The following is a 41342-nucleotide window of genomic DNA, read 5'->3' as shown; positions in this document are numbered from 1 at the left end:
CTTTCCGGTCAGGTCGACACCAACGGCAAAACCGCAGCTGACCAGACCCGCGCCATTCTCGCCAACATCGAAAAATTGCTGGAAGACGCTGGCTCCAACAAGTCCCGCATCCTGCAAGCCACCATCTGGCTGAATGATGTTGCCGATTTTGCTGAGATGAACTCCGTTTGGGATGCTTGGGTTGATCCGGAAAACCCACCGGCCCGCGCCTGCGGCGAATGCAAACTCGCCCTCGACAGCCTCAAAGTAGAAATCCTCATCACAGCCGCAGTCGCTGCCTGATCAGAGTGACATAGATAACGGAGAGGGGGATAAGGTCTCCTCTCCTTTTGCTCAAAGCCAACCACTTTTAGTTCAGGCCGCTTCGGAGGTCTGTGTGATCTTGGCAATTTGCTTATGGGCTTCACTCAGGCCCGCTTCTGCGGCTTGTGGTCCCATCGCCAGTCCGTTTGCGTAGATGAACTCGATCTCCGTGATCCCTATCAGGCCCAAGGCCGCTTTCAGATAAGGGGTGATCAGATCATTTGGGGTGCCAAGAAAGTTGCCGCCCTGTGTAACCGAGATATAGCATTTCTTTCCTTCCAGAAGGCCGATCGGGCCACTCTCAGTAAACTGAAAGGTCTGTCCTGCTCGCGTTACATAATCAATCCAGGCTTTCAAAGTGGATGGGATCATCAGATTGTACATCGGAACGCCAAGCACGATGAAATCAGCTTCCTTTAGCTCCAAAATCAAGGTGTGAGACAGAGCCAGTCCAGCTTGTTGTGCTGGCGTCTGAGCTGCCATGGGATCATAGAAGCTTTGGAAAATGCTGTGATCCAGATGAGGGATCGGGTCTTTGCTAAAGTCCCGTTTTATGTGCCGCATTCCCACAAATCTGGAGAGCAGTGCATCGGCCATTGTATTGGAGAGCTGTGAGGACTGAGCGTCCTGTTCTTGCATGCTTGCGTTGATCTGCAACAGAGTTTTCATGAGCTAATTCTCTTAGAAATAAAGTTGGTTGCCCTCCTGTTGGATGCCGGAGGAGCCCAAGTTGCATAATCGACTTGATGAATGGTACAAAATGATTAACTAACGAATTTATCAATAGATTGGATAGACTGTGCCGAGCCTTGAGCAATTGAAGATGTTCATTGCAGCTGCAGAGACCGGTAGCTTTTCTGCTGCTGGCCGGACGATAGGCAAAGGGCAGTCAGCCGTCAGCACCGCCATTGTGAATCTTGAGCTTGATCTGGGTTTTGAGCTTTTCGACCGCTCCACCCGCAAGCCTCAACTCACTGGGGATGGTGAGCGTATGCTGACCTACGCCCGTGCCGTGCTGATGCAGCTCGACAACATGACCTGCGCCGCGCACAGCATTTTTGAAGGAGAAGAGGCCAGCGTGAAGCTTATGCTCGACGATGCTCTTATGCTGCCTTCCTTAAGCAAAATCCTGATTGAGTTCGGCAAGAAATTTCCAGCCACGCGGATTGATTTACTATCCAGTGTCAGTCCTGAAATTCCGGGAATGATCGTTCAAGGTACAGCCGACATTGGCCTCATGTTTTCCGGCGGGACCGTTCAAAAAGGGGTAGAGCAGATGTTCATCGGCAATCTGCCGTTTGTCTCAGTCAGCCATCCCAGCTATCCGCTTACCCAGCTCGCTACAATCGGCGCAAACGAGTTGCTCTCTCACAGACAGCTTCTCTTACGCAGCCCTCAAGGAAGTGTGCTGGACCAGTTTCCTGCGCTCTCAACACAGCTCTGGTACGCAACAAGCTTTCACACAATTCGCGAGCTCGTTCTTCAAGGTGTTGGTTGGGCTTATCTGCCTGAGCATCTGGTCAGCACATCCATCGCTTCCGGCCAACTGGCCCGACTGAACCTGCGCTTCGAGCACAAACTCTGGAGCCCCCCGGTCGAATGCATCAAACCCAAACACACCCGCATGGGCCCCGCCGCCTCATGGCTGTTTGAGAGCATCAAGAATGTTTTGTCGTGAGGACTGATTTACTATATGCACCATGAAACCCACTTAGGACACTTGATTTGAATCGGAAAATTTATTTACTCAGCTGGCGCTCTTGTTCTCTTGTCCTATTTCTCATTCCGACTGTAGTGATCATGTGTCAAACACTCTCTCATTCAAATCAGCCCACCTATCCACAAATTGATGATAGGAAATGCTTTGAGTATAATTAATTATTAGGTCGCTTTAATTTTTGCGTTTACACTTGAGTTCTTTGACAAAGGGCAGCATATTCAGGATAGTATGTATTAGTAATTAATTTCTTATTCATTTTATTCGGAGTAACGATAATTGAAGGCTTATTCATCAAAGTCATAACGCCTAAGAGCTTTGTTTAGGGCCGTTAACTATCGACTTGACATCTGCGATAATAAGTCTCCCTCTCTAGGGCGATGACCTGCGGTGCGTAAAATTCACTCTGACAACTACTAATGTGGGGCATTAAGCCTTATGCATTTTCAAACTAACGTGCGTTTGTATCGCAAGCACTTCACGGCATCGCTGAACATATTCAAACGTTTACATAACCGTAGCAACAGGGCATCTTGTAGATAAATTCATTAGATGATTTACTCGATCTTACCTCAAAACGGCGTATTATTTGCATCACTAGGTTTGTTTATATTGATGGACTTCTAAATGAGTTGTCGATGGCCGTCCCAGTGGTTTGATACTACAGCAGATAAGTGCAAGCTGAACTTAGTCTGTCTGCCTCAGGCGGGAGGCGATACGAGCTTGTATAATCGATGGAAAGCACCGCTAGGTGATCAGGTAAATGTGATGCCTGCTAAATTTCCAGGGCGAGGAACCCGGTTAAAAGAACCAGCAATCAATGCGATGGAAAGGGTTGTATCGCAGCTAGCGCTAGAGATTGAGAAGTTCGGCGGTGCGCCTTTTGCAATTTTGGGGTCAAGTATGGGGGGGTGGATTGCTTACGAGTTGGCGCTCCATCTTTTCAAGCAAAGCGGGCTGAAGCCAACGGCTCTTTTTGTGCTGGCATCGGCGTCTCCTTTTGCTCCAAGAACTCAACCGTTTCTTGATGGGTGTACTCGCGAGGAGATGGTTGATGAGCTCATCTCGTTTAATCCCGAGTTTGCTCAGATTGCACAACATGACGATCTTGTAGACTTGCTTTTACCTGCGATTATAGGTGACTTTGAACTCTGTGAGACTTACAGGCCGCGAGTTCCCCGTCAAATCGCGTCACCAATCTTTGCCTACGCAGGAACTAAGGATCAGATTGTGGAACCACATAAAGTGAAGGGATGGACGAAGTTGAGCTCTGAAACCGTTGCCGTTGATGAAGTCGAAGGCGGGCATTTTTTCATTGAGCATTCTCCAGCTAAAGTCCTTAATCAGATAAAAGATCATGCTGCAAACGTTGTTTGTCAGTTGCACCAGCCTTCATCCATAGAGCTCGCTTAATACATCATGCCTGTTTCATTCTCCGTCTTTGATGCTCAGCATTGGTTTTTGGCTGTGAAAGAGCAATGGCAACGTTGCTGTGAGCCAGGCAAAGTGATGCTTGTTTTGTTGCCATTGGAGTACCCATTTCCAATGGACCAAGCGTTAACCGCTGAAGAGAAAACAAGAGGTGCCCGGTTCAGGTTCTTGCGAGACCGGCGCGCGTTTGCCTTGGGTCGCTGGGTCGTTAGAACCATTCTGGGAGTGGATCAGCCGCCAATACCCTTTCTGCTGCAAGATGGTGGTAAGCCATACCTTTCAGGATACCCGACATTCAATGTGAGTCATTCAGGCGGTTTGGTTGCAGTCGCTTTTGCACATAATGCGCCCTTGGGTGTTGACATTGAACTCAAGCGACAAGGCAGCCAAATGACTGATTTGATGCCGCTCGTTTGTCATCCGATGGAGCGTTTACACATTGAATCAAGGAGTCCCAAGGATCGCTCAGCCATGTTTTATCGCTGTTGGACCCGGAAAGAAGCCATCTTAAAGGCAACAGGTGAAGGGCTGCGTGATGACCTCAGCTCACTTGACGTGAAATTAGAGCAACAGCACCCCTGGATCACTTCAGAACCTCTTCCTTTGAAACTGCTGGATATTGAGGTCGGATGGGAAGGTTACAGCTGTAGCCTCGCAGTGGACCCCGGTATCACTAGTTTAGACGTCCACTCCCCCTTCCAATTACGCCAACTCGAGTGTTTTGGCCAAACCAGCAGTAGCCAATACGTGATCTAACGTTTCTCCCATGAGTATTGAATAGTGATCTGTTTCTACAATCTGCCAGTTTTGTAAATCTGGCAGTAGTTTAACCCAGATCTCACGGGAGTTTGCTGTTGTATTTTGGGTTCCGTTCAACCCTTTGGCAGTTTCAGATGCCAAGAATACACTCGCCTGCCAAAAAGGCGTCGGACTCATTGTATGGTGTGCCATCGCTTCCAGATTGGCTTTCGTACAGCGAACAAGTGCTTCTTGATAGGCCAGTCGTTCATGACTGTTCTCAACAAGGGTTCTTTTGTCTGGCCATTTCGCCTTCAGCTCCTTTAAGAAGATGATTTCGACTTCTTGCTCACTCATTTGCTTCAGGTTTTCGCCAGAGTTTGGTGCAGGCGGATCAATGAGCGTTAAGTTGCCGGGAGCTCTTTGTTGCTTCGAGAAGCAGAGTGCCATTTCTTGAGCAACCCATGCCCCGAATGACCAGCCGACTAAATGAATCCGCTTATTTGCAAACCTTTCCGCTATGGCTTCAGCGTAAACCGCAGCTCTTTCTTTTAAACTGATTTTTGGTAGATCGGGATTTGTGAGGGCAGGATCGGCAATCACGGTGATCCCAATGTTGTCCGGGAGTTTTCCTGCCAGTTCTCGGTATGCTTCAACATCACCTCCGATTGGATGTATGAGAACAACAACTTCATCACCCTCACCAGAATGCCATTGGTGCGGGGCAACTGCATCTGCCCAAGTGCTGTTTGGAGAAGAGGGGGGTGCCCTGTGCTGTTGTTCAACCAGATTCATAATCAGGTCTAAGGAAGTGTTCTTTGGGATTTGGGAGAGTAACACCTGAATGCCATAATTTTCTAAGAGGCTAACGACGTCCAGAAGAGTAAGTGAATCCATACCTAAGTCATAGAGGCATTCATCAGGGGCAAACTGATCAAGTCCAAGCTGTTGCAGAAGAAGGGTTTCTATCTGATCGCGAATGAGTTTTAGTTTGTGTGTCTTGCTTGTTCGCGCATCAGATTTGATCTCGTTCCTGACCAGTGATCGATAGAAGTATCGAGCCTTTTCAACACCACAAGTGCTAACCAGAACTTGTGGTACAGTTGTATGAAGTGCTCGAGAGAATGTGCGCAGGCCTTCTTTGTTGGATAGGCCAAGCGTCAGGTGTTTTTGATGTAGTTCATCTTGCGTATTGGAGTGGGTCGCCATCCCACTTTCGCTCCAGATATCCCAGTTGATGGTGGTTCTGATTGTGTCAGGGGTCACCGGATTGCTGTAATGCGCAAAGCTATCCATTAAGGCGTTGGAGGAAGCGTAGTCCAGTTGGCCAGCTCCCCCTAAAACAGCTGACATTGACGAGCAGTAGATAGCCCTCGTTGGCTTGAATACTTCAATGAAACGCTCAACAAAAATGCTTCCCTCATACTTTGCTAGCATCTTGTTGTAGACTTCTATCGGGTCACGGAAAGAAATCAGATTTCCTTCTCCAACTCCAGAGGCATGGACAACGCCTACAACAGGCATGTTTAATTTGGTGACACTCTCAAACGTCATAGGCCACGTGGCTGGCTTTCCTATGTCAGCCTGTATCAGGTGAATTCTTGTATCAAACTGCAGAAGTTTTTCTGGAATGCACGGATTGCGGGAGATAATTGCGATTTGAGCAAGAGGATCAGCCAGCAGGCTCTTGCAAACTTGAGTTCCAATCGCTCCGTTGCCACCCGTCACCACGAAGAGAGCTGGCGCATCCAGTTTAGTCAGTTCGGCAGTTTGGCCATTTTGGCCATTTTGAGAAAGAGGTAAGATCCTGCATTCCCAAACAAATCCATTACGCAAGGCAAGGCGTTGTGCCTTCATTTCTTCAAGTGAGAGTACAAACGCAACCTCGGGCCAAATGAAACCTTGTTTTGTATCTTCTAAATCCAGCCAGAGTGTCTGGATGCCAAACTCCTGAGGGATCACAGAAAGCGGACCAGCGAGTAGCCCGTGTAGCGGCTGAGCGACTGTACCATTCACCGGTGCAGCTTCGTAAGAGAGCAGGCATATTCTGGATATCTCAAGCCCATATTTAGAGTGAGCCTGAAGCACAGAAGTCAGGCTATCCAGACAAACCTTTTTTGCTTCCTGAAGGCTATCCAACTCATTTTGCTCGCCTTTACAGGACAATGGAAGTGCATGAAGCCAGTCCAACTCTACAAGGTTCATAAATGACAGGTGGCTCAGAAGGTCTTCAACGGAGTCCGTAGAAAACGGATCTACCGACAATTTGTCTGAATGAGCACCAGAAATGCGTCCGTCATAACAAACAGGCACAACACGATGGTAGACGGCATCAAGTGCGGCAAAGTCATCGGAGACGTTGTTCGGATCATATAGGACAACCGCTGTTTTTGATCTCTGCGCTGTTTGGCAACTTCCAACGCGGCAGACTGGTTGCCAAACCATCTGGCTTAGCCATTGTTCCTCTGGCAGGCGTTTTGGAAGGTTTTCACTCGCCTTACTCTTGGCTGCTGGAAGCGCTAACACGTTGTATTGTTGAAGATTGAAGCAATAACCCGGCAAATCCCAAGGCGGCGGAGTACCTGCACTTTGTGACGCAATCTCTTTGCCTGCCAGCCAATCAGCGGCGGTTAGGCTGGCGGGATCGCAAGCTCCTTTATTCTCATCACAGTAATGCGGGACGAATGATCCCAGAGCTTCAATTGTTTCTTCGACTTCATCACAATCGATAGCAAAACGCCATGGGTGTGCTCGCCTGCTTGATTGCAAATGTGAGAGAACCTGCTGAAATGAAGTTGGGTTATGTTCAAGATAATTCTTGATATTTTCTGCCAAAGAAAAAAGTGCAGTCTTGGTGTGTGCTGATAGAACAAGGCATTTTGTAGTTGCGTATTGTCGAAGCTCGTCTTCCGCGGCTTCTCCAATTACAACATGAGCGTTTGTGCCGCCAATTCCGAAACTGCTGACGCCTGCATAACGTGGGCGTGTATCTTCCCATTTTTTGCTGTTGGTCGGGATATAGAACCCCTTTTGATCCAAGCCAAGCTCTTGATTGGCCTGCTCAAATCCAAGGTTAGGGGGTACATAGCCGTGATAGATCGACAGTGCTGCGCGAATTAGTCCAAGGACGCCAGCACCGGCACCTAAGTGGCCGATCTGGCTTTTGACAGACGAGAGTGCGCAGGATGCGATGGGGAGATTACCGTATGCAGATGAAAGGGCTTGTACTTCAATAGGATCACCCAGTTGTGTCCCTGTTCCGTGAGCTTCCACATATCCGACTTGATCACCCCTCACGCCTGCATTCGTAAGGGCTTGACGAATAACGCTTTCCTGCCCGGAAACTGAAGGCGAGGTATAGCTCATTTTGGACCGACCATCGTTATTGATGGCTGATCCTTCGATAACAGCATAGATGCGATCACCATCCGCTCGGGCGCGATCCAATGACTTCAACACCACAACCCCAACACCACTGGCACCGATGGTGCCGCTGGCGTCTTTGCTGAACGGTGAGCAGTTGCCATCCTCGGAAAAGATGTGTTGAGACTGATACTTATAGCCCCCAGTCATATCGGGATCTACAAGCACGCCTCCTGCTAGCATGACATCACACTCACCATTTCGGAGCATGCCTGCGGCTGTATGAATGCCAATCAGCGAGCTTCCACAGGCGGCTTGTAGTGTAATGGCGGGGCCTTTGAGGTCCAGCTGAAAGGCAACCTTGGTGGCGAGGAAGTCTTTCTCATGGTGCAAGGCCATTTGGAACTTGTCGGGAAGGGCGGTTGGAGGTTTGGAGCGAAGGGCTGCGTGATAGTAGGTTGTCTCACCACAGCTTGCTATAACACCGATGTTTTGGTTGGTGTTCAGTGGAGGAATGCCAGCATTTTCAAGAGCATGTACACAGCTCATCAGGAAATGTCGCTGCTGCGGATCCATGAGCGCTGCTTCCCGTGGGCTGATACCGAAGTACTCAGGATCGAACGACATCATTTCGCTCATCTGGCTTCGCGCACCAACGAAATCAGGGTTCTCCGGAGTGAAATGTTCAATTCCGCTTCGATTTTCACGAACCATTGACCAGAACTCGGCCAGGTCGTCTGCGCCTGGGACACGGAGTGCCATACCGATAATAGCAACTTTATCCGCGCTCTGAGTTGTCTTTGCTTTTCTAGTCCGAGTTTCTGATTCCGTTTTTCCTTCAAGATGTTCTGCCAGATCTGAAGGCGTTACATAACGAAACAGATCTGCGATACTGACTTTTTCTTCCGAGGCTTTATTGAGATGCATTTGATAGCGCATCAATTGCAGGGAAGAGCATCCAGCCTCGAAAAATGTTTGGTCCGCAGTGATGGATGCACCAGTGACATGTTCAAAAGCTGCAATGAGTTCATTTGTGCGTTGAATTGCGTTATTTGCGTTTATTTTGCGTTTTTTACGTTCAATCTTGCGCCATTTGCAGCCGGCCAGCGCTCTTTGATTTATCTTTCCACTTGGAGCGCGGGGCCATTCGTCGACCTGTCTGAATTCGTCAACCCGGATGTAGTCAGGAAGCTGTGTTGAAAGATAGTGATCAAGTTCATCTGCGTTGATGGTTTCCACTCGTAGGCTGACATAGGCATGGAGTTTTTTATGCTGGTCATCAAAGACAATAGAAGCCTGTTCGATGGCACCGTGATTTATCAAAGAGGTTTCCAACTGACCGAGTTCAACGCGGTGACCTGAGATCTTCACCTGCTGGTCGTGACGGCCTCCATAGTTTACCTGCCCAAGTTCATCCAGAAAGCCCATGTCGCCGGTTTTGTAATAGAGTTTTGAACCGCCAGTGCCACAATCTGGCTGGAGTATGATAAAGCGTTCTGCGTTCAGCTCTGCATTGTCCAAATAACAACGGTGAACCAGATCGCCGCCTATGAGGAGCTGGCCGCGTTCACCGGATGAAATCGGATGGAAGCTGTCATCTACGATGAGAATATCGGTATTGTGTACAGGTGCGCCAATCGGTGGGCGGGTTGGCCAGTTTGCTGCTGATCCGTGCAATGAGTGGGCGCAAACCACATGCGTTTCAGTTGGGCCATAATGGTTGTGCAGGGATGCCTGGGGCAATTGCGTGAAAAACGCGCGAAGGGCTTTGGTGCAATACAACTGCTCGCCGGCCGTGATCACATTCTTCAGGGCATGGGGGGAAATGTTGAATGTTTGAGCTGCCTCGCAAAACAATTCCAGCGCCACAAAAGGCATAAAGATGCGTTGCAGATTATTGTCACGCATATAACTCAACAAGCGCTGCATGTCCTGTCGCCAAAGAGGATCAATGACATGGAAGCACCCGCCCGAACAGAGCGTTGAAAAGATCTCCTGAAACGAGACATCGAAGGCTAACTTGGAGAACTGCATGGTGCGTTCTCCAGCGGGCAATCCTCCCTGTTGCTGTTGCCAGTGCAACAAATTGCAAAGTGTCTGGTTGTAGACATCAACCCCTTTGGGTTGACCAGTGGAGCCGGAGGTAAACAGGGTATACAAGGGCCTTTCGCGAGCTGAAAATTTCAGAGGATGCTGATGATCGCGCGTGTTTTTGAGTTCTTGCAAATCTACTGGGAGCGCGTGTAAGTCCTTGCGTTCAAGTGCAGAAGGTAAGGATGCCTGCGCTGCATGGAGGATCCCAACTGGTTGGGCTTGCGAAATCACATTCTCCAGCAGCTTTTGAGGATAGCTCAGGTCCAACGGAAGTGCTGTTACACCCAGTTTTGTAACTGCCAGAAGCGAGACTATGTAGTCTGGGGAAGCATCCATATAGAGTGCGACGCGCGCAGGTCCGACAGGTTCTGTTGACCCAAAAATAGTGGACTGCATATAAACAGCCAAAGCATCGGATAGCTCGTCCAACTCGTGATAAGTAAGAGTGTTGCCATCCCATGCCAGGGCAGGTGCATGCGGTGTTAACGAGACTTGTTTGTGGAACCAGCTTGCTACCGTTGTGTATGGCAGTGACTGGCTTGCTCCAGTCACATGCGAAATGCCTTGGTGTGCGTTGAGTTGGAAGACGTTAGCTGCAGGCTCTTCAGTTTCCATCTGAGCCAAGCCAGTGAACATCGTTTGTTCCAGCAGGTTGATAGCATCATTGTCGAAATAACTGAGATCATGCTCCCAGTAGAATTGATAGGTTTCAGCTTCATCAAGAACAGACAGATAAAGCGGGCACTTAGAGGCGATATCTTCAGGGTAAGATAGCTGCGCGCCTTCTCCATTAAGCTTTAGCGTTTCGTAACGGGTGTTTTCGGTCGCAAACATAAATTCAAACGGAATGCCCGAAATAAGCTTCCTTTTCTGGAGATGATCAACCACATATTCGAAGGCAACATCCTGACAGGCAAGGACTCGTTTTGTAGCCTTAGTGAGGGTGCTTGTATTTTGTCGAATAGAGGCTGTTGGGTCGATATTAACCGGAACCAACGCTGTGTTGGCGAACATGCCAACTGTTGCTTCAAACTCTATTGTCAGCCGGTTCGCCACAGGGCTCGCAATTGTGAAACTCGTTCTACCCGTATGCACATAAAGTGCATGGGCAAATAGCGCGTGAAAGACCTGATGAGGTGTTAGTGAAAGACGCTTTGCAATGGTCAACAACTTTGCTCGGGTGGCTGCATCAAGACGTGTCAAACGTGTTCGCCCTGCTGAATCACCTTGCTTCCCTTGATTGTGTGTGAGCACGGGCTTCCAGCATTCCTTCATCTCGGGTGTGTCGTATAGCTTGAAGAGAGCATCTTTTTGCTTGTTGTAGTGTTCAGTTTCCCATAGGAGCGACTGCCATTTCGCAAAATCTAATGTTGTCAGCCCGATTGGCTTTTGGTCCTGTCCTACTTCGTCTGTTTCTGCCTGGAATGAACGGGAAAGATCTTCAAACAAGATATTGAGAGACCAGCCATCCAGAATGATATGGTGCGCATGAAACAGAAGGACGCTGCTGCCATTTGGTTTGTGGACCAAATGAAGTTGAAACAGGCTTGGGTGCTCAAGATCAAATGGTTGAGTGAGGAGTTTGGTTTGGAACTGCGAAATTGCTTCTTCTTCCAAGGTTCCGTGGAAGTGAAACGCCTCTGGATTGCTTTCAGCTACCTGCTGTTGCACCCCATCATCAGTGAAATGGAAGCTGGTGCGCAGTGCCGGGTGTTTTTTGACCAGCTCATATGTTGCGTGACTCAAACTTTCGGCATTCAGATGACCTGAAAACCGAAAAATGAACGGTGTATTGTAGGATATGTCAGCAGGGTTCCGTTGCTGCTGTAGCCATAACCGCATTTGCTCCGAGGTTGCCTGCTCTTTTGCCAAACCTGATGGAGCAAGTGCAGGTGGTAAACTGCTGGCTTGCTCATTGTGCTTGCCAACAATCTCAGAGAGTTCAGCAAATGTCAGGTTTAGAAGCTGTGACGGCGCAACGCGGCAGCCAAATACTGAGTTGAGTTGGTTAGATAAGCTGATTGCTTTGAGTGAATCGCCCCCTGCAGTAAGCAGCGTCTCTTCACGGCTTAACTGCGCCACACTCAATACCATCTCTGCAGTTTGCAGAATGCTGCTCAGAACGGCACCTTCCGAGGCTTGAGAGGAGGAAGTTCGCCGGAATTGAGCAATCTGCATTGCTTGAAGGGCTTTTCGATCGATCTTCCCGTTTGCATTCAAAGGTAACGAGCCAAGGCAAAAGACCTTATGAGGACGCATGTAATCTGGCAGGGACGCAGAAAAATGGGCATCAAGCTCTTCATAATCAAGCTGCTCTTCAAGCGCTAAGTAAGTGTGCAATTCAAGCGGCTTGCCTTGTTCCTGCACTGCTAAAACACAAGCCTGCTGTATCTTCGGATATTGCTGGATGCGCTGTTCGATTTCTTCAGGTTCTACGCGAAACCCGCGTACTTTAATCTGCCTGTCAACGCGGCCCACATACTCAACCAGACCTTGCTGATTGAGGCGGACCAGATCGCCAGTGCTATACCACTTTCCAGAGTTTGGAAGGTTTACAAACCTGCGCTGTGTTTCCTCTGTTCTATTCAAATAGCCATGAGCGACGCCTGCACCGCCAAGATAGAGTTCAGCAGTTTCTCCAATATTGGTGATCTCGCCGTTTGATGACCTTAGCTGACAGTCTGTACTGGCAATGGGATTGCCAATGGGAATGATGCCTGCATCAAAGTCCCGAGGAATTGCAAAGCACAAGGCAAAGGTCGCACACTCTGTCGGGCCATAAATATTGTATATCTGACAGGTGCTTTCAGGGTTTGCAGCATACCATTTCTCGATCGTTTTCGGGTTCAGCTGCTCCCCGCCAATGAGCAGATGCCCAAGCGTTCCAAAGCAGTCAGTCCCGTGATCGACCATCGCATTGAACAGAGAAACTGTCATGAACATGGTTGAGATCGATTGCTGCTCCAGTTGCCGGGCAAAGCCTACAAAATCGGTGAGTTCGTCACTGGAGAAAACGACACTACATCCACCAGTTAAAAGCGGTACCCAAACATCGAAGCTGAGTGCATCAAACGCAGGGTTGGAAATGTGCGCGTAGCGATCTCCGATATGCATTGGGACAAAGCGGGGTTGATGGGCAAGCCTCTCGATTGCTGAGAGAGGCACTTGAACGCCCTTGGGAGCACCCGTTGTTCCAGAGGTGTAAAACAAAAACGCCGTTTTCGCCAAAGGATAGCGCGGGAGGTCATCGCTATTCTCATGCAGGCTTTGTATGAGCAACTGGTCAGCAGGAAGGATCTGATGCGCTTGTCGGGAAAATGGTGTGGATGCACTCGCCTCTGGCACGATGAGAAAACGTGTTTGGCTATCAGTTAAGATTGCTGTTTGCCGGTCTGGCGGGCTGGCGGCATCTAATGGGACAACCGTTGCTCCCGCTTTCAGTATCGCGAGCATGACAACTATGAGCTCTTGAGAGCGAGGCAAACAGACGGCAACCACATCGCCGTTTTTTACGCCGTGGCCTCTCAATGCTGAGGATACTTGTGAGGAGCGGACGTTGAGCTCTTGGTAGCTGAGGATACGATCATGATCCTGCACCGCGGCCAGTTCAGGAAAATGGTCCGCATAAAAGCTGATACTACCTAGTAACGAAGATTGGACGGGTCCCTGATCTCCAATTTCCAAATCATAAGAGGTCGAGGCTAAATATTCATGAGAAGTGTTGATAGTCATGTAAGCCTCTAAGCGTCTATCTGCATAGGAACAGCAGGAGAGGTGGTTTGCCGCTCAAATAATTGAAACTCATAGGAAATAGCTTTTTTGACACGCTGTATTTCTTCTGATTCCAGCAGTTCCCAGTGGTCCCCCCGAACCAGCCTCGTCATGAAGCCACCTGAGGCTCTTTCAATCCAAAACTGACGGAGTTGATGCAGGAAGCCTTTGTTGAGCGAGCCAAGCGCCTGAATGAACACAACTCGCGCGTCCAATGGCTGGCAGTCATAATCCGGCACACAGGCCCGATTGTGATTGTAAACCTGATGGTAGCGCTTGATTTGCTCGTCATCGATGCCCGGATACATCCCGTTGAACTTCACCAGCTTGTCTCGAAATTCTGCAAGATCCACTGGTGCAAGGCTCTGGCGCTCATGCTCCTCAAACCCCTGAGTGTCCAGAAGAATGACGCTGACATTGTGGTTACCACGGGCTTTCAGAAGTCGGGCCATCTCATAGGCAACGTAGCCCCCAAACGACAGGCCGGTGAGGACAATTTTTTCATGCGCGATGTGTTCGATACGTTCCAGATAGGCGCTGGCCATGGCCATTATGGAGGGGAGAGTTTCCTCTCCCGCGTTGAGGCCGGGCGATTGTAGGCCATAAACGCCAATGTCATCAGCCAGGATCTTCGCCAGAGACAGATAACAAAAGGCTGTCCCTCCAGCAGGATGAACGCACACGACATGCTCGCCGTTTTGGCTTTCGCGGAACGTAATGAGGTTGTCGCGGGAGTTCTCTTCCGCAGCTCCGGTTCGTATCCAACTGGCAAGCGCCTCTACTGTCGGATTTAGAATGAACGTTTTGGGCGGGACTTGAATTTTGAACGCCTCACCAACTCGATGGGCCACTTTGATCGCTGCGATGGAAGAGCCACCGACATGGAAGAAACTGTCGCTGATCCCGATGGATGGATGGAGGAGCACTTCCTTCCAGATGTTATAGATCTGGAGCTCGATATGATCGCGTGGGCTTTCCTGATTGACCTTGAACACAGCCTCATGGGCCAGCACAGATGCCTTGAGGCTGGAATAATCAATCTTACCGTTATTGGTGAGAGGGAGAGTTTCTAAATGTAGCAAAATATGAGGAAGCATGTAGTCCGGAAGCGCTTCTGCCAGATGACGACGAAGGTCACTTTCTACGAGGGGAGAACCGTCTGATGTGGTGTAGCAAAGAGCGAGCTGGGCAGAGCCACCGTCTTGCTGAACCACGAGCGCGGCACAGGCGTGGCATTCGGGATGCTGTCGGAGAACATCTTCAATCTCTGACAGCTCGATGCGAAAGCCATTCAGCTTGATCTGGTTGTCTTTGCGGCCTGCAAAAACCAACTGACCTTGCTCATCATAGTAGGCAAGATCGCCGGTACGGTAGAGCTGTTCACTTGAGTTGAATGGGCTGGTAATGAACGCTGATGCTTGTTGCTGCGGGGCGTTAAGATAGCCAGAGGACAGGCCGGCACCACCGATGTAAAGCTCGCCAACCAGTCCGATCGGGACAATCGACATGCTCTCATCAAGCAGGTAAGTCCTTGCATTTGACATGGGTTTGCCGATGGGGGCTGAAGGTTTGCCCAGATCTTCCGGCTTCACACTATGCCAGGTGCTGTCTACGGTGCATTCAGTCGGACCGTAAACATTGTGCAGTGTTGCCCACGGCAGCTTGCTGGAGAACTTGCGCATAAGTGCGCCGCTCAACTCACCACCACCGCAAAACACATTGCGTAGTTGGCTGCATTGGGCAGTCTCTGGTTCGTCAAGAAACAGATCCAGCATCGCGGGAACGAACTGGATACTGGTGATACCATGAGATGCACAGATCTTTGCCAGCTCTGCAGGAGAGGTGTGAGCATGAGCCGGAGCCAGCACCAGTGATGCACCAGAGCATAATGGCCAGAAGAATTCCCAGATCGCCGCATCAAATCCCATCGGCGTCTTCTGCAAAAGAGCGTCACCGGACTTGCCTGGAAATGCGCGATTGCTCCACTCTACGAGGTTCACCAAGCCCTTGTGTGTGAGATTGGTGCCTTTTGGAACGCCGGTGGTTCCTGACGTGTAGATGATATAGGCAAGATCCTCGGTGCTTATAGCGTTAGCTGGCAAATTATCAGCGCCGAAGGATTGAGTGATTTTGGCTAGTTGCTCTGTATCCAGTGATAAGACTTTTACGTCACAATGGCCCTTGAGTCTGGTGACCGCTTCCGATGCCTCTGGGTGGGTGAGGATCAGTTTGGGCTGGCTGTCTTGCACCATATATTCAAGACGCTTGATTGGCAGTCCGGGCTCCAACGGAATGAAGTGACCACCCGCCTTGAGCACGGCAAGCATGGCTATCACCAACTCGCTGGACCGCTCAAAGAGCAGGCCCACTGGACTTCCCTCAGTAACACCAAGTTCCTTCAGGTGGTGGGCAAGTTGATTTGCTTTGGTGTTGAGACTGGCGTAGCTCCACACGTCTTCGCCACACACGAGTGCAGGTGCTTCGGGTGAATGCTCGCATTGAGCCTCAAATGCTTTGTGAATGCACGTTGAGCTTAACGCGTGCCGCGCTCCGTGAGGCCATACCTGCGTTAACAGATGTCTTTCTTCGGGCGTGATGTAATCAATCACACCGAGATGCTCTTCCGGCGTTTTAATAGCATTTGAGAGGAAGCTGGTGAGGTGACTGGCCATTCGCGCGATGCGGGAATGCGTAAACAGATCTTTGTTGTACTCAAAGCCAAGGCTAAACGTGGAGCCTCGTTCAAATACTTCCAGTGTGATATCGAACTTTGCTGTCTGGCTGTCTGTTGCCAGAGTTTCGATTTCAACACCATCCATTTGAGCCGCTCCCCCCGGCAGGTTCTGATAAATCAGCATGACCTGAAACAGAGGCGAGTGAGCTGGTGAGCGTTCCGGATTTACAGCTTCGACTACTTTCTCAAAAGGCAAATCCTGATTGTCCAGCGCTTCCAGAATGGCCGTTTGCGACTGCGTTACCAGCTCAGCAAAGGTGCTTGTGGCTGTGACATGCGTTTTGAGTGCGAGCGTATTGATGAAGTGCCCGATTAACGGCTCCAGCTCTGCCATATGGCGATTGGCAAAAGAGGTGCCAACGCAGATGTCTTCCTGTTTGCTGTAGCGCCATAAGATCGCGGCAAATCCGGCCAGATAGAGCGCAAACGGCGTAATTGAACGCTTTTTGCAAAAAAGTCGCAGACACTCACTTAAGTTGTCATCAAGCGTGAGTTCAAAGTGAGCACCGTTATGTGTCTGTTCTGCCGGGCGAGGCAAATCCGTGGGTAGCTCAAGTAAGTCTGGTAGGTCCTCAAGTTTGTCAGTCCAGTACTGGATCTGTTGCTGCTCTCTGGATGAATTGTGCTCGCTTTTATGATGCTTCACATAATCGGCGTACTGCATGGCCAGAGGGGCAAGGTCAGGCGTAGTGCCCTTTTGATAAGCGTTGTAATGAGCCGTAACTTCGTTGAAAAACAACCCGATAGACCAGCCATCAGCGGCAATGTGGTGCAGGTTGACGAGCCAAACATGTTCTTCAGCTGCAAGCTTTATGTAACTTGAGCGCACAAGCGGGCCATGCTCCAAGTCAAACGGTTGGCTTGCCTCGTGCTGAATGCGTTCGTTGAGCGTCTCCATCTGTTTTGCGTCACTCAGATGACAAAGGTTCAATCGGTCAAAGGGCAGATCAGTAGGTTCTGGAAAGGTTTGGGTAGGCGTCCCCTTTTTTGTGCTGAACCTCGCTCGGAGCATGTCGTGACGCGCAACAACAGCATTTACGGCACGATGAAGAGTTTCCAACTCGAGCATCCCGGAAACTCTGAGCGCAACGGGGTTATTGTAGAACGGGCTCTCTGGCTCCAATTGATGCAAGAACCACAAATGGCGCTGTGATGGTGAAAGCGGTACTCCTTCAGTCTGCCTTTCTGCTGCATGTTGTTGCAGCAGATGAATCAGCTCTGATTTTTCCGCTTTCAGAGCGGCGGCAAGATCAGCTCCCAGAAACCCCTTTGGCGCTTTGAAACGAAGCTTTTCTCCATCAGTCTGGAGGCTCACATTGTGCTGGGCAAAATAATCAAGCAGTTGTTGAGCTTTCATATTTCAAACTCCTCCATTTCATCTTCTTCCATTGAGGAGGCAAGCGCAGTCCCGAAGGTCTCTATGGTGTGTTGCCGGTTTTGCTCACTGGTGGGTGCGCCGCCGATCATGGAATAGATGAGCTTATGAGTAGGCCCCAACCGGAACAGCTCCGTCAAAACCGTCTCATCTATGGAGCCGATGCCGCACAGCCCTAATCCCGCTTCATGGGCACGCATGGTCAACAGCTGTGCCATTGCGCCTGTTTCGATCAACCAGAACTGCTCGCTCATCTCGCCATAAAGGGGTTCGATTGCCTGCCGCTCGGCGATGAAGAAAAGCGCGAAGGCAGCCTCTTCAAAAACTGGCCGGTTCACGAAATAATCATAGGCATCCGGGGTCAGTGCCTTGCCATCTGTTGTCGAAATCAAGGCATGTTTTTCAGGATCATAATAATAGGCCCCACCTTCCAGGCCCAACACACGCCCGGGTTTGATGTAAAGGTAGGTTTGCACTGGATAGAGCCCCCCGGCGCTTGCAAACAAGTGCTTTGGTGCCTCTTGGTTCTGATTACGCCGTAATGCAGAGAGGAGGGCCTCTAATCGGGTTTTGGGGACAGGATCCAAAATGAACTGACGCACCGACCGGTAGGCGTCAAATTCGTCGAGCTCAGGAGAGCCGGAGTTTTCCAACTGATGCACGCCATGTTGCTGATCAAACTTGCGCAATCCAACATTTTGGTCTTTGAAAGACTGTCGTTGCAGCGGGTCCTCAAGAGTGGCAATTGCGGAATTTGTTGCAGCAGGTTGCGCTTGTTCCGCCACCTGACCAAACTGCTCCCGATACATGGCAAGGAGCGTTGCAAGGCTTGGGCTACCCATAAACTTTGCAAGTGGCGGCCGGAACGAGAGTGTGCTCGACAACGCGTTTGAAATGCGGGTGATATCGATAGAGGTCGCTCCCAGTTGCAGTAAATTAGCCTCGGGAATGACGTGATCCAGTTTCAAGATCTGAGAGATAATCTCGTGGATTTTCTCTTCCTGTTCCCCTTGCGGTTCGAAGCTAAGCTCAGCTTGTATCTCACTGCGCGGTTCCGGCAGTTGCTTCCGGTCAATTTTGCCATTTGCAGAAATCGGGAGGCGCTCAATCTCATGGAGAGCAGAGGGAACCATGTAATGGGGTAGGTGGGCGCGTAGATGATCCAGAAGAGCGTCAATCTCAACACCGCGCTCTTCCGGAACCACATAGCCAACGAGTTGCTTATCGCCTTGTGCCTCGCCAAACATCTTAAAGACTGAGGCTTTTACTGCTTTATGGGCATTGAGCACCGTTTCGATCTCACCAAGCTCAATGCGGAAACCCTGCACCTTGACCTGAGTATCCACGCGCCCAAGAAACTCTATGTTTCCATCTGGCATATAGCGCCCCAAATCGCCGGTACGGTACAAGCGTTCGCCAGTTTTAGGGTGGGTGATGAAACGATGGTTGGTTTGTTCTTCGTCCCGCCAATAGCCTATCGCAAGACCAATGCCACCGATGTACAGTTCACCAGTGACCCAGCAAGGGCGAGGGGTCAGCGCTTCATCCAGAACATAAAACTGTTGGTTGTCGAGCGCTTTGCCGTAGGGGATGCTCTTCCAATGCGGCGCGATATCTTGAATAGGGAAACAGATGGACCAAATGGAGGCTTCAGTTGCTCCACCCAGAGACAAGACATGCGCGTTCGGTGCGAGTGCACGCACCCGCTCAGGCAGTGAAAGTGGAATCCAGTCTCCAGACAACATCACTTGACGCAAATGCGAGCCGAGACTTTTGCGATCGCTTTGAGCATAATCTGTCAGTACACCAAGCAAAGCTGGTGCAGAATTCCAGATCGTGACCTTGTGACGAATGAGGCACTCCAGCCAATGAGCAGGGTCTTTTGCCTCAACCTCATTGGGCAGGACTAAGGAACCACCTGCCGCCAATAATCCAAAAATATCATAGACTGAGAGATCAAAGCCCAATGCAGAAATGGCAAACACACGATCTTCTGGCTGCACGTTTAGGCGGCGGTTGATGTCGAGGAGCGTATTAACTGCTCCGCGATGATCGATCATGACTCCCTTGGGTTCCCCTGTGGAACCTGAAGTGAAGATCACGTAGGCAAGGTCATCCGGCTGCGTATCAACAACCTGCAGCTTCTCATCACTTAAGGCATCCAGTTCCCCGCCCACATCAACCGTTTGAGCACATGCAGGAAGGCCCTTTCGCTTGTCACTCTGGCTTGTCTTGACGCATACCAGCCTGCACTCGGTCCGTTGCAATATGCCTTTAATGCGATTGGCCGGCAGATCCGGGTCGATTGGAAGATATGCGCCCCCTGCATATAGAATGGCGAGGGCAGCTACACTCTGTTCCCAACCGGTCCGCATCTGAATGGCAACCAGATCACCTTTGGCCAGGCCCTTCTGTTGAAGGAGAGTGGCAAGATTACGGGCACGCTGGCGGACTTTGCTGTAGGACAAAACCAGATCACCGCAGATCACGGCAGGAGCAGCTGGTGTTTTGAGCGCTTGTTCTTCAAACAGCTCATGCATCAATGGCCAATGTTGTGACAGTGCGCGCTCAGCGTTCCAGACAGGAAAGTGCTGGGGGACTTGCTGTTGCCAGTGATCAGAGGTGACCAACTCTTCAAGCAGAGCACAATAGGCATCAAACATGTCCTGCATCATGCCCTCTGGAAACAGCTCGTCAATGCTGTCCCAGTTGAAATGTAGCTCGCCATCAATCTCCATGATGGTGTGATCCAGCCACACCTGTGGTGTTTGGGTGATGGTATGTACATTTTGAGCGTCCAATGCGGAGGAAAGTGTAATTTCCTCCTGATCCGGGATCATCTCCACCAGGGTGCTGTTGAAGACGATGGGCATTCCCGTTTGCTGCTCACCACGCAGGCGCGTGAGTTCTCGCAGAACCCGCACACCACTGACTTCGCTATGATCCATATCCTTCCAGAGTTGGCGCTGGACTGCTTTTGCATTGTCAGAAAAGCTCTTTGATGGGTCCGAGCCAACTTCCAGCAAAACAATAGACGTGAAGTCGCCGATGAGGCGGTTGATATGGGGGTGGAGCGGTTGGCGATTGAACACAGGTAAGCTGAGTGTGAACCGGGACGACTGGCTCCATTTAGCCAGCACCTGCGCAAATGCTGTCAGCAGACAGCCGGAGGGGGTGACACCATGCTTTCGCGCATTTGCTTTGATCGTTGACCATTTGGCCTCTTCCAAAACAAGTTGTCTGCGTGTGAACCGGGGATTGCTGATGGCCTCTGGCTGTTTTGCAAGTGGCAGTTCCGGTGCTGCGGCGAGAGCCGACAAGCGGTCTTGCCAGTACTTCAGAGAAATCGCATAGCGGGAGTCATCCCGCATCGCCAGTTCCTGCACCACATAGTCGCGGAACGTGATTTCAATCCTCGGAAGTTCTGCCTGTGGGTCCTCATAGAAGGTCGCCAGTTCGCGTGAAAAAATCTGGCTGCTGGCTGCATCTACGATTAACGCATCCATGGAAATGTGTAGCCGAGTTATCTCATTTTCAAGCTGTACGGCTCGGAACTCGAAAAGCGGCCATGTTCCCGCATCCAGAACCTGATGCGACATGGCCTCCCGGTTTCTTGAGATGATGCGCTCCACGACACGTTCACTGCGACCACGAGCGTCGTCAGTCTGGATGATGTATTCAGGAACATCCTCCAATATGCGCTGGGTACCATCGCTGGCAAAAACAGCTCGCAGCATATCGTGCCGAAGGATCAGCCTGTTCAAAGCAGTGTTGAATCTCTCAAGATCAAGGTGAGGGATCTCAATTTCCTCATAAGCATGAGCGCTGACGCCGCCCAGCCCTAAACTGTCATCCCTGCCAACCCAGTAAGCCTGCTGGATGTCTGTGAGTGGAAATGGTTCATACCGGCTTGCTTCATCTGCATGGATTTGCAGCGCTGAGTGTTCTGCCTTGCCTGTGTTGGTACTGGCCGAGGCAGCCAGATCATCAAGTGTCGGGTTTTCAATAAGATCACTGAGGGACAGGCCGAGTGACAGTTCTTTGTTTATTGCATGGATCAGGCGGGTCGCCAGCAAAGAATGCCCGCCAAGATCAAAGAAGTTGTCGGTGCGGCCAACCTGTTCCACCTTGAGCACCACCTGCCAAATCTGAGCAATATCTGCTTCAAGCCCCGGCAGTGGTGCTTCATAGTCTGTACTCCCTGTACGGACAGCAGATGGCAAAGCTCTTCGATCCAGCTTGCCGTTCCGGGTGATGGGCAACTCCTCCAGAGGCATCCAGTCCGTTGGGATCATGTAGTCCGGCAAGTGAGCTTTCAGCTCTGCTCGCAATGTGTCAGCGGGTCTTGTGCCGACGAAGTAACAGACGAGCCGGGCATGCTCGGGGTCTGCTTGCTTGTCCAAAATCACGGCGGCTTCCAGAATGCCATCCATCTGTAAGATGCAGTTCGTGATCTCCATCGGCTCAATCCGGAACCCACGGAATTTCACCTGATCATCTGCACGGCCATGGAAGGCAAGGCTGCCATCTGGCAGGTAGGCTGCCAAATCACCGGTACGATAAAAGCGTTGCGCGCCTTGAGAGGCGAACGAGTGCGTAACAAATCGTTCTGCGGTTAGTTCTTCCTGACCAAAGTAACCCAAAGCCAGATTGTCTCCGCACACATACAGCTCTCCAATTGTTCCGGGAGGCACCGGACGCATGCTCTCATCCAGCAGAAACACACTGGTGTTCTCCATGGGCTTGCCGATGGGCGGGGAGGCTGGCCAATCCTCCATGCGCGCACAATCCAGAACGTGCTGGGTCACCACATGGGTTTCAGTGGGGCCGTATTGGTTGTAAAAATAGCGCCCTCCCAGTGCTTTAAGGAGTTGCCGCAGGCTGTCATTGACCAGCAGTGCCTCGCCAGCGGTGATCACTTCACAAGCAGGGCCATCCGGCAGCTGTTCAGCCTCAAAAAGACCTGCCATCTGTTGCAGTACCGCAAAGGGCAAGTGGGCGCGCTCAATGCCGTTGGACTTGACGAAGCCTGCAAGGTTGCCGATGTCTTTGCGCTGGTCATCACTAAGCAACACAAGGCTTGCGCCCTGACACAACGTGCAGAAAATCTCTTGAAAGGCCACATCAAAGTTGAGTGAAGCAAATTGGAGAATGCGCGAGGGGGCTCTTTCTGCCGGAACCTGTTTAAGTTGCCAGTTGACCAGATTGCGCAGGGTGCGGTGGGTCTGCACCACGCCTTTTGGTTTGCCTGTAGACCCGGAGGTGTAAAGGACATAGGCCGGGTCAAGAGGGGCAGGGGTAAGGCCCGCATTCTCCGCCGAAGTATGCTGGCTCTTTTGTGCAAGCTCTGCAAGAGTGACTGTTGAACTTGCAAATTCGATTGGCAGTTTTGGCTTTAGTGCATCTGTGGTTATGACAAGATCCGGCTTAACATCCTGCAAGATGGCCTGATGGCGGGCCTCAGGGTAAGCTGGATCCAGTGGAACAATAACGGCTCCCGCCTTCAAGATACCCAGCAGCGCGATGATCATTTCGGGTGACCGGTCCACACAAAGCGCGATGTTTGCCCGTGTACGAATGCCTTCCTGCACAAGTGCATTAGCAAACCGATTAGCACGTGTGTTCAACTCGTCGTAGCTGAGTTTTGTCTGGCCGAAGATCAACGCTGTGGCTGTTGGTGTGCAAGCGGCGTGTTCTTCAATGCGTCTGCTGATGCATTCTAACTCAGGGTAGGGCACAGAAGGCTGTTGCCATGCGTTCAGCGCCAGCGTTTGTTCCTCTTCGCTCAACAGGCTTACGGCACTAAGCTTCGTCGTTGCGTTTGCCACCATTTGGGTGAGAACATGCTCGAAGTACTTTGCTATGCGAGTGACGGTCTCTGGCTCAAACAGGTCGCTCGCAAACTCGATGGCGCCTTTCAGCTGGCCGTCTCTTTCCTGAAGCGACAACAGCAGATCAAACTTGGCACCGCCATGGTGGTGAGGAAGAACATCAACAGAAAGGCCGGGAAGCTCGAACCGGTCATTGTTCTCTCCCTCCCAGGCAAACATCACCTGAAACAAGGGGGAATGCGCAAGACTTCGCGGCGGGTTGATATGCTCTATCACCTGTTCGAAGGGAAGGTCCTGATTTTGTTGCGCTTCTAAAACAGTGGTCTGCACCTGCGACAGGTACTCTTTCAAGGTAAGGCTTTCATTGGCCTCCACCCGCAAGGCCAGTGTGTTGGCGAAGAAACCAATCATGTTGTCGAGTTGTGAATGATCTCTGTTGGCGACCGGACTGCCCACAACGATATCTTTTTGTCCTGAAAGCTTGGCCAGAGTCAGCGCCCACGTCCCAAGAAGACTGGTAAATAACGTGATCCGATTGGATGCAGCAAGCTCCTTCACCTTCTGAGTTAAGGATGGCTCCAGATTCAATGAGACTGCGGTGCCTTTGAAGGACTGCCGCTTTGGTCTTGGATGATCGGTTGGCAGCTCCAGCAGTACAGGTGCATCTTTGAGCCTGGACTTCCAATAGTGCTTTTGCTGGTCCCATGAGCCATTTTTCAACTCAATGCTCTGCCACTGCGCGAAGTCTGCATATTGGATCTGCAAATCGGGGAGCTTGGTATTCTGGTGTTGGGACAGAGCAGAATAAAGCACACTCAGTTCCCTGCTGAAGATACCCATGGACCAAGCATCTGAAATGCTATGGTGCATAACAATCACCAGCACATGATGGTTCTCGTCACAGTGCAAAAGATCCGCACGAAACAGCGGACCCGCCTCCAAGTCAAAGGGGACAGAGATCAAACGGGCGACATGATCCTGTAACGTCTCATTCGCAGGCACTTGCGTAACCGCCCCCATCCGCCAAACATTTGCTGGCTGAGTTTCCTGATAGGCGGTCCCGTTCTTCTGGCTGAAACACGTCCGCAAAGCCTCGTGCCGTGCAACGATTTTCTCAACTGCTTGAGACAGCGCTGTGGCGTCCAACTTACCCTTCAGTTCCAGAACCAATGGCATATGGTAGGCTTCGCTTTGGCCCTCCATTTCTGCCAGATACCATAAGCGTTGCTGAGAGGAGGAAAGCGGCAAGTTCTGTGTTCTATCTGCGGGCTCAATCTGTCTTTTTGTCGTGCGTGTCTGGCTGTCTATTGCCTCAGCAAGAGAGGCCAGCGTTGGGGCAGTGAAAACAATTGTTGCCGGGACTTCGACGGCAGTTGCTTCACGGATACGTTGAGCTAACCGTACTGCAAGCAGAGAATGGCCGCCCAGAGCAAAAAAGTTATCGTTGCGCCCAATACTGGCGACACCGAGTACATCGCACCAGATCTGGCTTAGTTCCGTTTCTCTGCCTGCTCGTAGAGGCTCAAACTCTGTTTGTGAGAGCGTGGATAGATCAAAGTCCGGGAGGGCTTTCAGATCGACTTTGCCATTGGGAGTGAGTGGTACCTTGTCGATGACGGTGATCCCGGCAGGAACCATGAAGTCTGGGAGTTTATGCCTCAAGCTTGCTTTCAGTGCCTGAGGAACTTCAGGCCCCTCATCATCCGCAAGGACGACATAGGCGAGAAGCTGTTCGCCGCTGGTGTGAGGCCTTACAACACAAATGGCTGATGTGACGCGTTCATCAGCTTCAAGAGCAGCTTCAACCTCACCAAGCTCGACGCGAAAACCGCGGAGTTTTGCCTGCCGGTCATTCCGCCCTAAAAACTCGATTGTCCCATCACGTAGCTGACGGCCTAAATCTCCTGTCTTGAAGATCCTCAGGCCATCACCAATTGATACATCGGTAAACTTTTGTTTCGTGAGTTCAGGTGCGTTCCAATAGCCGCGTGCCAAACCCGATCCGGCAATACAGATTTCGCCAACAACCCCTTCAGGAACAGGTTTGCTGGAAGTGTCCAAAAGCAAGACCTGATAATTCTTGAGTTCGGAGCCGAGGCTCAGAGTGGTGTTCGGAGAAAACTCCCCGGATAAGCTGAGCGCGAGGCAATCAATGGCGGTTTCGGTCAAGCCGTAAGCATGAATGATGTGCGTTGCAGGCCCGAAGGCCTTTCGTGCTTCGCAAGCACCTTTGGAGGACCAACGGTCAGAACCGCACACGACAGTTTTGAGGCTGGTTGACTGTTTTCCAATCGTCTGCACGTGTGCTGTGAGATTGTCCAAAACTGCTGGAACAAAATCACCGAATGTTATCTGATGGTGCTCAATTTTTGCGAGAAGGGCGGTACTGTCTACCAGCTCGTCCTGATCCACCAGGACAAGCCTTCCTCCAAAAGTGAGGGCGCGGACAAGGTCTGCGGTGAAAACATCAAACGAAAGACTCGCCATCTGCAAAACACATGGTGGTTCTTTGAAGTCGTAAAGGCTGCTCCACGCGTCCCTGACAGTCCAGATCGCACGATGATCGACCATGACGCCTTTGGGTTGTCCTGTCGAACCGGACGTGTAGATGATATAGGCCAGTTGGTCAGGCGTGATTTCAACATCTAAATTGTGTGCAGCCAGAGAAGCCCAATCAACTCTCTTCCTCGCAACATTAATAGTCTGGGCAGACAGCTCGGCGAGTTGATCCAATTGCTCCTGACCACGCATATCGACAAGAATGGCTTTGGGCTGGCAATCTTGTAAAAGCGTGTTGATCCGCTCAGGAGGATAGTCCGCATCAATTGGAATGTAGGCAGCACCAGTTTTCAGGACAGCAAGCAAGGCGATAACCGCGTCTGCGGATTTACGCATGCACACCGCAATCCGGTCCTGATTTGCAACGCCGTTAGAGCGCAGGTATCTGGCGAGCTTGTTGGCCTGACTGTTCAGTTGAGCATAAGAGAGTTCGATCTCATTGCCGATCAATGCAACCCGATCGCCGTGGGCTGCAGCGGCCTCTTCAAACGGCAGATGGATGGCGCTTGCTGCCGGTACATCCATAGATGGAAGACGGGAAGCTTCTAATGTTGCTCTATGTGTGGCTGCATCCATAAGTGGCAGTACGGCGACTGCCTGTTCCGGGTCTGCGCAAATGGCTTTCACTGCCTGTAACACATAACCTGCAAGCCGAACTATGGTTTGGCGGTCAAACAGAGCTGTCGCGTATTCCAAACCGCCGGAGATGTTTGAGCCATCGTCTACAAGCTCAAGTGTGATATCGAACTGGGAGGCGGTGCGAGGCAGTTGTACAGTGTCCAACTCCAACCCAGCGAATTGAGATGTTCCACCCTCTGTGTTTTGCCATGCGAACATGACCTGGAAAAGTGGTGTGTAGGATAAGGACCGTTGAGGACTGAGCGCTTCCACCACCTGCTCGAAAGGGAGAGACTGATTGTCCTGACTGTCGAGGAAAATGCCTCGCATCTGGGCAAGTAGCTGACTTACTGTGGGGTTTTCGCTCAAATCAAAGCGCAAAGCCTGTGTGTTCACGAACAGGCCCACCATCTCTTCCAGCTCTTTGCGGACACGGTTGGCAGATGGGGTGCCAATGACCAGATCCTCTTGTCCAGACAAACGGGAGAGCACGATTGCATAGGCGCTCATGAGTAACAAATAAGGGGTGGAGCCCGTGCTGCGCGCCAATTGGCGCACCTTTTCACTCAACTCAGGGCCTAACTCCAACGGCAGAAGTTCACCCGCAAAATTTTGCTGAGCAGGTCGCCGCTGGTCCGTTGGCAACAGCAAACGCTCGGGAGCGCCGGCAAGCGTTTCTTTCCAATAAGTCTTCTGCTCATCAAATTTTTTGAGCTGCTCCGGCTGTTTCTGCCATACGGCATAATCGGCGTATGTAAGATCGGGCGTTTCCCGCTCGATTGGTGTTCCTGCCTCTACCAGATGAGAGTAGTTTTCACCCAACTCTTTGAGGAGGAGGCCGTTGGACCACCCATCGGAAATGATGTGATGCAATGACAGCAGCAACACGTGATGCGTCTCGTTGATCCGGATAAGACAACAGCGAGCCAACGGTCCTTGCAGCAGATCGAACGACCGTGTGTTCTCCTCTTCTGCCAAACGGCAGATCTCTGTTTCTGGGTCGCTATCGACCTCAATTTTGAGCAAGCGAAGGGGAAAGCCACAGGTACGGGGTGAGAAGCTTTGAGACAGCTTCCCGTTATCATCTGTAATGACTGTACGCAGGCCTTCATGACGGTCCATCAGCTGGTCTAGCGCGCTTTGCAGGTATGTCATGTTTAACTCGCCACGAAGGCGCAAGCCAAGGGTCAGATGATAGGCTGAATTGATGCCTTCCATGCGAGAGAGGAACCAGAGCCTTTCCTGCGCAAAAGACAAAGGCAGGGGGTCTTGATCACGCGGAGCTGCCTTGAGCGCGCTGCGTTGGCGCATCTTCAAAAGCTGCTCTGGTGTGAGAGAGCGACGTTTGCGCTTGTTTAATTCGTCCTGCATGATTCCTCCCAATGACGCTGACAATCTGCTTCTGCGTCAGGAATATTCTTCGGCTGCTTCCAGCTCTTCAAAAATGTAATCGAGTGTCTGCTCAATGGTGGGGCGCTCGAAAAAGATGCGCAGCGGCACTTCCATTCCCAACACATCATGCATTCGGGCAATAATGCGTGTGGCTCGAAGAGAATGTCCGCCAATGTCGAAGAAATTGTCGCGTATGCCGACACGCTCCAGCAGCAGCACCTCGGCCCAGATACGCGCAAGCTCCTCTTCCATCGGGGTTTCAGGAGGCACGTAACTGGTGATCGGCTGAACACTGCCGCTATCGGGCTCAGGAAGCTGGCTACGGTCTATTTTGCCGTTAGACGTCAAAGGCAAGGTATCCTGCTGCACATAGAGCCCCGGCACCATGTACTCGGGTAATTGACTGGCGAGGATGGTACGCAATGCAGCATGATCTAGCGGGCCAGCGCCTTTATCAGGGCATACATAGGCTACCAACTGCGTGTCTTTGACCTGATCCTGATGGGCCACGACGACAGCATTGGACACGCCTTCACTCTGACACAAGGCCTGCTCGATCTCGCCGGGCTCAATCCGATAGCCACGCACTTTGATCTGGAAGTCATCTCGCCCCAAATACTCGATGGAGCCATCTTTCAGATAGCGCCCAACATCACCAGTCTTATAAAGGCGCTCTCCAGCTTTGAACGGGCTATCAATAAAACGTTCTGCTGTGAGTTCAGGGCGGTTCAGGTATCCGGTGGCAACACCTGGCCCAGCAACATAAAGATCCCCCGCCACACCGGGGGCGGCAAGTGCCAGATGTTGATCCAGAACATGCATCGTCATGCCTGCGATGGGGCGGCCTATAGGAACAACTGGCGGATAATCTGCGTGATGTTCAACCTCTTGCGCTGTGCAATATATGCTTGCCTCAGTAGGTCCATAAAGGTTCTGCAGACGTACAGGCCCCAGCACTTCGAAACAGCGCTTTGCCAGATAGGAAGAAAAGGCCTCACCACCGCACAGCACAGACCGCAAGCTCGAGCAAGTGTCAGCCCCTTCACAAGACAGGAAGAAGCCCAACAGAGAAGGGACGAACTGGCAGACTGTGACCTGATACTCACCTATGAGTTCAACCAGATACGTACCTTCCAGTAAGCGGGAGCGATCCGCCACAATTATGCTTGCACCACAGGTAAGGCTGGCGAATATCTCAACCACTGAGATGTCAAAGGTGAGAGAGGTGGACAGGAGAACTCTGTCTTGCTGCGTGATTTGTCCTTGCTGCTGGAACCATGCAACGAGATTAGCCGGACCTTTGTGCGGTACCATCACGCCCTTAGGTTTGCCCGTGGTGCCAGAGGTGTAGATTACATAAGCTGTGTCTTTGTGGGAAACCGATGCATTCAAGTTTTCATCGCCAAACGCCTGCCAGCATGGATCATGCTGATCCAGATTAATCAGCTTCTCAGAAACACCCATCTCTACCATTTGAGGTAGCGTGACATCATCACATAGAACCAGAGCCGGAGCGCTGTCTTCAATCAGGTAAGTGATGCGCTCAAAGGGATAGGTTGCATCGATTGGGACATAGGCTGCGCCGGTTTTCAGGATGGCGAGGAGTGCGATAACGGCATCAGCGGTTTTTAGCATGCACACCGCAACACGGTCTTGATATCCAACGCCTTTGGAAACCAGGTATCTGGCAAGCTTGTTGGCCCGACTGTTCACCTGAGCATAAGTGAGTTGGAGTTCATCAGTGATCAAGGCAACCTGATCACCGCGTGCCGCAGCAGCGACTTCAAAGCCGCCATGGAGTGTGTTTGAACTCTCCGAAAACTCTGGCCCTGCTGCACATTCAAGGAGCTTGGTCTCCAGATCCCGATCCAAACCAACAAGTTGATGTGTTGGTGTCGTTTCAGCCTCTGGATAGACTTTTGTGAGGTGTTGCAGCCCCTCCAGTGTCATCCTCAAAAGTGCAGATGCATTGCAGCCATGAGGGGCCTGTGTCTGGACTTTGAATGTCCCTCCGAAGTCATCAATTGTCAGGTTGAACGGGTAACTGGTGCCATAATGGCCGGCGAGGTACGTGGCGCCTGGTAAGTCGCGATGAGAGGTACCTTGAGACCCATCCGACAGAAGCTCGGCATGGCGAAAGTTGATCAACGAAGTGATGAGTGGTGTAGCACGGTCCACTCCACTAGCTTCAATCGCATCGGTTAGCGAGGAGAACTCATGGTGCATCAGATTGACAAGTGTCTGGTGGACAGCACGAAGGGCACTCACCCAATCCCGATCAGCAAGCTGGATGCGCAAGGGGAGGGTGTTGATGAAGGGCCCCAGTATCCGCTCAGCATTTTCGAGCCCCTGCAATCGACCAAGGAGAACTGTGGCAAAGCAAATATCTTCCTGCCCAGAACACCTTGCCATGACCAGAGCCCAGACGAAATGAAACACTGAAGCTGTACTCACCCCTAATCGGCTGGCAAGTTCTCTGATGTCTGCAGTCAGCGCGCTGTCGGTACTGCTGCTATCAGTATCCAGATCTGCGCCATGAACATGCTCACCTGTAAGGCCAAAGGGTGCTGTGGCGCTTTCAAACCCACTGAACAGGTCATGAAAGAAGTTGCGTGTGTCCTCCTTGCGGCTCTGCTCCTGTTGGAACGCAACATATTTTCCAAACTGAACCGGGGCAGGCAACGCCTCACCTTGCTCCATCATGAATGCTTTGACCTCAGCATTCAGCTGCTTGAGTGATGTGTTGTCGTCGATAATGTGGTGGAATAGTTTAAGAGCTAACCAGCGTTTTTTGTCAGCATCATAGCAATAATGAACGCGAAGAAGGGAGGGTTCGCGAAGATCAACTTTTGTTACTCGTGGATCAAACAAGGCCTGAAGCTTTGCAACTGCATCTCCAGTCCCTTCAAGGCTATCAGTCTCCAACTCGCAGGTTTTCAGCTCAACAGTCTTGAGAACAACCTGAAGTGGCTTTTCCAGCCCTTCGGACACAAACACTGTGCGCAAAATGTCGTGGCGATCCATGACCTTTTGGAGGGCCGCAAGATAGCTCTGCAATGCTTCAGCGGTCTCAAATGCCATCAGGCTCCAGAGCAGATAAGGATCCCCTTGTTCTGAAAGCCGATGATGGAAGTAAATACCTTCCTGTAATGGTGTCAGAGGGTAAATGTCTTTTACATTTTGGATGCCACCGGACACCGAGCCTGCATCATGCTTGATCTGCATTTGCGAAAGGCCGGAGATAGACATTGGGCTTTGGTTGGTGTCGGTTTCTCCAGCAGTTGAACTCTGTTGGGCACTTGATTGAATGTGTTGCGCAAGATCCTTGAGCACTGGCCTGCGTAGCAAATCCACCGCTGCCAGATGGAAGCCTTTTGCATGCAGAGAGGCCTGCACTCTTGCAGCTAAGAGTGAGTGACCACCAAGCTCGAAAAAGTTGTCAAAGCGGCCAACCTGTTTGACCTTCAGAATATCCGCCCAAACCTGAGCTAACAGCGTTTCGCGGTCCCCCTCTGGACCTACCAAGGTGTTGCTTTTGGTCTGTGTAACGTTGTATCTTTCAAGCGCTTTGTGGTCCAGTTTACCGTTCTGGGTCAGCGGTAGCGCCTCTAACTCCACGAATACTGAGGGCACCATGTAGCTTGGCAGAAGATTAGCTGCAAAAGAATGGAGCGTGTTGGTGTCCAAGCCTGTTCTTTGTGCCACGGGCACATAGTAGGCGACCAGCAGGGCATCGCTTGTGGCTTCATTTCTGCAGGTGACTACAACGTGCTGAAGCTCATCGTGGGTGGCGAGAGCGGCTTCGACTTCGCCCAGTTCGATGCGGTATCCGCGCACTTTCACCTGACTGTCGTTGCGGCCCAGATACAACAAGGTGCCGTCAGTTGCATACCTAGCCAGATCCCCTGTTCTATACAGGCGATCACCGGGTAGAAACGGATTCTCAATGAACCGCTCCGCGTTTAAGGCAGGACGGTTAAGGTAGCCTCGTGCAACGCCAGCTCCACCGACATATAACTCTCCGGCTGCACCGAAGGGCACAGGCATGAGGTTATCATCCAATACATGAAGGCTCAGATCATCCAACTGGCGACCAATGGGACTGCTTTCTGAATAGTGATGAATGTTCTCAGCTGTGAGCTCTTTGTAGGAAACATGTACGGTGGTTTCTGTGATCCCGTACATGTTCACCATCTGACAGCCCGCATTGCCAGGGTTATCGAACCAGCTTTTGAGCATCGGTGTTGAAAGGGCTTCACCACCAAACACCACTGAGCGCAATGCATGTGGCGTGTTGGCTTCGGCCTGTGCCACCATGAAAGCACGAAAGGCGGAAGGTGTTTGACTGAGAACTGTTACCCCTTGTTTGCAGCACAAAGTGTAGAACTGAGCAGGATCACGGCGCACATCCTCTGGCACAATTGCCACAGAGCCGCCCGTAGAAAGAGCTCCCCATATCTCCCAGACCGAAAAGTCAAACGCGTAGGAATGGAAGAAGGACCAGACATCGGAAGATGTGAAGTTGAACAGAGGCTGGCAGGTGTCAATCAGACGTGCAATGTGCCGATGTTCAATTTGAACGCCTTTGGGTTGCCCGGTAGACCCTGAGGTGTAGATGACATAGGCAAGATCCTCAGTGCAGACAGGCTCCAGCGCAGGACCTATCGGCACTGAGAGGTCTGTGTTTTCTGCAAGAGCTTCAAAAAAATGGAGATTTTGATTGTCTGGCAAACTCGCTAGAGATTGGTGCGTTGCACGGCAGCATAAAATCAAATCTGGCGCACTATCTTGAAGAATAAAGGCCTTCCGCGCTTCTGGCAGTGCGGGATCGATTGGAAGATATGCTCCACCAGCTTTCCAGATTGCCAGCAGTGCCACGATCAAATCGGCGTTTCGTTCCATACAAACGCCGACCAGCTTCTCCTTACCTACACCATGAACACGTAGCTTCATGGCCAAGCATGACGCTTGCTTTTCTAATTCATCGTAGGAAAGGGATGTTTCATCCTGAAGGATCGCGGTGTGCTGAGGCTGGGATTTTGCGAGCTGTTCCAGTCTATGGACGACCGCGCTTGGCGCACTGGTCTTGGTCGGTTGGGTAGGCGCGCTGAGCGAGAGCAGATGATTTCGTTCTTCTTCGCAAACTGCGCTGAAACTGGCAACTGACAGGCTCGGCTCAAATAAACACTGCTCCAGCAATGCGAAGAAATTTTCCTGCATGCGTTCTATGGTTTGAGGCTGAAAGAGGTCAGTCGCATAGTTCCACAAAAGAGTCAGCGCCGGGATATCAGCATTGACAGAGGAACGGGGGAGAATGACCACCTCAATATCAAATTTGGCAGAGTTGTTGCTGTAGGCTTCGTATAGCGAGATGTTCAGATCATCTCGCGCAAGCTCTGGTACCTTTGAGTTGTGGTAGCTAAAACCAACTTGGAAAATGGGGTTTCTGGAAAGGTCCCGTTCAGGCTGCAGCGCTCGGACAACTCGTTCAAACGGCACTTCTTCATTGTCATAAGCATTAGAGAGTGTGCTTCGCAGTCGGTTCAGATACTCCGAAAAACTTGGGTTGTTAGACAGATCGGAGCGAATAACGACACTGTTCACAAACATGCCCAGCATATGTTCTGAAAAGCTGGTTTTCCGGTTTGCGACGGCGCTGCCTGTGAGTAGATCTTTTTGGCCTGTGTAGCGGGAGAGTAGAAGATGGAAGACACCGAGAAGCACAGTATAATCTGTGTGACCACTGGCCTTACAGTAGGTTTCCAGTTTTTGAAGCAGCGTCCCTGTTAGTTCCAAACGGGACTGTTTGCCTTTGAACGACATGGTTTCTGGGCGCGAGGCATCTGTTGGGAGAGCGAGAGTAAAGTTGGCGCCTGAGAGTTGCTCTTCCCAATAGGCCAGCTGTTTTTCATAGGTTCTCTCTGCGTCCTCACTCTGCTGCCATCCCACGTAATGCCGGTACTGGGCAGGGACAGGCGCGAGATTGGGCAGTGCTCTATCTGCGAAAGCCTCATAAGCCTCTAGGAACTCAGAAAGAAAGATATTCGCGCTCCAACCGTCATGAACAAGGTGATGTTCAATGTGCAAGAGTGCGGAGGAGTCATCAGCAAGCTTGAACAATACCCAGCGAGCCAATGGCAAGCAGCTGGTGTCAAAGGGTTTTGAGACCTCGCGATCAACAACCTTCCAGAGCTCTGGGCTATCCATTGAGGTGTTCAGGTCCACCAGATCCAATCGGGCAGGCACAGGTTGATGAACTTTCTGACAGGTCGTACCAGAAGCATCCTCGTGAAACGTGGTGCGAAAAATCTCATGACGCTCGACAATCAGGTCCAATGCTGACTGCAACGCGGATGCATCTACTTTGCCCTGCATCCGGATCAGACATTGAGCGTTGTATGCAAGAGAGCCCGGCGTTAGTTTTTCCAATAACCACACCCCGTTTTGTTGATGAGAAACGGGGAAGGTGGTTCTTTCCAGATCATAATCAGTCAAAGACCTCTCGGATCTGTCTGGTTCTTCTGAAGTTTGGATCTTTGCCGCGAGTTCGCTGAGTTTCTTTCCGGTAAATACGTCTTCTAGTGAGAGGACTGGACCAAACCGTTCACGGCACCGCGTGAGAAACTGAACAGCATCAAGGGAAGAGCCACCCAGAGTTTGAAGTGTGTCATTACAAAAGACCGTTTCGACGTGGAGCAAATCTTTCCAAAAACCAGCGAGGATCTGCTGCGTTTCTGTGTTTGGAAGCTCATTTGACTGCGCGCCGCGGGCATATCTGTCAGGAGCTGGAAGCGCTTTTCGATCTATCTTGCCATTTACATTTAGTGGGAACTCATCGAGCAGAATAAACGCGCTCGGTACCATATAGTTTGGCAAGAAGGTGGAGAGGTTCGTTTTAAACTCGTCCACGTCAGGGACAAGAGCACCATCTCGCAAAGTGAAATAAGCGAGGATTTCCGGGTCTTTTGAGTAGGCTGTTGTCGCGGTAACATGAGCGTGCTCTATGCATTCAAGCTTAGAAAAACACTTCTCAACTTCCTGCAATTCAACACGATAGCCACGCACCTTGACCTGCTCATCCAGACGACCGAGGAACTCCAGCGTTCCATCTGCAAGTCGTCGCGCGCGGTCTCCTGTGTTATAGAGCCGGCCAGTTGCAATGCCGGGAACGGAACGGAATACTTTCGCAGTAAGATCTGGCTGGTTCTTGTATCCACGGGCTAACCCGATACCACCCAGCCACAGAGTGCCGACCTCACCATCTTTCACTTGTTTCAGGTCATCATCGAGAAGATGGACATCAACGTTTGAGATCGGTTTGCCTATCGGAACTGTATCCGAAGTACCAGTCTCGCCGTTGGTCTTGTAAAGTGTTGCGCATACAGTGTTTTCAGTCGGACCGTATGCATTTATCAGGTTAACGTGCCCGGACCAGCGTTCCACGAGTGACCACGGCATTGCCTCACCCGCGACCACCACTGTCTTTAGGCTCGAATAATCCAACGGGTCCATGCGACTGGCAAGAGAGGGAGGCACTGTTAGATGAGAAATACTTCTGTCTTTAATAATGTGCTTCAATGCATCTCCGGCTAACAGCGTGCCGTCGGGTGCAAAATGAAGCTGAGCTCCGCAGCACAAACTCACCAGAATTTCAGATATTGAAGCATCAAAACCTAAAGATGCGAACTGAAGGACGCGAGAGCTCTCATCCAAACCAAAACAGCGTGCTTGCTCCAAGGCTAGATTTAGCAGACCACGATGCTCAATCATGACACCCTTGGGTTGTCCCGTAGAGCCTGAGGTGTAGATGATGTAAGCAAGCTGATCTGGTTTAACCGATTGGCTTGTGCTACTAGTGAAGGGAGTTGGATCCAGCTTAGAATAATTAATGATCTGCAATGAGTTCGGTATCTCGGCAGATAACTCCTTCACAAGAGACGCTGTTTCGTCAGTGCACACAACGACACTGGCCTTGCTGTCCTTAAGCATGAACTCAAGCCGTTTGCGTGGGAGATTATTGTCCAGCGGGACATAAACTCCTCCAGCTTTATGAGTGGCAAGCAACGCTATTATGGCTTCTGGAGTGCGAGGCATACACACTGCAACAGTAACTTCGGCCCCAACCGCGTTGGATTGCAGAACGCTCGCAAGTTGGTCTGTTGCAGCAAGCATTTCGCGGTAACTGATAGTCTTTCCATCCCCCACTAAGGCTGAATTTGAAGCATTTTTCGTCGCAACTTGTTCTATGTGCGACACGACATTGCCTAGGTCACCTGGGTTCATCGTAACCTGGTTGCGAGGATTAGTTTCTTCCATGAAACAACTATCATTGATTGTGTAATTGAATAAAAATTTATATTACTGAGAGTTATTTGTACTTACTCTCAGTCCATACGTCCGTTTAGATCGGATCCTTGGAAGTAAAGATGAATCTTATTCATTGAAGCCTCGGGTATTAAATTTTTAATTGCTCAAACTTTCTTTCTAATATATCACAAAGTCAAGTTATAATTCGAATCTGAAGGCATCTTGTTAGCGTGCTGGGGAAACAAATGAACCACTCATATTTGAGGGAGAGCATCTCATTATTGATATGATCGACAAGCTAGGGGGGCTGGTCGAGTAATGATTGTGAAGTTTTCTATTACAACTAATTCGCTGCGCAATTTCCGCGCCGAACGTCTTCATTAACGAGCAGGTTTTTTGTTCATGCCCGTACAAAGTCACCGGCAATCATTTCTGCGTCAGTTCTGGGTACTTCCGAGACCAGCAAAAACTGTTCTGGTTGGCACCTTTTGCGCACGCTTTGCATCGTTCATGATCTGGCCTTTCTTCGCGGTACTCATGGCACGAAACTTCGGAACCTCTATTGCCGAACTTGGGGTAGTTTTTTCGCTGTCGGCGTTTGCTGCGCTTATTGCTTCGCCTGTAAGTGGGATTATAGCGGACAAGTTGAATCGTCGCGCGATCATGCTGATCAGTGCTTTAAGCATCTTAGGGCTCTATTGCGTTCTGGCGTTTGGAAGGGATGAGCGGATCTATTTTGCGGTCATTGTGGGCATGTCCGTTGCCAATGGTGCACTCGAGCCGCTTTTACGATCTGCATTGGGGGACTGCGCAGCGAAGGATGAAGACCGACCACTGCTGTTTCACATACGCTACTATCTGGTCAATATCGCAGGTGCGTTAGGGCCTTTGTGCGGGCTATGGTTTGCAAACCAAAACTCAAACTTCGCTTTTCTGGCAGGTGCGGTGGCGTACGCTGTTCTCGCGCTCTGCATAATGAGAAGTGTCGCGCCAAGCGTTGTTGTCTCAGACAGGGAGGAGATGCCGGTTTCGACACTGTTAAAAACAGCAGTAGTGGATCGTCTTTTCCTGACACTGTTTATCTCAAATTTCTTCCTGGTCATTCTGTACGCACAAATAGATGAGCCCCTAACATTTTTCCTGATGTCTCTCGAAACGCCTGACATCAATGGGATTATTGCCTCGATCAACGTTACCAACACGAGCGTCGTTTTGATCGTCCATCTGTTCTTGATGAAGTGGCTGGTTGAGCTTGAAGAACACAAGGCCATTCTGGCTGCTTTCTTTTTCCTGATGCTTGGTCTGCTGGTGATCGCTTCCAATCGCTCTGAAATAAGGGAGTTGTGGCTTGTTGCGATAGCACTTGCGACATTGGCGGAAATTATCGCCATGCCTTTGTTTGCCACAGTGGTGGATCGCACCGCTCCTGTGCGTCTTAGGAACAGCTATATGGGCCTTTATATGCTTTCCAATGCGGGCGCTGCTGCGGTGCCATTTGCTGCAGCAATGGTGATTGAACGTATTGGTGGAGGGCCATTGTTCCTCACATCCGCGATAATGTGCGTACCGGTAGCTTACCTGGGTTTCCGGCTGCTCAGTGCAACCAGACAAAGAGAAAAAATTGCGGAGCAGGCCAGCTGAACCGCTGACCCATCTCATGTGAGGAGTGGTGTGAAATGAACCCGTACAGTTTGCTGGCTTCCAACAAGTTCTGGCGCCCATCGGTCGCAGAGCGAGACTATTTCTCGATCTCGCAGGTCTGGACCCCGAAGTTTCAAATACAGAAAGATGCGGCCATAATAACTGCTGGGTCTTGTTTCTCTCAGAACATGGGCAAAGAACTGCAGCGGCGAGGGATGAACTGGTACAATGCAGAGCAAGCACCTGACGGTTTAAGCGCTCGGGAAGCCCTTGATCAAAACTATGGCGTTTTCTCATTCAGAACAGGAAACATCTATACTGCACGTTTGTTGTTGCAATGGCTCCAATGGGCTTTTGATGAAGTCCCCCAGTCTAAAGAGACTTCGAATAATGGAGAGCGGTACTTCGATCCATTCCGGCCCAATATTTCCCCAGATGGCTTTGAAAGCCCTCAAGCCATGTGGGCATCACGTGAAGACACCCTTGCAGCCATTCGCAAAGCAGTAAGCTCTGCTGATCTGTTCGTGTTCACTATGGGTTTGACAGAGGCCTGGCTCAATACGGCAACAGATGTTGTCTATCCCATGTGCCCTGGCACAGTGAAAGGCCGATTTGATGAAAGATTGCATAAAGCGCAAAATTTTGCCTTTGCAGAAATACTCTCTGATTTTCAAAAATGTATCGATCTTATAGGAAGACACAATCCCAACCTGCGTCTGGTGTTTACCGTTTCACCGGTTCCGGTCACAGCGACATTCACGACGCATCATGTGCTAACAGCTTCTACCTATACCAAGTCTGTTCTGAGAGCTGTGGCAGGGCAGTTGGAAGCCTCCAATAAGAACGTCGAGTACTTTCCCTCTTACGAACTGGTTGCTTCTCCTCCCATGAATGGAGTGTTTTACAACCCCAACAAGCGCACGATCACACCAACCGGCGTCCGATTTGTAATGGATCATTTCTTTAATGGCATTTCTTCTGCTGATCAGATGCAGCAAGGCCATTCAGACGTCAGCACGCAATCACTCCTGCCAACTGAGGATATCATCTGTGAAGAAGAACTACTCGACTATTACAAATGACATTCAGTTCTTGTTGTTAGGAGACTCCCACGCTGGCGCAATTGGGCGTGCGGCCAAGGAAGCTGGAGTCCCGTTCGTTGGTGGTCCGATGGGGGCTGGGCGCGAGTTCACAGCTCCTTTTGTTGACTGGAATAACGAAGATCCAGTTTTTCGAAGTGGCTATGCCAATGAAATGTATCGGTCTTTTCTGGAGGAACTCGATGCAAATTCGCTGCAGGATGTAAAGGTTCCACTGCTCTGCACTTTCGGCTTTGCGCTGCATTTTTACGCAACCACTGAAAACTGGGAGATATACAGGGAGATTGACGGAACGCTGCCATCAGCCTTTCTGGAAGGCCCTCTGTTTCATGACCTTATCTGTTCCATGGTACAGGGCGCTTTGGATTTCTACCGCACCGTTCTCAAAATGGGAGTTGAGGTGATTGCCGTTCTTCCTCCCCAGAAAGTACCTGAGACTTCAGAGCTAAGTGTTTTCCAAGCAGCGCAAAACGTGATGATTGCAGAAGCAGAACGCTTGGGCCTTCCGGTTCTGGACGTTCGCGATGGTACTACGGGTTTCGATAAATTACAGAACGAAGACTTCTCGCAGGAAAATGACCCGATTCACGGGAATACTGCATTTGGTCAGGCTATTTTGAATGCGTTTTCCAGTCAGAGGATATCAGCTCATGTTGGTGCGTGATTTGGAGCAAATACACATTGAGGCTGATCTGGCGAGTTGTATCGTGTCTTTGTTGACCGATGGTACGGTTCAGAGACTCCATGCGTACATGGGGCGAACAGTCCTGGTGCTTGGAGTTGAAGCAGCACAGATGCGTGGGGAGAGCACCCGTGAGCTGGAATGCCTCAAAGATTTGCATGGCAAAGCAGCGATAGGGGATATGCCAGTTTTAGAGCATTGGCTCGACGCGTTAGAAGATGCTTACTTAGTCCTGTTTCGCCTTGCGTTCGTTGCGGAGAAAACCTACCGCGTTTCACACTCCAGTGCGCTTGAGTTTGCCGCGGGCAATAAAGATATGATCGAGAGCGAGTTTGGCTCTGCGGAAGCTTATGCTGATTATTATGGCACTTTAAACAGCGAAGCCAACACAAGGGCATTTGCTCGGGCAAATGCGCAAGTTCATTCCAACATAAACGCCAAACTGTTTACTGATGGCTCGCTGCAGGGGGCAGATACGACTACTCTCCTCAGCCTGTTTAAAGCTTCGGCCTATGCCTTTGCGTGTGCTCATGCATTTGGTGAATTGGAGAGGCGTTACTGTGAAGCTTTGCTACGCCTCGTTAGAGGCCTCCAAACTATTGCTTAACTATTTTCCAGGGAGAGAACTTCATGCACGAACATGCTCTGACAGCTATTGAAAGTATTGCGGCAGCGCCTCGAGAAACCTATCGGCATATTCAGCTGGACCGCCTTACACCGGTCATTGGCGCTGAAGTTTGTGGAGTAAATTTATCTGAAGGCGTAAGCAAAGAGCAGTTTGCTGAGATCCACCGTGCCTTTCTTGAAAACCACGTCCTGGTGTTCCGCAATCAAAAACTCACCAAAGACCAACAGAAGGAATTTGCTCGGCAGTTTGGTACACTGCGTGCTCTTCCACTGAGTGATATTGATGGTGATGATCCAGAGATTGTCTTAATCCGTGCCGGTAAGAAATCTCGATTTGTAGCAGGAGAGGTTTGGCATACAGATGGCACAGCTGATCCTGCCCCTTCGCATAGCTCGATGTTGTACATGCATGAGACACCCGTGCTTGGATGCGGTGGGGATACCTTGTTCGCGAACATGCATCTGGCCTATGAGATGTTGTCGCCTGTGATGAAAGAGTTCTTACTTGGGCTCACTGCAGTTCACGATGGAGCCGTGCCGTGGAAGGGCTTCACACCACCAGAAGGGCTACCTAAAACTGAGCACCCAATAGTTGCGAAGCATCCAGAGACAGGCAAGCCAATGCTTTTTGTGAACTCAGGTTTTACAACGCACATCCCGAGTTTATCCGAGGACGAGAGTGATGCCATTTTGAACATGCTCTTTCAACTCGTTGAACGCGAACAAGCATTCAATTGCCGTATACGTTGGGAGCCGGACACATTGGTATTTTGGGATAATCGCTGCACGCAGCATCGGGCAGTGTGGGATTACTATCCATACTCCCGCTTTGGCGAGCGCGTGACTGTTTTAGGCACTCAACCGGCCGCCGCAGAACCTCATCGGATCATGAAGGAAATGGAGTCGGCAGACTGAGTACCTCGCAACATGGCTTCATTCGTTTGAAGGATAGGGGCTCTGGCCCCTTCCAGTTAAGTATCTTATTTTAAGCCTTACAGATGTTCACAGTCAGGTCTGATAAATGTTGCAACCAAGCAGAAGTGGCGGGGGGGGGGGAAT

The 41342-nt window shown here is 50.8% G+C and carries 14 protein-coding genes; 9 read left to right on the top strand and 5 right to left on the bottom strand.

Annotation, left to right across the window (positions count from 1 at the left end):
* Positions 1-282, top strand: a 282-nt coding sequence (locus tag PPL9_RS33165) for a RidA family protein (RefSeq protein WP_208989265.1), incomplete at its 5' end; no start/stop codon positions are given.
* Between the two features lie 72 nt (positions 283-354).
* Here the strand turns inward: PPL9_RS33165 and PPL9_RS09035 are convergent.
* The gene (locus tag PPL9_RS09035) at positions 355-972 is read right to left on the bottom strand and encodes an NAD(P)H-dependent oxidoreductase (protein WP_057462397.1); all 618 of its coding nucleotides are present in this window, start codon (positions 970-972) and stop codon (positions 355-357) included.
* A 130-nt stretch (positions 973-1102) separates the two neighbouring features.
* On the opposite strand from PPL9_RS09035, the gene PPL9_RS09030 reads away from it, so the two are divergent.
* From PPL9_RS09030 to PPL9_RS31230, 3 genes are all read left to right on the top strand, one after another.
* A complete protein-coding gene (locus PPL9_RS09030) occupies positions 1103-1981 on the top strand; it encodes a LysR family transcriptional regulator (RefSeq protein WP_280139048.1) in 879 nt (292 codons plus the stop codon).
* A gap of 666 nt (positions 1982-2647) precedes the next feature.
* On the top strand, positions 2648-3433 hold the full coding sequence (locus PPL9_RS09025; protein ID WP_082596682.1) for an alpha/beta fold hydrolase: 786 nt from the start codon (positions 2648-2650) through the stop codon (positions 3431-3433).
* Between the two features lie 6 nt (positions 3434-3439).
* Positions 3440-4207, top strand: coding sequence for a 4'-phosphopantetheinyl transferase superfamily protein (locus PPL9_RS31230; RefSeq protein WP_082596681.1), 768 nt, complete (start codon positions 3440-3442; stop codon positions 4205-4207).
* On the opposite strand, the gene PPL9_RS09020 is transcribed toward PPL9_RS31230, so the two are convergent.
* Genes PPL9_RS09020 through PPL9_RS09005 form a run of 4 tightly spaced genes read right to left on the bottom strand, consistent with a single transcriptional unit; the run spans position 4154 to position 36242 of the window.
* Positions 4154-13378 carry a non-ribosomal peptide synthetase gene (locus PPL9_RS09020; protein WP_057462394.1) on the bottom strand — a complete coding sequence of 3075 codons (9225 nt, stop codon included), beginning with the start codon at positions 13376-13378 and terminating at the stop codon, positions 4154-4156. The genes PPL9_RS31230 and PPL9_RS09020 overlap by 54 nt on opposite strands.
* Before the next feature lie 8 nt (positions 13379-13386).
* Entirely contained in the window at positions 13387-17508 is a 4122-nt protein-coding gene (locus PPL9_RS09015) for a non-ribosomal peptide synthetase (RefSeq protein WP_057462393.1), read from the bottom strand.
* Positions 17505-27905 (bottom strand): non-ribosomal peptide synthetase, encoded by a 10401-nt coding sequence (locus PPL9_RS09010; RefSeq protein ID WP_057462392.1) that lies wholly within the window; start codon positions 27903-27905, stop codon positions 17505-17507. The genes PPL9_RS09015 and PPL9_RS09010 overlap by 4 nt, the downstream gene beginning before the upstream one ends.
* Before the next feature lie 36 nt (positions 27906-27941).
* Entirely contained in the window at positions 27942-36242 is an 8301-nt protein-coding gene (locus tag PPL9_RS09005; protein WP_082596680.1) for a non-ribosomal peptide synthetase, read from the bottom strand.
* A gap of 393 nt (positions 36243-36635) precedes the next feature.
* On the opposite strand from PPL9_RS09005, the gene PPL9_RS09000 reads away from it, so the two are divergent.
* From PPL9_RS09000 to PPL9_RS08980, 5 genes are read left to right on the top strand one after another with little or no spacing between them, the layout of a single operon-like run.
* Positions 36636-37874 (top strand): MFS transporter, encoded by a 1239-nt coding sequence (locus PPL9_RS09000; RefSeq protein WP_057462390.1) that lies wholly within the window; start codon positions 36636-36638, stop codon positions 37872-37874.
* Positions 37875-37909: 35 nt separating this feature from the next.
* The gene (locus PPL9_RS08995) at positions 37910-38956 is read left to right on the top strand and encodes a GSCFA domain-containing protein (protein ID WP_057462389.1); all 1047 of its coding nucleotides are present in this window, start codon (positions 37910-37912) and stop codon (positions 38954-38956) included.
* A complete protein-coding gene (locus PPL9_RS08990) occupies positions 38925-39638 on the top strand; it encodes a hypothetical protein (protein WP_057462388.1) in 714 nt (237 codons plus the stop codon). Before PPL9_RS08995 ends, PPL9_RS08990 begins: the two co-directional genes overlap by 32 nt.
* Complete coding sequence (locus tag PPL9_RS08985; protein ID WP_057462387.1) at positions 39625-40263, top strand: hypothetical protein; 639 nt, start codon at positions 39625-39627, stop codon at positions 40261-40263. Before PPL9_RS08990 ends, PPL9_RS08985 begins: the two co-directional genes overlap by 14 nt.
* A gap of 23 nt (positions 40264-40286) precedes the next feature.
* Positions 40287-41198, top strand: coding sequence for a TauD/TfdA family dioxygenase (locus PPL9_RS08980; protein WP_057462386.1), 912 nt, complete (start codon positions 40287-40289; stop codon positions 41196-41198).
* Positions 41199-41342 lie beyond the last annotated feature (144 nt).

The sequence above is a fragment of the Pseudovibrio sp. POLY-S9 genome, from assembly GCF_001431305.1.
In the GTDB taxonomy this organism is placed as follows: domain Bacteria; phylum Pseudomonadota; class Alphaproteobacteria; order Rhizobiales; family Stappiaceae; genus Pseudovibrio.
This window is presented reverse-complemented; position numbering and strand designations above follow the sequence as displayed.

Coding starts and splice junctions, on each gene's coding strand:
- PPL9_RS09035 (WP_057462397.1), bottom strand. CDS start 972: ATGAAAACTCTGTTGCAGATCAACGCAAGCATGCAAGAACAGGACGCT.
- PPL9_RS09025 (WP_082596682.1), top strand. CDS start 2,648: ATGAGTTGTCGATGGCCGTCCCAGTGGTTTGATACTACAGCAGATAAG.
- PPL9_RS31230 (WP_082596681.1), top strand. CDS start 3,440: ATGCCTGTTTCATTCTCCGTCTTTGATGCTCAGCATTGGTTTTTGGCT.
- PPL9_RS09020 (WP_057462394.1), bottom strand. CDS start 13,378: ATGACTATCAACACTTCTCATGAATATTTAGCCTCGACCTCTTATGAT.
- PPL9_RS09015 (WP_057462393.1), bottom strand. CDS start 17,508: ATGAAAGCTCAACAACTGCTTGATTATTTTGCCCAGCACAATGTGAGC.
- PPL9_RS09010 (WP_057462392.1), bottom strand. CDS start 27,905: ATGCAGGACGAATTAAACAAGCGCAAACGTCGCTCTCTCACACCAGAG.
- PPL9_RS09005 (WP_082596680.1), bottom strand. CDS start 36,242: ATGGAAGAAACTAATCCTCGCAACCAGGTTACGATGAACCCAGGTGAC.
- PPL9_RS09000 (WP_057462390.1), top strand. CDS start 36,636: ATGCCCGTACAAAGTCACCGGCAATCATTTCTGCGTCAGTTCTGGGTA.
- PPL9_RS08995 (WP_057462389.1), top strand. CDS start 37,910: ATGAACCCGTACAGTTTGCTGGCTTCCAACAAGTTCTGGCGCCCATCG.
- PPL9_RS08985 (WP_057462387.1), top strand. CDS start 39,625: ATGTTGGTGCGTGATTTGGAGCAAATACACATTGAGGCTGATCTGGCG.
- PPL9_RS08980 (WP_057462386.1), top strand. CDS start 40,287: ATGCACGAACATGCTCTGACAGCTATTGAAAGTATTGCGGCAGCGCCT.